Consider the following 57,671-nt stretch of genomic DNA (forward strand, 5'->3'; position numbering starts at 1 on the left):
GGATAACGTATTACGACAAGGTGTACAAGGTATTTCTGATTTAATTGCTACACCTGGTCTCATTAACTTAGACTTTGCAGACGTAAAAACAATTATGTCTAATAAAGGCTCTGCATTAATGGGTATTGGTGTTGGAACTGGTGAAAACCGTGCAGCAGAAGCAGCAAAACGTGCAATTTCTAGTCCGTTATTAGAAACATCTATCGATGGTGCACAAGGTGTTCTTATGAATATTACTGGGGGCACAAACTTAAGTTTATATGAAGTGCAAGAAGCGGCAGATATCGTTGCTTCAGCTTCAGATCCAGAAGTGAATATGATTTTCGGTTCTGTAATTAATGAGAGTTTAAAAGATGAAATTGTTGTTACTGTAATTGCAACTGGTTTTGATGATAGTGTTTCAGTTCAGCCGCCAAAACCATTTGTACGTCCAACGGCGGCTACAAATCACGCGCAACAGCAACAACCAACAGCGCAGCCACAAAAACAACGTGAAGTAAAACGCGAAGTGAAACGTGAAGAGTCTATTGTACATGATCGTAATACAGATTCAGATGATATCGATATTCCAGCATTTTTACGTAACCGTCGTAGACGATAAAAAGAAAGGAGCCTCAGGGCTCCTTTCTTTTTTATTACACAACCTTAAATATTTTAAAATAAAAAAACTTATCTCGCTATTCATAAATATATAAATTCATTTTGATTTTTCAACGTATAAGTTGCTGTTACGAAGAACAAAAGGTGACCAGCAGTCGTTTCTCTCTTTGTTTTAACTTGCATATGGCAGGAAAAGGATTGATCTGACCGCTTCTATGCATGGATGGATGCACTCTTTCACTTAAAAAGAAAGGTTTTATGTCGTTTTTTCAATTTGTATTTATATAATAAGACCATCATCTGAATTATAGAAAGTAAGAAAGATAGATGAAGGGAACCGAAGGATTTATTATTAGAAAGCTCACAATATATACCTCACGACAGATTATGTCTAGAAACCACAAAATAACAAAAAAACCCCTCCGCAAATTGACACACTTTCCTATTGGATATGCTTTATACTAGTCTCAACTTAAAAAAAGAGGTGAATTGTTTGGTTGTTTACGCCGACGTTGTTTGGTTGTTAAACGCCTGCATTGATTTTCTTTTGCTTTTATTAGCAGCAACTGTGTTGAAAAAGAAGATCAAAAGATGGAGGCTTGTGCTAGGGACATTTATTGGTTCTACAATTGTTATTTTTGCCTTTACTCCTTTTGCTTCTATGATGACACACCCAATTATGAAATTATTGTATTCGTTACTTATTGTGTATACAGCATTTGGATTTTCTACTTTTAGAGATTATACACAGACTGTTTTTACCTTTTATTTTGTAACATTTATGGTAGGAGGAGGATTAATTGGAACTCATTTTTTCCTACAAACGAATGACATGGTAGATGGATTAGTTCAGGCGAAAGCAATGTCTTATGGTGATCCAGTAAGTTGGATGTTTGTGATTTTGGGATTTCCGATTATTTATTACTTTTCAAAAAAACGTATTGAAAATGTGGAAGTGACTAAGATTCATTATGACCAAATTGTACAAGTGAATATTAGATTAGTTGAAAATGAAATTAAATTAGATGGCTTGATTGATAGTGGAAATCAGCTTCATGACCCTTTAACAAAAACACCGGTTATGATTATGCATATTTCATCATTAGAGCATTGTTTACCAACATGGTTAACAGAACAAATTTATTCCAAAACAGAAATTCCACAAATACCAGAAAATGATTCAGGTTGGGCAACGAGACTACGTTTAATTCCTTTTCGAGCAGTAGGAGTTGATCATCAATTTTTATGGGCAATTAAGCCAGATGTTGTTCAAATTTATCATGAAGGAAGCAATATGGTCGTAAATAAAGTATTAATCGGCTTAAATACACAGCAATTATCTACAAATGGAGAGTATCAATGTATTATACATCCGAAAATGTTGATATCACCCAAAGTGACAATTGCTTAATTATGAGAGGCGGGAGAATATGACGAAAATAAAATTTTATTTCATATATCTTTGGTATAAAGTATTGCTGAAACTTGGAATTAAGACTGATGAAATTTACTATATCGGTGGAAGTGAGGCATTGCCACCGCCTTTAACAAAAGAGGAAGAAGAAGTACTCCTCAATAAATTGCCAAAAGGTGATCAAGCAGCACGGTCATTACTCATTGAGCGTAACTTACGGCTTGTTGTGTATATAGCGCGTAAATTTGAAAATACAGGAATTAATATTGAGGATTTGATTAGTATTGGAACAATTGGTCTTATTAAAGCTGTGAATACATTTAACCCTGAAAAGAAAATAAAATTAGCAACTTATGCATCACGTTGTATAGAAAATGAAATTTTAATGCATCTACGTAGAAATAATAAAAATCGTTCAGAAGTGTCATTTGATGAACCATTAAATATTGATTGGGATGGGAATGAATTGTTACTATCAGATGTTCTTGGTACGGATGATGATATTATTACAAAAGATTTAGAGGCTAATGTAGATAGACATCTTCTTAAGAAAGCACTACACCAACTGAATGATCGTGAAAAACAAATTATGGAACTCCGTTTTGGACTTGCAGGGGGAGAAGAAAAAACACAAAAAGATGTGGCAGATATGCTAGGGATTTCACAGTCTTATATTTCTCGACTTGAAAAGAGAATTATAAAAAGGCTTCGAAAAGAATTTAATAAAATGGTATAAAGTGACGTTGTTAAAAGGTTAGATCATCAAGGAGATTGTGCAAAACCAATCGGTATTCCGATTGGTTTTGTTGTATTTCCGGGTAAAGCACGAATGATATTTTTATTAAAAGTGACAGAAAAACGGTATGCATAAAATTCCCTCCAAAGGAGATACTTTACACTGTACAGCAACTCCCGATAGGAGGGAACACTTTGACGAGAAACAAAGTAGAAATTTGCGGTGTTGATACAGCTAAACTTCCAGTACTAAAAAATGAAGAGATGCGTAAATTATTTCGAGAAATGCAAAGTGGAGAGATAAGCGCAAGAGAGAAATTAGTAAATGGAAACTTACGTCTTGTACTGAGCGTCATTCAGCGATTTAACAACAGAGGAGAATTTGTTGATGATTTATTTCAAGTCGGCTGCATTGGACTTATGAAATCCATTGATAACTTTGACTTAAGCCAAAATGTTAAATTTTCAACATATGCTGTGCCAATGATTATTGGAGAAATCCGTAGATATTTGCGTGATAACAATCCAATTCGCGTCTCTCGTTCGTTGCGAGATATTGCGTATAAAGCATTACAGGTAAGAGAAAAGCTAATTGCTGAAAATTCAAAAGAACCAACGGCGATGGATATTGCAAAAGTACTTGAAGTGACACATGAAGAAATCGTTTTTGCACTTGATGCCATTCAAGATCCAGTATCACTATTTGAACCAATCTATAATGATGGGGGCGATCCTATTTTTGTGATGGATCAACTAAGTGATGATAAACAAAGGGACGAGCAATGGGTGGAAGAATTGGCGTTGAAAGAAGGAATGAAACGATTGAATGATCGCGAAAAAATGATTATCCGAAAACGTTTTTTTCAAGGGAAAACACAAATGGAAGTTGCCGAAGAAATTGGGATTTCTCAAGCACAAGTATCACGCCTTGAAAAATCAGCAATTAAACAAATGAATAAAACAATTCAAGGATAAGGTCTCATCATTTAAGATGAGATCTTTTTATGTTGCGTGCCCCAAGATTCTGTTCATAGGAAAGATTACGTGTTCATATAATGACAGTAAAGTGAAACTGCTGGCAGGAGGAGACTTATCGATTACACAACATAAAAGGGGAGAATGACAATGATACGAATTTCAGAGTTTCAAATTAAGGATGTTGTAAATGTCTCTGACGGAAAAAAACTTGGAAACATTAGCGATATTGATATTGATATGAATACAGGGAAGATTCAAGCTGTCATTATTTCAAAGCAAACACGTATGTTAGGGATATTTGGGAAAGAAGCAGAGTTTGTTATTCCGTGGAAGCAAATTGTAAAAATTGGAGAGGATGTAATATTAGTAAGAGCTGATCATGTCAATTCTGTAACAGAATCAATACAAACACCGACAATTTCTTAAAGAATATTACAAATCTCTCTTTTTTTTATGTTGTCATTATGGAAAAATAAAAGTATGGTAAAATAGACAGGAAGTACCATGCTTTTTATGTTATTTTATTAAAAGGAGCCGCTTTATGAGAGAACCATTTATATATGAGGACGGTATATTGTATTTACAAGCGTGGAAAGAACTTGGAAACATTACTGCAGGATTTACGACAAAAGATGGTGGAGTAAGTACAGGCTCCTTTCATGCGATGAATTTAGGATTACATGTAAATGATATGATGGAAAATGTTCATGAAAATAGACGTATTTTAGCGAACAAGTTACAAAAACCATTAGAAAATTGGATTTGTTCAGAACAAGTTCATGATTATCATGTTGAAAAAGTAGGACAGCAAGAAAAAGGGCGAGGAATCTATTCATATGAAGACGGTATTCCAAACACAGATGGTATTTATACGACTGATAGAGATGTATGTTTAACATCTTGTTATGCTGATTGTGTTCCACTCTATTTCTATGCACCATCACATGGTATGATAGGGCTGGCACATGCTGGATGGAAAGGCACTGTAAAAGAAATTGCAAAAGAAATGATTCAAAAGTGGCGTGCAGAAGGGGTGCCAGCTCATGAGATTTATGTTGCAATTGGACCAGCCATAGGGTCCTGCTGTTATGTAGTTGATGATCGCGTATTATCAGCAGCAAAACAAGCGGTAAACGGACATGTTCCATATAAATTGATTTCAGACGGACAATATGCAATTGATTTAAAAGAAATCAATCGCATATTATGCATACAAGCTGGCATAAAAGAAGAGCATATTATGATGTCGTCTCTTTGTACAAGCTGTGAAGAACAATTGTTTTTCTCACATCGTCGTGATCGAGGGAAAACAGGAAGAATGTTGAGCTTCATAGGCTTTAAGGAGGATTGAAAACAGTGGTAGTGCAAGAGAATTTAGCATTTGTAAATGAGAAAATTAAAATAGCATGTGAACGAGCAGAGCGCTCAGCACAAGAGATTAAGCTCGTTGCAGTAACAAAAACAGTAGGAATTGAAAAAACAAATGAAGTAATAGAAGCTGGACTTACTGATTTAGGTGAGAATCGTAATGAAGGTTTTTTACAGAAGTATGAGCATTTTGGTTCAAAAGTAAGTTGGCATTTCATTGGTTCGTTACAAACGAGAAAAGTAAAAGAAATTATTAATGAGATTGATTATTTGCATTCATTAGATCGCATTTCACTTGCGAAAGAAATCCAAAAGCGTACTACAAAGCAGGTTCGATGTTTTGTACAAGTGAAAACATCGTCTGAAGAATCAAAGCAAGGGATAGCGGCTGAGGAAACGATTGCGTTTATTCGTGCTTTGCAAGAATTTGATAAAATTGAAGTTGTTGGATTGATGACAATGGCACCATTTACTGAGGAAGAAGCCGAAATTCGTCATTGTTTTAAGAAATTGCGTGGTTTGCAAAAACAAGTACAAGAACTAGGATTATCATACGCTCCGTGTAAAGAGTTATCAATGGGAATGTCAAATGATTATACGATTGCAATTGAAGAAGGTGCTACATATATTCGTTTGGGAACGATTTTAGTAGGAAAAGCATAAAAGGAAGGAGAATGTTATTATGAGTTGGTCAAAAGTAAAATACTTCTTTTTTGACACTCCAGAAGAGCGAGAAGCTTACGAAAAGGAAAAGGAGCAAGCTGAAATGAAAAAACAACAAGATCCACCAGAGCAGCAGGATATTCCACTTACGAAAGCACAGCCGAAACAAAATATTGTAAGTATTGAAACAGCAAAGCAATCTTCCAAAGTTGTTTTGTTAGAACCGCGCACATATTCGGAAGCACAAGGGATTGCGGATCATTTAAAGGGAAGAAGAGCGGTTGTCATTAATTTGCAAAGGATGTCAACAGATCAAGCTGTGCGTATCGTTGACTTTTTAAGTGGTACTGTATACGCTATAGGCGGGGACATTCAAAAATTAGGACCGAAAACATTTATTTGTACACCTGAGACTGTGGATATTGTTGGGGCCATTTCTGAATTGTTCGGTGAAGAGGAAGAGACAAATATAAAGAGGTGGTAATACGCCATGACGATTATTTTACAAGCATTGCTTTGGATCATCCAGATTTATTCCTGGGCGCTTATTATCTATATCCTTCTATCTTGGTTTCCAGGGGCTAGAGAATCAACATTTGGTGATCTTCTATCACGTATTTGTGAACCATATTTAGAGCCGTTTCGGAGATTCATCCCACCTTTTGGCATGATGGATATTTCTCCAATTGTTGCAATTATTGCGTTGAGATTGGCTAGTAATGGTTTAGTAAGTCTGTTTCGTTATTTCTTGTAATAAGAGGTTGAATGAATGAGCATCTATGAGCATTTTAGACCCGAAGAAGTGGTCTTTGTCGATAAAGTGTTAGAGTGGAAACAGGTAGCTGAAGAATATCATCAAGTGAAATTAACGGATTTTCTGGATCCGCGTCAGCAGCAAATTGTTGCTACGATAATTGGAAATCAAGGGGATGCTACTTTGCGTCTTTATGGTGCTGAGCCAAAAGCGGAAAGGAAAAGAGCTCTTATTTATCCGAGTTATCTGGATTTAAATGAAGAAGATTTTCAAGTTGAAGTATTAGAAATTGACTATCCTTCCAAGTTTTATACGCTTGAACATAGGCAAATATTAGGTGCATTTATGTCTCTTGGTCTTACAAGAGAAAAGTGTGGTGATATTTTGCTTCAAGAAAATCGTGCCCAAATTATAGTTGCAAAAGAAATTGTTTCTTACATTGAAATGAATTTACAATCAATAGGGAAAATGAAGGTCTCACTTTCCTCTGTACAAGCAGACAAAGTATTACGATTGCAAGAAGAATGGAAAGAACAATCTGGAACTGTTTCATCACTTCGATTAGATGTCCTGCTAGCTGAAATGCTTCATCTATCACGGCAAAAAGTACAGCCACTTATAAAAAACGGTCTTGTGAAAGTGAACTGGAAAACTGTTGAACAAACTGCATATGAGTGTTTTCCGGGTGATGTTTTTTCAATTAGGGGATATGGCCGGAGTAAATTATTTTCTGTAGAAGGAAAAACGAAACGCGACAAATGGCGAGTTTTGTATGGTATACTAAAATGATTGGTTTTTTAGAAGGAAAAACTCTTGTTTTGTCGAAGAAAAGATATAATTAAAAGAAGAAAATTCAGATAACTACTTGGAGGTGGCGTTTGTGCCGTTAACACCATTAGATATTCATAACAAAGAATTTGGTCGCGGATTCCGTGGCTATGATGAGGATCAAGTAAATGAGTTTCTTGATCAGATCATCAAAGATTATGAATTGGTCATTCGCGAGAAGAAAGCATTAGAAGAAAAAGTTGCTCAACTAGAAGGTAAATTAGATCATTTTTCTAACATTGAAGACACGCTAAATAAGTCTATCGTTGTTGCACAAGAAGCGGCTGAAGAAGTAAAGCGTAATGCACAAAAAGAAGCGAAATTAATTGTACGTGAAGCAGAAAAGAATGCAGATCGTATCATTAATGAAGCTTTAGTAAAATCAAGAAAAGTTGCATTTGATATTGAAGAGCTAAAGAAACAAGCGAAAGTATTCCGTACGCGTTTCCGTATGTTATTAGAAGCACAGCTTGAAATGTTAAACAACGATGATTGGGACAAATTAATTGAGCTAGAAGAAGAAGTGGACGAGCTATTAAAGAAAGAAGAAACAGTGTAAGCTTGACGTTTTTCTCATTATTACATATAATTTTAAACAACATATTTATTAAGAAAAACAAAGATAGGGATAAGTACCTTTTTCATACCTTATATAGCGAACTGAGGACGGTGTAAGCTCAGGATAAGGAGATAAATGGGAATATCACCCTGGAGTTCCGCGCTGAACAAAAAAGTAAGCGTAGGCGTATATTCGCGTTAAGAATATAAAGAGGACCTTGTGCATACGTGTACGGTCTACTAGGGTGGTACCGCGGGAGACTTTCTCGTCCCTTTTTTGGGGATGAGAGAGTCTCTTTTTTATTCCATTTTTTAGGGTCTTTCTTTTATAAATTCGAGGAGGAATTAAGCGTGGAGTATAAAAATACATTACTAATGCCGAAAACAGAATTCCCAATGCGTGGGAATTTACCAAAACGTGAGCCTGCAATGCAAGAAAAATGGGCTGAGATGAACATTTATGAAAAGGTACAAGAACATACAAAAGGTCGTCCTTTATTTGTACTGCATGATGGTCCTCCATATGCGAATGGTGACATTCATATGGGACATGCGTTAAATAAGGTATTAAAAGATTTTATTGTTCGTTACAAATCAATGACTGGATACTGTGCACCATATGTACCAGGATGGGATACACACGGTTTACCAATTGAACAAGCTTTAACAAATAAAGGTGTAAAACGTAAAGAAATGACGGTTGCAGAATTCCGTAAGTTATGTGCAGAGTATGCATACGAACAAGTGAATCGCCAACGTGAACAGTTTAAACGTCTAGGTGTGCGTGCTGATTGGGATCGCCCGTATATTACTTTAGAGCCAGCTTATGAAGCGCAGCAAATTAAAGTATTTGGTGAAATGGCGAAAAAAGGTTATATCTATAAAGGACAAAAACCAGTTTATTGGTCTCCAACAAGTGAATCCGCTTTAGCTGAAGCTGAAATTGAATACAATGATAAAAAGTCAGCATCTATTTATGTGGCATTCCCTGTAAAAGACGGAAAAGACGTATTAGAAGGCGACGAGAAATTTATCATTTGGACAACAACACCTTGGACATTACCAGCCAACTTAGGTATTTCTGTTCATCCAGAACTTGAATACAGCATTGTGAAAGTAAATGATGAAAAATATATTATTGCTTCTGAACTATTTGACACAGTTTCTAAAACGTTAGAGTGGGAAAATGCTGAAGTTGTGAAAACAGTTAAAGGTAGCGAACTTGAGTATACAGTTGCGAAGCATCCATTCTATGAGCGTGATTCTTTAGTTATGCTTGGTGAGCACGTTACAACAGATGCTGGTACAGGTTGTGTACATACAGCACCTGGACACGGGGAAGACGATTTCCTTGTTGGTAAACAGTATGGATTAGAAGTTCTTTGTCCAGTTGATGATAAGGGTGTATTAACAAGTGAAGCACCTGGATTCGAAGGTCTATTCTATGATAAAGCTAATAAGCCAATTACAGAAAAATTAGAAGAAGTAGGTGCGTTATTAAAATTAACATTTATTACGCATTCTTATCCACATGACTGGAGAACGAAAAAACCAATTATCTTCCGTGCGACAGCGCAATGGTTTGCATCTATTGAAGCGTTCCGCAGCGAATTATTACAAGCGGTTGAGGAAACAAAATGGGTACCAGCATGGGGGGAAACACGTCTTCATAATATGGTTCGTGACCGTGGTGATTGGTGTATTTCTCGTCAACGTGCATGGGGTGTACCGATTCCTGTCTTCTATGCAGAGAATGGCGATCCAATTATTACAGATGAAACAATCAATCACGTAGCAGATCTATTCCGTGAGAACGGTTCTAACGTATGGTTCGAACGTGAAGCGAAAGATTTATTACCAGAAGGATTTACACATCCATCTAGTCCGAATGGCGAATTCCGTAAAGAAACAGACATTATGGACGTATGGTTTGATTCAGGTTCTTCTCACCAAGCTGTCCTAGAAGAGCGCGAGGACTTACAACGTCCAGCTGATTTATACTTAGAGGGATCTGACCAATACCGTGGCTGGTTTAACTCTTCATTATCAACAGCAGTTGCAGTAACAGGTAAAGCACCATACAAAGGTGTGTTGAGTCATGGATTCGTATTAGACGGTGAAGGTCGTAAAATGAGTAAATCTATCGGGAATATTGTTGTACCGAAGAAAATCATGGATCAATTAGGTGGAGATATTTTACGTTTATGGGTATCTTCTGTTGACTACCAATCTGATGTGCGTATTTCAGATGATATCTTAAAACAAGTTGCAGAAGTATATCGTAAAATCCGTAACACATTCCGTTTCTTATTAGGAAACTTAGCTGACTTTAATCCAAGTCAAGATGCAGTAGCGAAAGCTGAATTACGTGAAGTAGATCGCTACATGCTAGTGAAATTAAATGACTTAATTACAAAAGTAAAAGAAGCATATGAAACATATGACTTTGCGGCAGTATATCATGCAATTCATAACTTCTGCACAATTGATTTAAGCTCATTCTATTTAGACTTTGCAAAAGACATTTTATACATTGAAGCAGCAAATCATCATGACCGTCGTGCGATTCAAACAGTACTTTACGATGTTCTTGTTGCATTGACAAAACTTGTAACACCAATCTTACCTCATACAGCTGATGAAGTATGGCCATATGTTCCTGGTGTTGTAGAGGGAAGCGTTCAGCTAACTGATATGCCAGAAGCTGTAGAAGTAGAGTGTGCGGAAGCGTTAAAAACAAAATGGGATGCATTTATGACACTTCGAGATGACGTATTAAAAGCTTTAGAAGTGGCTCGTAATGAAAAAGTAATCGGTAAGTCATTAAATGCGAGTATTACCCTATATCCAACTGCAGAAATGAAACAAATGTTAGAGTCTATTAGTGAAGATTTAAAACAATTATTTATTGTCTCTGAGTATAAACTTGGTGGAACAATGGAAGAAGCTCCAGTGGATGCACCAAAATATGAGCATACAGCTGTTGTTGTAGCGCAGGCAACTGGTGAAACATGTGAACGTTGCTGGGTTGTTTCTGAAACAATTGGTAAAGACGCTGAACATGAAACATTATGTGAGCGTTGTGCAACAGTAGTAAAAGAAAATTATGTAAAATAATGATGTGATAAAAACTGACTGCTATTACGGTAGTCAGTTTTTGTATTTAGTAATGATTCTTCTTAACATGTAGCAGATGTATGAAAAGTTCGACTGCTTAAAGTTTTTCTATTGGGCAGGAGGAAGTAACTTTTAAGCACTTTCCCATGAAGGAAAAATGTGTGAGCGGTAAGCGAGAAAATTTCGGACACACTAACGGTACATTGCAGCCGGGAGGAATGTACACGTGAATGAAATCTATATGGAAATCAAAGAAGAATTACAATTGATGAAAAAAGAACTACAGGAACGACTGGCAAAAGAAGCGATAAAAACTTATTATGTAGAATTCGGACTGGAATTAGGCTATGAATCGAAGGAAGATGGAAAAAAGAAATTATTTTTACATGATATAAGAGAAGATTTAAAAGATGTGGAACGAGCATTATTTAAAATGGAAATCGATATGTATGGCATTTGTGAGGAAACTGGGACATACATTCCTATAAAGCAAATGAAAATGATGCCAACAGCTCGTACAATTCATGAATTTTTATATGAGAAAGTAAATGTCTAAGAGGCACAACGATATTATATTACCTTTTTTTATTTTATTTTATTTTATTCTTCCGTAAAGGTTCATTGTGAAAAGACCGTAGCTATGCTAAAATTTTGAGGTACACTGTCTTTGTGGGGGAAATGAAAATGATATATTATTTAATAGCGTTATTTGTCATTACCATCGATCAAGTATCGAAATGGTTAATTGTAAAAAACATGGAATTAGGTACAAGTATCCCGATTATCGATAATGTATTATACATAACATCACATCGGAATAGAGGAGCTGCCTGGGGCATTTTAGAAAACAAAATGTGGTTCTTCTATATTATTACAGTTGTTTTTGTAGGATTTATCGTATTTTATATGAAAAAGTATGCAAAAACAGATAAGCTCCTAGGGATTTCATTAGGTCTTATTTTAGGCGGAGCAATTGGCAACTTTATTGATCGTGTATTTAGACAAGAAGTGGTGGATTTCATTCACGTGTATATTTTTTCATACAACTATCCGGTATTTAACATAGCTGACTCAGCTTTATGTATTGGGGTTGTATTGATTATTATTCAAACATTATTAGAAGGAAAGAAAATGAAGGAGTAATTGAATGAGCGAAGTAGTACAAGTAACAGTTACAGAAGAACAAAAGAGCGAACGGATTGATAAGTTTCTCGCGGGAGTGAACAATGAATGGTCACGTTCACAAGTACAACAGTGGATTAAAGATGGCGTTGTAACCGTAAATGGAAACGACATTAAAGGAAATTATAAAGTAAAAGTAAATGATGAAATTGCAGTAGCAATTCCAGAACCAGAAGAGCTTGATATTTTGCCAGAAGACATGAATTTAGAAATTTATTATGAAGATGCAGATGTGCTTGTTGTGAATAAGCCACGTGGCATGGTTGTGCATCCAGCTCCTGGACATACAAGTGGTACACTTGTAAATGGGTTAATGCATCATTGTACAGATTTATCAGGTATTAACGGTGTAATGCGTCCGGGTATTGTACATCGTATTGATAAAGATACATCTGGCTTATTGATGGTTGCTAAAAATGATATGGCACATGAATCTCTTGTAAATCAGCTTGTGGCAAAAACAGTAACAAGACGATATAAAGCAATCGTCCATGGTGTAATTCCACATGATAAAGGAACAATTGATGCTCCAATTGGCCGTGATAAAAAGGATCGCCAAAGTATGACGATTGATGAAAATGGGAAGCATGCTGTTACGCATTTTCAGGTGTTAGAACGATTTAAAGACTTTACACTTGTAGAGTGTCGTTTAGAAACCGGCCGTACGCACCAAATTCGTGTTCATATGAAATATATTGGATACCCGCTTGCGGGAGATCCGAAATATGGCCCGAAAAAAACATTAGATATAAATGGACAAGCGCTTCATGCGGGGATTTTAGGGTTTGATCATCCTCGTACAGGCGAATATATCGAGTTTGAGGCGCCAGTTCCAGCAGTATTTGAAGAAGTTTTAAATGTTTTACGGAAATAGTATTGACAAAACGATTGAAACCTGCGATACTAACAGCAGTTGAATAATGATCCTTTAACACAGCCCCGTGAGGTTGAGAAGGTAACGGTTTGAAATACTTAGGGTATACTTGTACCCTTTTTTCAAAAGTCCTCTCGCACACGCTGAGAGGACTTTTTTTATACCATTCCTCTCACGCAAGAAAAAAGCTTGGAGGTGTAGAGCATGCAAGAAAAAGCTGTCGTTTTAGATGACCAAATGATTCGCCGCGCTTTAACACGCATCAGTCATGAAATTGTGGAACGTAATAAAGGTGTCGATAATTGTGTTCTTGTCGGAATTAAAACACGTGGGATTTTTATTGCACAGCGTTTAGCAGAACGAATTGGTCAAATTGAAGGAAAAGAAATAGAAGTAGGCGAGTTAGACATTACGCTATATCGTGATGATTTAACATTGCAATCAAAAAATAAAGAACCGCTTGTAAAAGGTTCAGATATTCCTGTGGACATTACGAAGAAAAAAGTTATTCTTGTGGATGATGTATTGTATACAGGAAGAACGGTTCGAGCAGCGATGGATGCTCTTATGGATTTAGGTAGACCATCACAAATCCAACTAGCTGTTCTTGTAGACAGAGGTCATCGTGAATTACCAATTCGTGCTGATTATGTAGGAAAGAACATTCCAACATCAAGTGAAGAACGTATTGAAGTTGATTTGCAAGAGACGGATCAGCAAGATCGAGTAAGTATATACGATAAGTAAAGCCCTTTTAAATGTAGTCCTGTGAGGCTGCCAAAGGGTCTTGACTTTCGTATGTCAAATTTGACATACGAAAGTATAGGACTCTTTGTGCATAGGGCGCAAAGAGTTTTTTTATTGCAAAGTTTTAAACTGAAGGAGGATATAACAATGGAGCAAAAGCCAGTGTTAGACATTCATGAAGTACCGAAACCCGGAAAATGGTTATTTTTAAGTATACAACATTTGTTCGCGATGTTTGGATCAACAGTACTTGTTCCGTTTTTAACAGGACTGAACCCATCAGTAGCTTTAATCTCCAGTGGATTAGGAACACTCGCGTTTATTCTTATAACAAAGGGTCAAGTACCAGCATATCTAGGCTCATCATTCGCGTTTATCGCACCGATTATTACGGCGAAGACAGCAGGAGGGCCAGGAGCAGCAATGCTTGGAGGTTTACTAGCAGGACTTGTATACATCTTAATTTCACTTGGAATTAAGAAATCGGGATCAGCATGGATTATGAAGTTACTCCCACCAATTGTCGTTGGTCCAGTTGTAATGGTTATCGGATTAGCATTAGCACACACAGCAGTGAATATGGCAATGAATGATGCAGGTGGCAAGTATAGTGTTACACACTTCTCAGTAGCATTAGTAACGCTAGCAATTACAATCATTTGCTCTATATTCGGAAGAGGATTTTTCAGCATCATACCAGTTCTATTAGGGATTATCGGAGGATATATCTTCGCTTACTTCCAAGGATTGGTGGACTTAAAGCCAGTAGCTGAGGCGAAATGGTTTGATGTACCAGACTTTGTCGTACCATTTGTAACTTACACGCCAGAGTTTTCATGGAAGATTGTACTCTTAATGGTGCCAGTAGCACTTGTAACAATTTCAGAACATATCGGGCATCAAATCGTACTTGGAAATGTTATTAATCGAGATTTAATTGAAAAACCAGGGTTACATCGCTCGATTTTTGGAGATGGTGTAGCGACATTAATCGCATCAGTAATTGGTGGACCACCAAATACAACATACGGTGAAAACATAGGTGTACTGGCAATTACGAAAGCTTACAGTGTATACTTATTCATCGGATCAGCAGTCTTCGCGATTATGTTCGGATTTATTGGTAAGATTTCCGCACTGATTCACTCGATTCCAACACCAGTTATGGGGGGCGTATCAATCTTACTCTTTGGAGTAATCGCATCAAGCGGTTTACGCATGATGGTAGATGATAAAACAGACTTAAGCGACAAACGAAACTTAATGATTGCATCAGTGATTCTGGTAATCGGGATTGGTGGCGCGGTACTTCGTGTCGGAGAATCATTCCAAGTAGAAGGAATGGCACTTGCAGCAATCGTTGGCGTACTGTTAAATCTACTGTTACCTGAAATGAAACAGAAACAACAATCTAAGCAGATTGCTTCATAAAAACAACCTTTTAATTCAGTCCTGTGAGACCGAAAAGGGTGGCTTTTTTCTCGCACCCTAGTCTCATACGATTAGGGTATTTTTATGCAGTTATTATTATATAAATACAAAAGTGTTATCATAAAAATCAGAAAGATGAGGGATGACAATGAGCCATTTGTTAACGATGAGTGAATTATCGAAAGAAGAGATTTCAGAAATCCTAAAAGACGCAGAAGATTTCGCAAATGGAAGAAGTGAAAAAACAACAGAGCAAACGTTTGTAGCGAACTTATTTTTCGAAAATAGTACGAGAACAAAGTTTAGCTTCGAAGTTGCCGAGAAGAGATTAGGACTAGACGTATTAAACTTCTCAGCAGATTCTTCTAGCGTACAAAAAGGAGAAACATTATACGATACGATAAGAACACTAGAATCAATCGGAACAAAAGCAGTAGTCATCCGTCATCAGCAAGATCGCTACTTCGATGAGCTAAAAGATAAAGTAAATATTCCAATCCTAAATGCTGGAGATGGATGTGGAAATCATCCAACACAATGCTTGCTAGACCTTTTAACAATTAAACAAGAGTTTGGAAGCTTCGAAGGATTAAAGATTGCAATTGTTGGAGATATCCGCCATAGCCGAGTAGCCCGCTCTAATGCTGAAGCATTAGCGAAATTAGGAGCAACAATTTACTTTGCTAGCCCAGAAGAGTGGAAAGATGAAACTAACACATTCGGAACATACAGAAGTTTAGATGAACTTGTTCCAGAAGTGGATGTGATGATGTTACTTCGTGTGCAACATGAGCGTCATGACCATTATGAAACAGACATCATGAAAGAGTATCATGAACAGCACGGATTAACAATTGAACGAGAAAAACGTATGAAACAAGGAAGCATTATTATGCATCCAGCTCCTGTAAACCGCGATGTAGAAATTGCGAGCGAACTCGTTGAGTGTGAGCGTTCCCGCATTTTCAAACAGATGGAAAACGGAGTTTACGTAAGAATGGCTGTACTAAAACGCGCATTACCAAATGTATTAGGAGGAATGAAACATGAATTATTTGTTTAAAAATGGACGTTATCTAAATGAAGAAGGAAAAATTGTAGCAACAGATCTTCTTGTACAAGACGGTAAAATTGCGAAAGTAGCAGAAAATATTAAGGCAGATAATGTTGAAGTAATCGATGTAAATGGAAAATTAATCGCACCTGGATTAGTAGATGTACACGTTCATCTTCGCGAACCAGGTGGTGAACATAAAGAAACAATTGAAACAGGTACGCTTGCAGCAGCAAAGGGTGGATTTACAACAATTTGCGCAATGCCAAATACACGCCCAGTACCGGACAGCAAAGAACATATGGAAGACTTGCAAAAACGAATTAAAGAAAAAGCACATGTAAATGTACTGCCATATGGCGCAATTACAGTACGTCAAGCAGGTTCTGAAATGACAGACTTTGAAACATTAAAAGAACTTGGAGCATTCGCGTTTACTGATGATGGAGTAGGCGTACAAGATGCAAGCATGATGCTAGCTGCTATGAAACGTGCAGCAAAATTAAATATGGCAGTCGTTGCACACTGTGAAGAAAATACGCTAATTAATAAAGGTTGTGTACATGAAGGGAAGTTTTCTAAGGAACACGGATTAAACGGTATCCCATCAGTATGTGAATCTGTACATATTGCCCGGGACATATTACTTGCGGAAGCGGCAGATTGCCACTATCACGTATGTCACGTAAGTACAAAAGGATCTGTACGAGTGATTCGTGATGCAAAACGTGCTGGAATTAAAGTGACAGCAGAAGTAACACCGCACCACTTAGTATTATGTGAAGATGATATCCCATCGGCTGATCCAAACTTTAAAATGAATCCGCCGCTTCGAGGAAAAGAAGACCACGAAGCATTAATTGAAGGATTATTAGATGGAACAATCGATATAATCGCAACAGATCATGCACCGCATGCAGCAGAAGAAAAAGCACAAGGGATTGAAAGAGCACCATTTGGAATTACTGGTTTTGAAACAGCATTCCCATTGCTATATACAAACCTTGTGAAAAAAGGAATCATTACATTAGAACAATTAATTCAATTCTTAACAGAAAAACCAGCTGATACATTTGGTCTAGAAGCCGGTCGCTTGAAAGAAGGAAGAGCAGCAGATATTACAATTATGGATTTAGAACAAGAGGAAGAGATTGATCCAACAACATTCTTATCAAAAGGGAAAAACACGCCATTCGCAGGCTGGAAATGCCAAGGTTGGCCGATTATGACAATCGTTGGTGGTAAGATCGCATGGCAAAAGGAGAGTGCATTAGTATGAACAGACAACTTATCTTAGAAGATGGAACAGTATTAATTGGAAAAGGTTTCGGAGGAGAAATCGAAAAGTCAGGTGAGGTTGTATTTACAACTGGAATGACTGGATATCAAGAAACATTATCTGATCCATCATACTGCGGTCAAATTGTAACATTTACTTACCCATTAATCGGAAACTACGGCATTAACCGTGATGATTTCGAATCAATTCATCCATCTGTAAATGGTTTAATCGTAAACGAAATTTGTGATCACCCATCTAACTTCCGTAATGAAATTTCGTTAAATGATTACTTGAAAGAAAGAAATATTCCAGGATTAGCAGGAATTGATACGAGAAAATTAACAAGAAAAATCCGTCAATATGGAACGTTACGCGGTCGTCTTTGCAACATGGATGCGAATGTAGAATACATCGTTAGCCAATTAAAAGCGACAGTCTTTACAGATCATGTAAAACGCGTATCAACAAAAGATCCATATCCAAGTCCAGGTCGTGGTCATCGTGTTGTACTTGTAGACTTCGGTATGAAACACGGTATTTTACGAGAATTAAATAAACGTGATTGTGATGTAATTGTTGTACCTTACAATACAACGGCGCAAGAAATTTTACGCCTTAGCCCAGATGGAATTATGTTAAGTAATGGGCCTGGGGATCCAAAAGATGTACCAGAAGCAATTGAAATGTTAAAAGAAATCATCGGAAAAGTACCTTTATTCGGGATTTGCCTTGGCCATCAATTATTCGCTCTAGCATCTGGTGCGAATACAAGTAAGTTAAAATTCGGTCACCGTGGTTTAAATCACCCAGTAAAACACCTTGCAACTGGAAAAGTAGCAATCACTTCTCAAAACCATGGTTACGCAGTAGAAGAAGAGTCAGTTAAAAATACAGATCTTGAAATTACGCATGTTGCTTTAAACGACGGAACAGTAGAAGGTCTTCGTCATAAGAAGTTCCCAGCATTTACAGTACAATACCATCCAGAAGCTTCAGCAGGACCAGAAGATGCAAATGATTTATTCGAAGATTTCTTAGCAATGATTGAAAACTTCAAGAAAGAAGGGGAAGAGTTATGCCAAAACGCCTAGACATTAACACAATTTTAGTAATCGGATCAGGACCAATTGTAATTGGGCAAGCAGCAGAGTTTGATTACTCTGGTACACAAGCTTGTCAATCTCTTAGAGAAGAAGGTTACAAAGTAATCCTTGTTAACTCTAACCCAGCAACAATTATGACAGATACTGCAACAGCAGATAAAGTATATATAGAACCATTAACATTAGAATTCGTAAGCCGTATCATTCGTAAAGAACGTCCAGATGCAATCCTACCAACATTAGGTGGTCAAACAGGGTTGAATATGGCTGTTGAACTTGCGAAATCAGGCATACTTGAAGAGTGCGGAGTTGAAATTTTAGGAACAAAATTATCAGCAATCGAGCAAGCGGAGGATCGTGATTTATTCCGTACATTAATGCAGGAATTAAATGAACCAATTCCATCTAGCACCATTATTCATACGCTAGAAGAAGCACATGAATTTGTAAAAGAAATTGGTTATCCAGTTATTGTTCGCCCAGCATTTACAATGGGGGGAACAGGTGGCGGAATCTGTAGTAATGAAGAAGAACTAATTGAAATCGTATCAGGTGGATTAAAACATAGTCCAGTAACACAATGTTTATTAGAAAAGAGTATTGCTGGTTGTAAGGAAATTGAATATGAAGTAATGCGTGATTCGAATGATAACGCGATTGTAGTATGTAACATGGAAAATATCGATCCAGTTGGGGTTCACACAGGTGATTCTATCGTTGTAGCACCGAGCCAAACATTAAGTGACCGTGAGTATCAAATGTTACGAAATACTTCATTAAGAATTATTCGCGCATTAGGAATTGAAGGTGGATGTAACGTTCAGCTTGCACTTGATCCACATAGCTTCCAATACTATGTAATCGAAGTAAATCCGCGTGTAAGTCGTTCGTCTGCACTAGCATCTAAAGCAACTGGATATCCAATTGCGAAGCTAGCGGCAAAAATTGCAGTTGGTTTAACATTAGATGAAATTGTAAACCCAGTAACACAAAAAACATACGCTTGCTTCGAGCCAGCATTAGACTATGTTGTTTCAAAAATTCCACGTTGGCCATTTGATAAGTTTGAATCAGCAAACAGAACACTTGGTACACAAATGAAGGCAACTGGTGAAGTTATGTCAATCGGGCGTAACTTAGAGGAATCATTATTAAAAGCGGTTCGTTCTTTAGAGCTTGGCATTTATCACTTAGAGTTAGAGCATTTAAAAGAGCTTGATAAAGAGACAATGAAAAAACGTATTATAAAAGCTGATGATGAGCGTCTGTTTGTTGTAGCAGAAGCAATCCGTCAAGGTGTAACGAAAGAAGAAATTAACTCATGGTGTGAAATGGACTTTTTCTTCTTACAAAAAGTTGAAAACATCGTAAATATGGAACGCAAAGTAAAAGAAAATGTAGGAATTATGGAAGTATTACAATCTGCGAAAGAAATGGGCTTCAGTGACCATTACATCGCAGCTGCTTGGAACAAAACAGAGCGTGAAATTTACGATATGCGTAAAGAAAGCAATATGACTCCTGTTTATAAAATGGTAGATACTTGTGCGGCAGAGTTTGAATCTGCAACACCATACTACTACAGCACATATGGTGATGAGAATGAATCGATTGTAACAGATCGTAAGAGTGTAGTCGTACTAGGATCTGGTCCAATCCGCATCGGTCAAGGTGTTGAGTTTGACTATGCAACAGTTCACTCTGTATGGGCAATTAAAGAAGCTGGATATGAGGCAATCATTGTTAATAACAACCCAGAAACAGTTTCAACAGACTTCAGTATTTCTGACAAATTATATTTTGAACCATTAACAATCGAAGATGTAATGCACATTATCGATTTAGAAAAGCCAGAAGGTGTTATCGTCCAATTCGGTGGACAAACGGCAATTAACTTAGCTGCTAAATTAGAAGAACACGGTGTGAAAATCTTAGGAACATCACTTGAAGATTTAGACCGTGCAGAAGATCGTGATAAGTTTGAAGCAGCTTTAACACAGCTTGGTATCCCGCAACCAGTTGGTAAAACAGCAACGACTGTAGAGCAAGCGGTAGCAATCGCTGACAAAATTGGTTATCCAGTATTAGTAAGACCATCCTACGTACTAGGTGGACGTGCGATGGAAATCGTATATCGTCAAGAAGAACTGCTGCACTATATGAAGAACGCGGTTAAAGTTCATGCAGATCACCCAGTATTAATTGACCGTTACATGGTTGGTAAAGAAATTGAAGTAGATGCAATTTCAGACGGTGAAAATGTGTTCATTCCAGGTATTATGGAACATATTGAACGCGCTGGGGTTCACTCTGGTGACTCAATTGGAGTATATCCACCACAAAGCTTATCTGCAAAACTGAAAGAGCAAATTATTGAAAATACAATTGCACTTGGACGAGGATTAAACATTGTTGGATTACTAAATATCCAGTTTGTAGTATTCAAAGATGAAGTGTATGTAATTGAAGTAAACCCACGTGCGAGCCGTACTGTACCATTCTTAAGTAAAATTACAGGCGTGCCGATGGCAAATATCGCAACGAAAGTTATTTTAGGTCAAAACCTAGTAGAGCAAGGTTTTGAAACTGGCTATCGCCCAGAAGAGAAGGAAGTATACGTAAAAGCTCCAGTATTCTCATTTGCGAAACTACGCTCAGTTGATACAACATTAGGACCTGAAATGAAATCAACAGGGGAAGTAATGGGTAAAGATTTAACGCTTGAAAAAGCATTATATAAAGGACTTGTTGCTTCTGGAATTAATATTCCAACGCACGGATCAGTAATCATTACTGTAGCTGATAAAGACAAAGAAGAAGCGATGGAAATTGCAAAACGCTTCCATGAAATCGGTTATAACTTATTAGCGACAGCTGGAACAGCACAATCATTAACAGAACAAAACATTCCAGTGCAAGTTGTAAACAAAATTGATTCTGAAGACTACAACTTACTTGATATTATTCGTCAAGGGAAAGCGCAGTTTGTTATCAACACATTAACAAAAGGAAAACAACCAGCGCGTGATGGTTTCCGCATTCGCCGTGAGTCTGTAGAGAATGGAGTAGCTTGCTTAACATCTCTTGATACAACACGAGCAATCTTGAGAGTATTAGAATCCATGACATTCTCAGCTCACGCAATGAAAGAAATCGCGCCAACAGAGCGCCACGAGGTGGTACATGCATGATGCAAAAGCAAAATATGATCGTCGTTAATCAAACAGAAATCGCAAAAAACATTTACGAATTAGTGCTTCAAGGTGATCTTGTACAGCAAATGAACGAACCAGGGCAGTTTGTACACATTAAGGTAGCAGAGGGCATTACGCCCCTTCTGCGCCGCCCAATTAGTATTTGTAATGTCGATCAAGACAAGAACGAATTTACAATGCTATATCGTGCGGAAGGACAAGGAACAAAAACATTAGCAAAAAGAAAACAAGGTGAACTTGTAGATGTGTTAGGACCACTTGGTCATGGATTTCCTATAGAAGAAGCGGAATCTGGGCAAACGGCTCTATTAGTTGGCGGGGGAATTGGTGTACCACCACTATACGAATTGTCACAGCGTCTTGTAGCAAAGGGAGTACGCGTTATTCACATCTTAGGTTTCCAGACGAAAGATGTTGTCTTCTATGAAGAGAAATTCGCAGAACTTGGTGATACGTATGTTGCAACAGTTGATGGTACACACGGTACAAAAGGGTTTGTAACAGATGTAATTGATAGCTATGGAATTGACTTTGACATTCTATACTCATGTGGACCTTTAGCGATGCTTCGTGCATTAGAAGGACGCTATAAAGAGAGAAAAGCCTACATTTCATTAGAAGAACGCATGGGCTGTGGCATCGGAGCATGTTTCGCATGTGTATGTCATTTGCAAGCAGATCCGAGTGGACATTCTTACAAGAAGGTGTGTAGCGATGGACCAGTATTTCCAATCGGGGAGGTTGTACTATGAACAGATTGCAAGTTGAATTACCGGGGTTATCATTAAAAAATCCAATCATCCCAGCATCTGGTTGCTTCGGATTTGGTCGTGAGTATGCACAGTTCTATGATTTAAGTGTACTTGGATCAATTATGATTAAAGCGACGACAGAACAGCCTCGTTATGGAAACCCAACGCCTCGTGTTGCTGAAACACCAGGCGGAATGCTAAATGCAATCGGGCTTCAAAATCCTGGATTAGAAAAGGTAATGAATTCTGAATTACCTTTTCTCGAGCAATTTGATCTTCCGATTATTGCAAACGTTGCTGGTTCACAAGCTGAGGATTACGTAGCGGTTGCGAAGGAAATTTCAAAAGCACCAAATGTTCATGCGCTAGAATTAAATATTTCTTGTCCAAACGTAAAAACGGGTGGTATTGCTTTTGGTACTGTCCCAGAAATTGCTGCTGATTTAACGAAGCGAGTAAAAGAGGTTTCTGAAGTACCGGTATATGTGAAATTGTCACCGAACGTGGCAAACATTGTAGAGATTGCGAAGGCAATTGAAAATGCAGGTGCGGACGGATTAACGATGATTAATACATTGCTTGGTATGCGTCTAGATTTAAAAACAGCAAAACCCATTTTAGCAAACCGTACAGGCGGACTATCAGGACCTGCAATTAAGCCAGTGGCGATTCGTATGGTACATGAAGTGAGTCAAGCGGTTAACATTCCGATTATCGGAATGGGCGGTATTGAATCAGCAGAAGATGTAATTGAGTTCTTCTACGCTGGTGCAAGCGCAGTTGCAGTTGGTACAGCGAACTTTGTTGATCCGTTCGTATGTCCAACAATTATTGAAGAATTACCAGCGTTATTAGATGAATTAGGATTTGATCACATTTCGGAATGTCAGGGAAGGAGCTGGAAATAAACATGTCACAGTCTTTAATCGTTGCACTGGATTTTCCAGGTAAGGCAGAGGTAGAACAGTTTTTAAGCCACTTTGAAGGGGAACAGTTATTTGTCAAAGTTGGTATGGAGCTATTCTATAAAGAGGGACCTGCTATCATTACGTACTTAAAAGAAAAAGGGCATCAAATTTTTCTAGATTTAAAGCTCCATGATATTCCGAATACAGTAAAAAGCGCTATGCGCAGCCTAGCTAGTCTAGATGTTGATATGGTAAATGTTCATGCTGCTGGGGGAAGCAGCATGATGAAAGCTGCGCTTGAGGGATTAGTGGAAGGTAAGCAAGAAGGAAAAGAGAGACCGATTTGTATTGCAGTTACACAACTAACAAGCACTTCGGAAGCTATGATGAAAAAAGAGATTGGTATTGAGAAAACGTTAGAAGAAGCGGTTGCTCATTATGCAAAATTAACGAAAGAAAGTGGACTTGATGGTGTTGTATGTTCGACACTAGAAGTACCAAAGTTACGTGAAGTATGCGGACCTGCATTTGTAACAGTAACACCGGGGATTCGTCTTGCAAGCGATGATGTTAATGATCAAGTACGCGTAGCAACGCCAAAGCGTGCACGTGAACTTGGTTCAAGTTACATTGTAGTGGGACGTAGTATTACAAAGGCAGAAAATCCGCTTGAAGCGTATAAAACAGTAAAACAACAGTGGGAAGGTGTAACAATATGAAAAAAGAAATCGCATCTCATCTATTAGAAATTGGCGCAGTATTTTTACAACCAAATGATCCATTTACATGGTCTTCTGGTATGAAATCACCAATTTATTGTGATAATCGTTTAACGTTATCATATCCAAAAGTACGCCAAGCGATTGCGGCAGGATTAGAGAAGTTAATCGAAGAACACTTCCCAACTGTAGAAGTTATTGCAGGAACAGCAACTGCTGGTATTGCGCACGCTGCATGGGTAAGTGATCGTATGGATTTACCAATGTGCTATGTACGTAGTAAAGCAAAAGGTCATGGTAAAGGGAACCAGATTGAAGGAAAAGCAGAAAAAGGTCAAAAAGTAGTAGTAGTAGAAGACTTAATTTCAACTGGCGGCAGTGCAATTACTTGTGTAGAAGCACTTCGCGAAGCTGGCTGTGAAGTATTAGGAATCGTATCAATCTTCACGTATGAGCTTGAAGCAGGAAAAGAAAAACTAGCAGCAGCAAACGTAGCATCATATTCTCTAAGCGACTACAGTGCATTAACTGAAGTGGCAGCAGAAAAAGGTATGATCGGACAAGCTGAAACAAAAAAATTACAAGAATGGCGTAAAAATCCAGCTGATGAGGCTTGGATTACAGCCTAATTATAAAAAACACGACCGCGGGGGAAACGCGGTCGTGTTTTTTATAGAAAATATGGTTAGATAAATATCCTCTTATCCTGGTAATTCTAACAATTATTCTAGATGAGGTCCCGACACATCGCCATCAAGCTAAGCATACTAAAAGGTAATATGGTAGTGCATTTTTATTGATTCTCTATGAATACACTAAAAATGGGCATGACAAAAAAACTATTTAATGGTTTTTTTTTATTTTTATGTGGATTTTCGTATTTGTAACATCTTACAATACATAACACCCAAAACATCAAAAATCGTTTTCTTTTTGTAACGGTGCGATTTCCGTTCGTTTTTCTTCATTTTTTAACCAATTCTTAAAATCCATCATCATCCTTCTTTCTTCAATTGTGTTCCGTAAAAAGTATCTATTATATATATTAAGTTTAATAAGTTAACGGAAGACATCTTCTGTTAACTAAAAAAAATTTCTATATTTATTTAGTTCTTTAATAAATGGAGAGATATTCATTTGTTAAAGAACTAAGAATTTAATATTTTTCTATTTTTTTACAAATAGCACACAAAAAAGACATACTTCTAGGCTATTTTTATATACAGGAATTATTTTTTTGAAATGGTTACTATATATAAAGGAGACTTCAAAATGGATATGGATTCATATTATTGGGAAATGGTTAAGAAGAATATTGGTGTGTATTCTGAACAGGAACAAGAATGTCTTCGAAATAAGAAGGTTATTATTTTTGGATTAGGGGGTGTAGGTGGATATGAAGCAATTCTCTTCTCTCGGATGGGGATTGGGCATATTACAGGCGTTGATCCAGATGAATTTGAAATATCTAATATTAACAGACAAATGTTAGCGCTTTCTAGTGTTATAGGTGAACCAAAAGCAAAAGTTGCAGAACAGGTTGTAAAAGATATACATCCCTATATATCAACAAACTTTATACAAACAAGAGTAGATGAAGATAATGTAATCGAACTTATAAAAGAGCACGATATTGTATTAGAAGCCGTAGATGACATGCCTTCAAGAGTTATTATACATAGAACTGCTAGAGAATTAGGTATACCAAGTGTGGGGATGTCAGGTAGTCCTCCTACAAGAGGATTTGTTTCTACATTTTTTCCAACTGGAATTCCTTATGAGGAAGCCTTGAATGTATCTATTGTAGGAGGTAAATTAACAAATCACGAATTAAGACAACAAATTGCGGATATAAAGAAAAGTCGAGCTTGGTATTCTGTAGAAAAAGGGGCACCAAAAGAGTGGGCACAAGATTTTTGTGATGGAAAAGCAGGATGGATTATCACGCCGATGCGTGCCCATCTATTGTCATTATTTAGCTTTCATGAAGCAATCCAAGTGTTAACTGGTCGTGAACCGCTAGCGAGAGCTCCAAAAGGGATTGTTATTGATGTAAATAGCCAGAACCCCGTCCAAGTAAAAAATGCACCAAAAGATGGTTGGGATTATACAACACTGTAAGGAGGAAAATAATTTGTTAACAAAAAATAAAAATACGCAAAATATATATGAAGAAAGTTTCACGCGAAATATTGGCGTCATTTCTGTAGAGGAGCAAGAAAAATTAAAAAATGCTCGCGTTACTGTAGTTGGAGCAGGGGGAGTAGGAGGAATTACACTCATTCAATTGGCGCGAATGGGTGTAGGTTCTTTACATGTTATTGATCAAGATGTATTTGAAGCAAGCAATATCAATCGACAAATGCTAAGTTCCATCAGTAAATTAGGACAGCAAAAAGCAGAGGTCGCTTTAGAAGTTTTGCAAGACATTAATCCATTATTACAAATAGAGATAACAAAAGAATTTGTTACCGAGGACAATGCATTAGAACTTCTAACGAATGCAGATGTCATTATAGATGCAACTGACAATTTAGTAGCGAGAGTAATTATCCATCGTACAGCTCAGAAACTAGGAATCCCTTCTATTTGGATTGCAGTTACACCCCCCTTTAGAGGTGGCGTCATGTCTTTAACTCCTAACTCTACGCCCTATGAAATTGCGTTAGGATATCCGTCTTATCAACAAGAGCTAACACCAGAAATGCAAAATAAAATTCATGAATTAAAAGATGGACGTGCTCTTCATTCCGTTACATATGGCGCGGATGAGAAATGGGCAAGCAGTTATGTACAAAAAGATCGTCCATGGGCTGTATTGTCTCCCGTTGCGAATATAGTAGGCATTCTAGCAAGCTTTGAAGCATTTAAATTTATGATAAATCGAGAAGAGTTAAGACCTGTAATAAGTCCAAATTTAATTCAAATTAACTTTGCAAACCAGAATATGGTACAAGTCTCTATACCGGAAAATGGTAGTTGGGACTATACCACACTATAGATGAGAGAAAAGATTATGCTTCCTTTTTTGTTACTTGGAATAATTGTAATACTCGCCCTGCTTATAAAGGATTATGCACTAGCTGGTGCGGCTTGCTTATTAGGAATTTTACTTGCTGTTGGACAAAAAACTTTATTACATTTTATTCAACAATACTCTTTTCAAATTGGTATTTTCTTTCTTATGTTATTCTTTTTAATTCCAATTGCATCAGGGAAGATTACAAACGAAAACGTAGTGAAATTAATTGCTTCCCCTATGGGATTAGGGTCCATTCTTGCAGGTTTCACTGTGTCATACATAGGAGGGAAAGGTGTAGGAGTTCTATCTATGAATCCTACGATATTGTTAGGTGTCTTAATAGGGACTCTTGTTGCCGTATTATTTACAAAAGGTTTACCAGCCGGATTAATTATTGCGGCTGGAATAATAGCTATTATTTCTATGAAATGAAAGGAACATTCTAAATGAAGATAAAATGGACACATATTAGTTTAGTAGGGATTTTTTTTATAATGCTTATGTCTGGTTGTTCTAATATAAAAGAAACTTCTCAAAATGCTCAGACTTCTAAAGTAGTAAAACAAGAATTAGAAATTCAGCAAGGAGAAGAAAAAATATTTTTGCTTCATAAAAACTTAAATAATAAAAAACAGTATAAATCCGATGAAATTGTCTTATTTTTAGAACCATTTAGTGTACCTACAGCTCAAGCATTTGATGTACCAAAATATTCGTGGATGGATGAGTATGCCAAAAAAGGGTATGATACTTGGGCCATGGATTTTCGAGGGTTTGGTCATTCTTCTCGCCCTAAAGAAATGTCAGATCCTCCTTCCCAAAACCGTCCGGTTATTCATCTGAATGATGCAACTAAGGATCTAGAAACAGTTGTAAAGTGGATCCAAAAGAAAAGAAATGTGAAAAAGATTCATATAATAGGGTGGTCATATGGAGGTGTTGTCGCTGGAAATTATGCAATATCCCATCCTCAAGATATTAATAAACTTATTTTATATGGGTATATGCATGGATTCACACTTCCTATGATGACAAAATCTCTTGAAAATCCATTACAACCTAATCAATTTAACCCTGAAGCATCAGCCTATCAAATGGTGGACTTTGATAAAGGAATGCATCATTGGCATATGATGATGGGAAAGAAAAAAATCGTTACAAATGAAGCAATGGATGCCGTAAAACAAGTATTTATCAATTCGGATCCTATGAGTAAGAAAAATAATCAAACTATTCGTCGACCAGTTGGTCCACTAGAGGATTTGTTTTATATTTGGAAAAATCAGCCTTTATATGATGTATCTAAAATTACCGTTCCAGTACTTGTCATTTATGGAGAAGATGACACGTTTGCAGACCGAAATATGATGTCAAAACTAACAGGTACAAAACAAAAAAAAGAAGTTGTAATCCCCGATGCAACGCACTGGGCTGTTTATGAAAAGAATCGTAATAGCCTATTCGAACAAACGTTAAACTTTATAGAAATGAAAGAAGGAAAAAAGGAATGAACAAGGGTATAACAATATTGGATGCCACCTTACGTGAAGGAGAACAACAATGTGGTATTCGTTTCTCCAAGGAAGATAAAATTACCTTACTCCATATGTTAGAGAATTTTGGAGTAACTCTTATCGAGGTTGGACATCCGGGTATTTCTGAAGAAGAAGAAGAGATTTGCCGAGAAGTTGCAGCCTCTGCAAAGTACGCTGAAATACTTATGCATGCTCGGGCAAAAAAAGAAGAAGTTCATGCGGCTTATCGTGCTGGTGCCGATTGGATAGGAATCTGGACGTCTATTAACCCCATTTCTTTACAAACAAAGTACACCAATAGATCAAAAGATTACGTTATCAATCAAGTGAAACAAGCTATTGAAGAAGCAAAATCTTTAGGGATGAAAATCCGTTTTACTATTGAAGATGCTTCGCGAACTGAATGGGAAGATATCGCCTACATTGGACAGGTTGCACATGTAGCTGGAGCAGACCGAATCAGTTTAGCAGACACTGTAGGAATTTGGGAACCAAGTCAGTGTGCGACAATCGTGAAGAAATCTGTTGAGACATTCCCTTGTGAGATTGAAGTTCACCTTCATAATGATTTAGGACTAGCCATGGCAAATGCCCTTGCTGCAATCGATTCAGGGGCATCTGTCATTGATACTACATTGTGCGGAATAGGTGAACGTGCTGGGATTGTTGACTTGCTAAATTTATCAGTGTTTTTATCTCAAAAGCGTAATCTTCAGTACTTTAAACTACAGATGATTCCTGAATTGACTCAATCTCTTCAATTAGCTACTGGTTGTAAAGTAGATCATTGGAGACCGATTATTGGAAAGAACATATTTACTCATACGGCACCTTATCATAAAAAAGCTGTTCAGCAGAATGACTCAGCATACGAGGGTATTCAGCCTGAAATGATAGGAAGAGTAAGGACCATTCAACAAAAATGCATAGAAAGAAAAGGGCCTAGGCTTTCAAAGTCTCTCCGAGTTAGTAAACCATTTGTAAAGGGAGCATCTGAGCTTTTATATCATCGCGATGGTCCAGGAGAGCGGTGGGTGCAGATGGATTATAGAACGGATGAACGGGCTTCATTTTATGTGATACAGCGTGTGTTTTACGATGCGCATATGGATGATAACTTAGAAGGACATGTAGATATTCACGCACATCATTGTGATAGTGCTTTTATCTTCTGGGGGAATAAAATAGATGGTACAGGCCTCGTATGTGAAGTGGAAATTGAAGGAGAGTCTCAAATCATTGAGAGTCCTGCATCTGTTTTTATTCCAGCGGGTTTCAAGCATAGGTATAAGTACCTTTCGGGTATAGGAACATATACAAATATCGTACTAGCACCTAATTATAATTCTAGTTTGTTAGAGGATAATTTATCAAAAATGCGTGTATAATGGGTAATCTAAAATGCCATTAAGTTAAAATACATTTGCATCCCAAAAACGAAAAAAAAATTTTCGTTTTTGGGATGCTTTTATTTTTTACTTGATGAAGATAGGGAGCTACTTCAAAAGATGAATAAGAACCTTAATTTTCTTTCGTGAAAAAGGCTTAATCCTTTGGTATGAACTGTACCTCGAATTGTGGACACTTAAAAAAGTCCATAATTCGGGGTTTTTGTATATTTTTACACTCATTCCTCCTTATAATGGAAACAATGGTAAAAAGACAATTTATGAAAATTAAAAGATGGCTTTCTTTGCGTTAAAGGAAAGCCATCTTTTTAAATGCACTTAAAATTCATAAAGAGACACAGGGTATAGGTTACAATATAAAGTGAAACTTTAATCAGTGGGGGTTTTCTTCATCCCCCACTGATTGTTAGTTGAACGAATCGGGCTTTTACGGACAGTTCATCTCCCACCTAACTTCTTTGCTTTCGCTGAATTTTGAGGTGGGAGTGTTACTGTCCGTTAATGCGGGATAAATGTAGAATTAGCACAAATTATCAAAAAAATATTTTGTTTGAATTATAAAATATGAATATACTGTGGTATTGAGGAATGAATCATTTTGAAAGAATACAAAACTCAATTGAATATATTGAAAAGAGCTTACAAGACGAATTGAACGTTACTGAAATTTCCTCAAAACGAAAATTTTATCTCTTCATAGTTGCATGGGAATACAGCTTTCATTTTTTTCGTTGTGGGGACATTTCAAAATACTAGCTTGATAACGATGTGGCAGGACCCAGCTTTATAAAATATAATTATTGCGATAAGGAAGAATATTATTAAAAACTTTATCAAATTTTTCTCTGAGCGGTAACTCCATCTTTAAATATTTATGAATTATAAAATGTATAATGATCTGATGAATAATGAGTTTAAAATTAAGCATTAAAGCAACTATCTGGAATCTAATTGTAATTCAGCTTTGTTGGTTGTCAGTGTATTAGCAGAATTACAATTTCCAGAGTAGATAGCTCTTGCTTCATCACACGAATCAGATTTTTCACATCCTATAAGCATTCCTAATGTTATAAACGATAATAAAATCTTTTTCATTATAATACACGCTCCATACTATTTAGAATGTTATGATGTTCTTAGACTAATTGAAATTTAATACATATATTTCTATAACGAAAAACATATGTATTAAATTAAAGAAACTGAGGAAGGTCAGTTTCTTTAATTTATATAATAGGCCTCACCATACATGCCCATCAACTTAAGAGTGGAAAAAACTGAACAGTCATTCAGAAAGGTTAAAACATTTCTAAAATAGGAGCCTATTCTTAAAAATGCGTATATCGAATAAATCTTAATGGGTTTCATTTTTTAAATTATGTAACTTTCTTTTGTTTTCTTAATCCATTATACTCATAGACAACACCCATAATATCAAAGACAGTTTTCTTCTCATATCGATGAGACTTCCGTCCATTCTTCTTTAGGAGGTGGAACAGGCGGATTAGGATCTTTGTTATTTCTTGGGTGTTTTTTTGTTACAGCTAGATCAACGATTAAGACGTTTCGTAGTTACAACACTACCTAGGAAAAGTATTCCCTGGCGTTTTATAAATTTCTGCAAAGAAAAAAAACGACTCGAATGAGTCGGTTTTAACTAGTTAGTTTACTTGGATCGGCCTTGAAGATACTGGAATAGCTCTATATAAGAACGTAGCCAACTGTTCACGTGTCACTTTATCTTTGGCACCAAAATAATCGCTACCATATTCTCACATTATATTATGTTCAGCCATGTACTGAATCTCTTTATACGCCCAATGCGATTGAGATACATCTATAAAACTACTAGTCTGGGCGCTTGCTGCTTTTATATTCTGATTTGAGTTACTTCAGCAAAAGAATTCTGCGCAAAAAAAGTCGTACCAAATATTGCTGCGCATACACCTGTAATAATTAATTTCTTCATTTCTTTCTCTCCTGATCTTTATAATTAATTTTGATATATATAATTATATATATATCAAAATTAATAACAATAGGAAATTCTATTTTATATTTATAGATTCGAGAGCTTCATAACAAAACGTTACCCTTTCTAATCTAGCTTGTGTAGAAAGGATAACGTGGGGATATTAAAATGTCTTAAGTTGATGGGCATGTTGTGTTACCCCATTGCCATCAAGCTAAGAAAACGAAAACTTATATATCATTATCTTTAGGTGGAGAGGAAAGATTGTTTGATAAATTAAAAAGGCTATTTAAAAAAGATAAAGAGAATGATTTTGAAGATGAGAGGTACATTTTCAAACAGAATCGTTAAATTTCTTAAATAAAAGATATTACTATTTTCCCTTCACAGCTTCATACCCCTTTACAAATAATAAAGTTATATAAGAAACGATAAATGAGAAGATGCTATACATGCCAACCCAAAAGAAAAATGAAGGGGGAAACAATATAACTCCTAATATAAGAAAAATAGCAAACGTTACAATTGGCATTACGTAATACGTTCTTGTTCTACGTGTCCCAAGTACTGAAACAATAAAAATAAGTAATGGACAAATAAATAAAAAGAAAAGCAATTCACTCATGATTATGCCCCCTTTTCTTAAAAAGTAATATGTTCTTTTAAACTAATTGTTCTCTTAATATAATTTTGACAGATGGTTTGAAATCCCTTTTGGGAATCAGTATATTTCAACAATTCGCAAGGGAAAACAGTAAGCAAAGAAAACTTGTCTATGGTTATAAAAGAAACATCGCGATAATTGTAGTGACAATTAACACGATAACGACAGGTATAAAATTGCGTCTAGCAAGTTCGAATGGATCTACTTTATAAATTGCTTATTGAAATAATAATAGAGATGATTAAAATAGTTGGTAGTAGTTCGGTAATGGCATAGGTAAAACTTTGAAAAATCCCGCTAACGGCAAGAGGAATGGAATGTGTTGCGGTTAGAGCTAGTAAAAAGATAAAAACAATACAAATGATTGTCGTATCTTTTCGAAGAATAAGAAAAGGTGATAATTGTAAGTAAACAAAGAATATAGAGGGCGTGCAGAAGTGTTAATTCTACTCCCATTTTGCTAGGCATTCGTGTAGTTTAGTGTATGAAGAGAGTGGGAGTGTGTGAGTACGTAGAGAAAGAAAATATAACAATTTCATGTACTGCACTTACAAGGTGAAAATGGATGATATAATACAAATAATCCTGAAAGTGGATAAAATATTATACAGTTTTATTACTAGATAGAGAGAGGGAATATATGAAGGAGAAAATAGGTTTTTACGGTCTTATGGGATGCTTCGCTATAGGACTTATTTTAAAGTATTTTATTGAAAGTGATTGGATTGACATTATTTATGCAGTGGGTTTTATTTTTGCTGTATTATATTGTTGGGATGAATTTAGAGCATACACCCGAAAAAAGAAGATCGTTTTAGGAATTGAGTTTGTCATTTTAATAGCTACAGTGCCATTCATATTGTTGGAAGGCGGTAGACAAATGGATAGGATGCCAATTTTTCAAGGGTGGCTATCTTTTGCTAGATTAGTATATTTACTTATAATCTTAGGTATTGTGGGAATGATTGTTACAAAAGTGAATAAAAAATTATTATTAGGTGATGACGTATCTAAAACATAAAAAAGTGCTACCTGACTAAGAGATAGCACTTTTTTATTATTTTACTGAATGAGTTCCTTACATTTTTTTAATTAAACGAATTTGTCCACGATGACTCAGCTCATCTTCAAAGACGTGAAACCATTTGAAATAGTTGTTTGCTGGTTTGTCATACCAAAACGGTGTGGTTTTATATAGCCATTCATCCGGTAGTGATTGAAACGTTGTAATTGTTTTAGCACGAACTTCTTGTAACGTATTTATGTAGTAGTCTATAGGGTGGTTTTTAATATGCTGACGTCCAAGTTCGCCTAATTCGATTCCAGGTAACCAACGCTCTAATTCTTCCTCTGTCGGCTCTCGATCTTCAAAGGTATGAATCTGATAGTAGTACTCGACTGTAGTCATATGATATAAAAGCATACCAATGGAGTTTGCCTTAGCATCGTACAAATAATCGAGTTCTTCAATCGTTAAATCTTGTACAGCTTGCATTGTTGTATAACGAGCATAATTCATCATAGAAACAAGCTTTGAAAATTCTGTGTTTAATCCATCAATTGTATCAATTACGAAATTTAATAGAAATTCCTCCTAGTAAATAATATCTTTATAGAAAGATTTCTCCGTGTAAAAAGAAATCCCTTTTTAGATGGATAAGGAGAGTTTCCTATTAGCCAATAACAATAAGGTCTCTATTTGCCTTTGTAATTACTTCATGCCCATCTTTTGTAATGACAATATCATCTTCAATCCTACAGCCACCCCAGTTTGGAATATAAATACCTGGTTCGACAGTAACAACCATTCCTTCTTGTAAAGTAGCTTTACTTTCTTGTGATAATCGAAGTGGTTCATGAAGTTCTAATCCAACGCCATGGCCGGTAGAATGGCCAAAGTATTGACCGTAGTCGTTATCTGTAATGTAATTTCTTGTCACATCATCAATCGTTTTTGCGGATTCACCAGGCCGGATTGCTTTGGTTCCTCGTTTTAATGCTTCTAATACAATACTATATATCTTTTCAAATTCTTTGGAGTAACTTCCAATCGCAATAGTACGTGTTAAATCAGAGCAATACCCATTGTAAAGTGCACCAAAATCTAATGTAACCATATCTCCGTTTTCAATCATCTTATTTGTGGCAACGCCGTGGGGAAGAGAAGAACGGACTCCAGAAGCTACGATAATGTTAAATGATGAGGAAGAGGCCCCTTGTTTTCGCATAAAAAACTCTAATTCATCTCGGACATCAAATTCAGATACACCGGGTTTTAGGAATCCTGTTATATGTTGAAATGCTTCATCGGCGATACGTGCTGCAATTTTAATTGTTTCGATTTCAGACTCTTCCTTAATGGCACGGATTGTTTCTACTAGTTCACTTACTTGTACAAGTTCGATGTTTGTATATTTTTTTAACGAACTATACTGTTTTAAGGTCATATTGTTTTCTTCGATGCCTAACTTTTTGATGCTTAATTTAGTTATCTGATTTGCGATCTCTTGTTCCATGTTTCCTTTATGCATAATGATTTCAGCTTCTTGTACTTGTGTTTTTGCTTGATCGACATAGCGGAAATCTGTAATGAATACAGCTTCAGTTGCAGATAGTAATACGGCTCCAGCGCTACCTGTAAATTCAGTTGCATACTGGCGATTTTCCTTTTTCGTAATGAGTAATCCGTCTATTCCATATCGATCTAGTTGTTCTTGTATTTTCTTTATTCTTGAAGTCATTTTGATTCCTCCCTTTCACTTCCTTATATAAAGCAATAATTGTGCCAATGTAATTTTCTTTGTATAAGAAATAATTACTACATAAAGTGTCTAAAAATTAAGGAATATAACTCTTGTTTGTGTCTATATTTTTTTACACGAAACATATAAAGTGTCAATTTTTTTATCATTTATATTGGTTTGATAGAGGGGGAAATAAGGCGGTAAAGTCTTTGTAAAAGACAGGGAATATTATTTTATAAGAAAAAACGCAATGATTACTCACAATCATTGCGTTTTTGTGTTTTCCTTAAGCTTTTAACTTCATCACCGTATCAGCATCTGGTGTTACATATAATGTTTGTTGATTATCATATGTCACAAACCCAAGTTTAGCACCGCTTGGTTTTTTAACATGGCGAATTTTTGTGAAATCTACAGGAACAGAACTAGAATCTTTTGCTTTACTGTAATAAGCAGCGAGTTTAGCAGCTTCTAATAAAGTCTCTTCAGTTGGTTCTAATGAGCGGATGACAACATGAGAACCAGGAATATCTTTCGTATGTAACCAAATTTCATCACGACGTGCAAACTTGGTTGTTAAATAGTCATTTTGTTTATTATTTTTACCGACTAAAATTTCTGTTCCATCGGTAGAGATATATTTATCTAATATCGGTTTTGATGTTTTTTTCTTTGTATTCTTCGACTTACGGTTACGCATGTAACCTTCTTCAGCTAATTCTTCGCGAATCTCCTCAATATCTTTTGAAGCAGCAGCCTCCATTTGTTGAAGTAGGCTATCAAAGTAAAGGATTTCTTCATTTGTCTTTTCAATTTGTTCTTTTACGATTGCGACAGAATTTTTCGCTTTTTGATACTTTTGGAAATAACGTTGTGCGTTTTTTGACGGTGTTCTCAGTGGATCTAATGTAATTTTTACTGTTCCGCCATTTTCATCGTAGTAGTTGACAACCTCAATTTCTTTGTCACCTTTTTTTAATGCATACATGTTAGCTGTAAGAAGTTCACCGAATAATTGATATTTATCAGCTTTCCCAGCATCTTGTAGTGTTTTTTGTAATTTAATTAATTTCTTTTCATTTTTTGCTTTTTCATTGTGCATAAATCGTTCTAAATCATGTGCTTGTTGTTTTACACGATCGCGTTCAGCTTTTCCAAAGAAGAATCGATCTAATAATTCACTTACAGATAAGAATGTTTTATTATCCCCTTTTAAATGTGTAAGAGAGAAGAGATAAAAGAACTCTTTTCCATTTGCCGTTATCATTGTTGGTTCATATTGATGCGCTTGCATTGGTTTTTGTAATGTGAAAAACGCTTCTGATAATGCATGTTCATTTACCATAACAGCTTTCTTTACAACTTCTTTTGCAAATAGCGGAGAAATCCCCATAAAGGCCCCAACAAGTTGTTTATCCATATTTCCTGCTAAAAAGTCTAGTGGCCTAATAAACTCATCTTGTGTTTCAATCTGCAAGGGATTAATTTTATGCTGTGCTGGTGGTGCAACATATTCAGCGCCAGCATATACAGTACGATGCCGATTTACCGCTAAAGAAACGTGCTTTAAGCTATCTAAAATGATATTTGTTTTCGCGTCTACTAAAATAATATTGCTGTGACGACCCATTATTTCAATCACTAATGTTTTTAAAGATTCGTCCCCAATCTCGTTACGGCTTCGAACGGTAATTTGAATGATACGTTCTAAATCGATTTGTTCAATTTTCTCAATAAATCCACCTTCTAAATGTTTGCGAAGAAGCATGCAAAACATTGGTGGTAATGCTGGTGAATCATAACTTTGATTTGTAAGATGCATACGTGCGTATGTAGGGTGTGCGGAAATAAGTAATTTTTGATTTTTTCCGTTTGCTCGAATATGTAACAAAACCTCATATTTTGAGGGTTGATATATTTTTGAAATTCTTCCTGTTTGAAGAGAATTTGCAATTTCATGTGTAATCGCTCTTGTAAATAATCCATCGAATGCCATTATGAACACTCCTTTCTAACTAAATGTTAATTATAGCATTTTTTTGGACGGGGCTGAATAAGCTTTCATTAGAGCATGTCTGCAATCAGGAGGTCGATAGCGAGATGAATTGGTATGAAATGCGTGCACATGAAGTGGAAGAAAGAACGAATACGAATGTGAAGGTAGGACTGTCAGAGCAAGAAGCGGAAGGGCGCTTAAAGAAGCTAGGGCCAAATGAATTACAAGAAGCAAAGCGGCCTTCTGCACTCATTGTATTTTTATCGCAATTTAAAGATTTTATGGTGCTTGTTTTATTTGGTGCAACGATTATTTCAGCATTTTTAGGAGAGTATATTGATGCAATTGCGATTGTTGCAATTGTGATTATTAATGGGATTCTTGGTTTTTTTCAAGAACGAAAAGCAGAAAAATCACTTGAGGCTTTAAAGGAACTAGCCGCCCCGCAAGTGACAGTTTTACGAAATGGAAAATGGATAAAGGGACCATCAAAGGCACTGGTACTTGGTGATGTGATTAAATTTTCTAGCGGGGATCGTATTGGAGCAGATATTCGTCTTATTGAAGCATCCAGTTTATATATTGAAGAATCAGCGTTAACAGGTGAGTCTGCACCTGTTCAAAAGAAAGTAGAAGCATTACAAGGTGAAAATGTTGCGATTGGTGATCAGAGAAATATGGCTTTTATGGGAACGATGATAACGAGAGGATCAGGAATTGGTGTAGTAGTAGGGACAGGAATGAATACTGCAATGGGGCAAATTGCAAATATGTTGCAAAATGCAGAGCAAATGGAAACACCGCTGCAAAGAAGATTAGAACAACTTGGGAAGATTCTAATCATTGTTGCCCTTATTTTAACAGCACTTGTTGTACTAGCTGGAGTGTATCAAGGGAATGAAGTGTATCATATGTTCTTAGCGGGTGTGTCACTTGCTGTTGCAGCAATTCCAGAAGGATTACCAGCGATTGTTACGGTCGCATTGTCACTTGGTGTACAACGCATGATTAAAAAGAGAGCGATTGTTCGAAAATTACCAGCAGTAGAAACTTTAGGATGTGCTTCTGTTATTTGTTCGGACAAAACGGGTACGATGACACAAAATAAAATGATGGTAACACATATGTGGTCAGGTGGCGAAACATGGCATGTAACCGGGCAAGGCTACGAGCCTACTGGATCATTTATGAAAGGTGAGCAGAAGGTTAATCCGGAATCTACAAGGGCGTTATATCAATTGTTAACATTTGGGTGTTTATGCAATAACGCGAGCATTGTAAAAAAGAAAAAAACATATGTCCTAGATGGAGATCCGACAGAAGGTGCGCTCGTTGCAGCGGCGATGAAAGCAGGAATATCCCGAGAAGCTTTAAAAGAGAAGTTTGAAATTATTCATGAACTTCCTTTTGATTCCACACGAAAAATGATGAGCGTAATCGTTCGTGATCGTGATGGTAAAAAATTTGTAGTCACAAAAGGGGCACCTGATGTTCTTTTGCAAATGAGCCAAACAATTTTATGGGGGGATAAACAGCAACCTTTAAGTGAGTTATATCGTAAAGAAGTGCAAGCGGCAATTCATAACCTTGGAAGTCAAGCGCTTCGAACGATTGCTGTTGCATTTAGGGCTTTAAAAGTAACAGATTCAATTGAACATGAAAGAGAAGTAGAAAAAGATTTCATGCTTGTCGGGATACAAGGAATGATAGACCCGCCAAGACCAGAAGTGAAACAGGCCGTAAAAGAGTGTAAAGAGGCTGGTATTAAAACGGTAATGATTACAGGAGACCATAAAGTAACAGCGATGGCAATTGCAGAGCAGTTAGGGATTTTACCACCGAATGGCCGCGTTATAGAAGGTGTAGAATTAGCAAATATGTCTGTAGATGAACTAGAGGATATTGTAGAAGATACCTATGTATTTGCACGTGTATCTCCTGAACATAAATTAAAAATTGTAAAAGCTCTTCAAAATAAAGATCATATTGTGGCGATGACAGGTGATGGGGTGAATGACGCTCCTGCTATTAAAACAGCTGATATTGGGATAGCGATGGGGATTACAGGAACGGATGTAGCTAAAGAAGCTTCCTCTCTTGTTTTGCTAGATGATAACTTTGCTACGATTAAATCGGCAATTAAAGAGGGACGAAATATATATGAGAATATTCGGAAGTTCATTCGGTATTTATTAGCATCAAATGTTGGAGAGATTTTAGTTATGTTATTTGCGATGATGCTTGCTTTACCACTTCCGATGGTTCCAATTCAAATTTTATGGGTGAATTTAGTAACAGATGGTTTACCAGCAATGGCACTAGGCTTAGATGCAGCTGAGGGAGATGTGATGAGAAGAAATCCACGGCATCCGAAAGAAGGGGTGTTTGCAAGAGGATTGGCTTGGAAAATTGTGAGTAGAGGCTTTTTAATTGGTATTGTAACCTTGCTGGCATTTATTATTGCATTTAATCAGCATCCAAATGAACTGAAATATGCGCAAACAGTAGCTTTTGCTACACTAGTTTTAGCACAGCTTATTCATGTATTTGACTGCCGCAGTGAACACTCTATATTCCATCGTAATCCTTTTGGGAATATATATTTGGTTGGAGCAGTTATTATTTCGGTGTTATTAATGCTTGTGGTTATTTATTATCCACCATTGCAACCCATTTTTAGTACAATGCCAATTCAAGCGAGAGATTGGTTATTAATCGTTGGTTTATCGTCCATTCCAACATTTTTATTAGTCGGCTCTTTATTGACAGGGAAAAAGGAGAAGAAGAAGCCGATATTGTATAAGAGAGGCATAAACTTGAAATAGTCAATGATATGAAAATGTGATATAATTTACAAAAGGTAGTAGAGTTGCATCTCTATTACCTTTTTCATTGAGTTATTTCATGGTGTGGATGTGATAAAGATGATTTCTAGTATGACAGGATTTGGAAGAGCGAAAGTGGAAAATGATGTTTTTCAAATTACAGTAGAAATGAAGTCAGTGAACCATCGTTTTTTAGAGATGAACATTCGACTTCCGAAACAAATGATGGTTTTTGAGGACAAAATTCGTAAGTTAATTGCAGAACAAGTTCGCCGCGGGCGTATTGAAGTGTCCATTATTATTACAGGGGAAGGGCTTGTTGAAAGAAAGTTAAGTGTGAATTGGCCGCTTCTCAAGCAGTATAAATCCATTATGGAAGACGTGAAAACGAAATTTCAATTACAAGATTCCATTACACTTCAACAATTAATGGCAATGCCAGAAGTAACGGCGATTGAAGAAATGGAAAATGTAAATGAACAATTTGAACAAAATTTATATGAAGCTGTTCGCCAAGCTGCTCGTACGTTAAAAACGATGAGAGATGGCGAAGGAGAACGATTACATAAAGATATAGCGTATCGTTTACAAGAGATACACGATTGTGTAAATGCGATTATCCCGCATGCACCAATTGTTACTCGAAAATATCGTGAACGATTGGAAAATCGCTTAAAAGAATTACATAATCATGAGTTAGATGAACAAAGGTTGCTGACAGAGGTGGCGATATTTGCTGAGCGCTCGGATATTCATGAAGAATTGGTTCGCTTGCAAAGTCATTTAGCTCAATTTCATGAAGCTCTTGAGATCGAGGAGCCTGTTGGTAGAAAAATGGATTTCATTGTACAAGAGATGCATCGGGAAATTAACACGATCGGTTCTAAGGCAAACGACTTAACAATTTCAAAATATGTTGTAGAAATGAAAAATAACCTTGAAAAAATTCGTGAACAGGTACAAAATATTGAGTAGCTGTCAAAAAATATATAAAGTTATACGTGGTGGGGAAATCGGATAGACTTACTAGGAGGCGCAAACTATGGCCATGCGGTTTTTAAATATTGGATATGGGAATATTGTATCTGCTCATCGAATTATTGCAATTGTAAGTCCGGAGTCAGCTCCTATTAAACGAACGGTGCAGGAAGCGCGTGAACATAACGTGTTACTAGATGCTACGTATGGGAGAAAAACAAGGGCGGTTATTGTTATGGATGATGGGCATATTGTACTAAGCCCAATTCAGCCAGAGACGATTGCACATCGTTTAAATAATAAAGAAGATTTAAGTGAGGAAGGGTAGGTTTTACATATTTATGAGAAGTAGAAGAGGGTTGCTCATCGTTCTTTCAGGACCTTCTGGCGTTGGGAAAGGGACAGTTCGAAAAGAGTTGTTCAGCCATGAAGATACAAAATTTCAATACTCTATTTCAGTAACGACACGTAAACCGCGTGAAGGTGAAGTAGATGGTGTGGATTATTTCTTTAAAGAGAGAGAAGAGTTTGAAGAAATGATTCGTAACGAAAAGCTGCTTGAGTGGGCAGAGTTCGTTGGGAATTACTATGGAACACCAATCGATTATGTTGAAAAAACATTGCAAGAAGGAAAAGATGTATTCTTAGAAATTGAAGTACAAGGAGCAATTCAAGTAAAGAAAGCTTTCCCAGAAGGGGTATTTATTTTCTTAGCTCCTCCAAGCTTATCAGAGCTTAAGAATCGCATCGTTGGTCGCGGTACAGAGACTGAAGAGGTTATTGAAAATCGTTTAACTGTAGCAAAAGAAGAAATCGAGATGATGGACGCTTATGACTATGTAGTAGAAAATGATAAAGTAGAACTTGCTTGTGAACGCATTAAAGCTATTGTGGTTGGTGAACATTGCCGCCGCGACAGAGTAGCGAAATATTATAAAGAAATGACGGAGGGTATATAATATGTTAAATCCATCAATTGATTCATTGCTAAAAAAAATCGACTCTAAATATACATTAGTAACGGTAGCGGCAAAACGTGCTCGTGAAATGCAAATGGTTAACAACTGTGTTGTTGAAAATCCTGTTTCTCATAAATGTGTAGGTAAAGCGTTAGAAGAAATCGATGCGGAAGTATTAAATTATGTACCAAGCGAAGAGAAAGTATCTGAGTAAGGCATTCTCTTCGACAAATGAAAACATAGACTTTATACTTTTCTATGTAACGGTAACAACCTATTTACAAGTAGGTTGTTATTTTTTTACGATAGAGCTAAAAAGAAATAGGTTTTTGTTTAATGAAATACTAGCACTGACGAGCTGGAATGAATACATTTCAGCAGAATAAGTTTGAAAAAGAAAGAGGACGAGTCATATGCTAAAAGGGAAAAAGATACTTCTATGTGTAACAGGAGGCATCGCTGTTTTTAAAGCGGCTGCGTTAACGAGTAAATTAACACAAGCAGGAGCACTTGTAAAAGTAATGATGAGTGAATCGGCGATGAAATTTGTTACACCTCTTACATTTCAAGCGCTTTCTCGCCATGATGTATACACAGATACGTTTGATGAAAAAGATTCTGCAGTTATCGCTCATATTGATTTAGCGGATTGGGCGGACGTTGTGCTTATTGCACCAGCAACAGCGAATTGTATCGGGAAATTAGCAAATGGTATTGCTGATGATATGATCACAACAACATTGTTAGCTACTACAGCGCCAGTCTGGATTGCACCTGCTATGAATGTGCATATGTATGAAAATAAAATTGTCCAAAAGAATATGATGACGTTAAAAGCGTTGGGATATACATTTATTGAGCCTGGAGAAGGCTTTTTAGCATGCGGATATGTTGCGAAAGGTCGATTAGAAGAACCAGAAACAATTATCGCTCGATTACAAGAAGCATTTTCAGAACATAAACCATTAAAAGGAAAGAAAATTTTAGTAACTGCGGGCCCAACTCGTGAAAAAATTGATCCAGTACGTTTTATGACGAATTTTTCTTCAGGGAAAATGGGGTATGCGCTAGCGGAAGTTGCTGCTAACTTAGGAGCGGATGTAATACTTATTTCAGGTCCAACTGCAATAGCACCACCTGTAAATGTAACAACTGTGCAAGTAGAATCTGCACAAGATATGTTAGAAGCTGTAATGCAACATTATGGATCTATGGATGTTGTTATTAAAACAGCTGCAGTAGCAGACTATCGCCCGAAAATTGTGCATAATCAGAAGATGAAAAAGAAAAGTGGCGATGCAGTCATTGAGTTAGAAAGAACAATCGATATTTTGAAAACACTCGGTGAGAAAAAAGAGCATCAACTTCTTATCGGTTTTGCTGCTGAAACGACAAATATAGAAGAATATGCAACGAAAAAATTGCGTGAAAAAAATGCAAATATGATTGTTGCAAATGATGTGAAAGCACAAGGTGCAGGATTCGGTACGGATACGAATATTGTAACAATGTATAGAAAAGATGGAGAAGTTATTCGATTACCTCTTTTAACAAAGAAAGAAGTTGCACGTGAAATTTTAATGCAAATTGAAGCGATGTTAGAAGAGGATCGTGTATGAAATTTGCAAGTGTAATCGTTGATGTACCGGCACGTCAAACAGATCGCCCGTTTGATTATGTTATCCCTAAGAAATGGGAAGATATTGTACAAACAGGTATGCGTGTAGTCGTTCCGTTTGGTCCACGGAAATTACAAGGTTTTATTATTGAAATAAAAGATTCAGTCGATGTGGAAAGTAAAAAGTTAAAAGCATTGCATGAAATACTAGATGTTACGCCAGTTTTAAATGAAGAATTATTAAAACTTGGTTTTTGGCTGACGGATGAAACGTTATGTTATATGATTTCAGCTTTTCAAGTTATGCTTCCAACTGCGATAAAAGCGACTTATAAAAAACGGCTACAGCTCCATAAAACAGCTGCAGTAGCGCCGGAAATTCGTGATTTGTTTCAAGGGAAAGAAGCGATAAATTGGGAAGAAATTGCTACGCACTCACATATGTATCGCATGGTTCAAAAAGAGATAACAAACGGCACTATTGAAGTCATCTATAAAGTAAAAGATAAAGTGCAAAAGAAGAAACAAAGGGTGATTCAGCCAGAATTGCCACAGGAACAATTAGAGGCAGCTGCCTTTGAGCTGAAAAGTAAAAAGCAACAAGATGTACTGTATTACTTTGTAGAAAATTATCACAGTGTGCCATTAAAAATATTAACAGAAGAACTACAAATAACAGATGCACCGGTAAAGTCGCTTGTGAAGAAAGGGTTGCTTTTAGAACAGTACATTGAAGTATATCGTAACCCATATGACGATGAGGCTTTTGAACAGACAAAGCCATTTCCACTCACAGATGAACAAAATCAAGTGATTGCGCCCATCTTGTCATCCATTACAAATGAAACATATAATCCATTTTTACTATATGGTGTTACAGGAAGCGGTAAAACAGAAGTGTATTTGCAATCCATTGCTGCGGTGTTGAAAAAAGGAAAAGAGGCGATTGTACTTGTTCCAGAAATTGCGTTAACACCGCAAATGGTAGATCGATTTAAAGGACGTTTCGGTTCGCAAGTTGCGGTTCTTCATAGTGCGCTTTCTGTTGGGGAAAAATATGATGAATGGCGGAAAATTTTACGAAAAGAAGTAAAAGTTGTTGTTGGAGCACGCTCCGCTATTTTTGCTCCATTTGAAAACTTAGGAATTATTATTATTGATGAAGAACATGAGTCAAGTTATAAACAGGAAGATAATCCAAGGTATCATGCCAGGGATGTTGCGATTTGGCGAGGGCAATATCATAATTGTCCAATCGTGCTCGGCAGTGCAACGCCGACTCTAGAATCATTTGCTAGAGCGAAAAAAGGTGTTTATGAGCTACTAACCATGCAAAAGCGTATGAATGAACAAGCGTTGCCGACAGTAGAAATTGTTGATATGCGTGAGGAACTGCGTGATGGAAATCGTTCTATGTTTTCAAAGTTACTTCATGAGAAAATAGCGGATCGGTTAGAAAAGAAAGAACAAATGGTTCTTTTTTTAAATCGAAGAGGCCATTCAACGTTTGTCATGTGTCGTGATTGTGGTTATGTCGTGCAATGTCCACACTGTGATATATCACTCACCTATCATAAAATGAATCATCGTTTAAAATGTCACTATTGCAGTTATGAGGAAAGTATGCCAACTGCTTGTCCTGCTTGTAATAGTTCGTATATTCGTTTCTTTGGGACAGGAACACAAAAGGTAGAAGAAGAAATTACAAAGTTATTTCCAGAGGCGCGGGTTATCCGTATGGATGTTGATACAACGAGTCGCAAAGGAATGCACGAAAAGTTATTAAAAGCCTTCGGTGAAGAGAAAGCTGATATCTTACTTGGAACACAGATGATCGCTAAAGGGCTTGATTTTCCAAAGGTTACACTTGTTGGTGTCTTAACAGCTGATACGATGCTGCATTTACCAGATTTTCGAGCAAGCGAGAAAACGTATCAGTTATTGACACAGGTGAGTGGACGTGCAGGTCGACATGAATTACCAGGAGAAGTAGTAATTCAAACGTATACGCCAGAACACTATAGCGTAGAACTAGCAAAGAATCAGCAGTACGATGTATTTTTCGAACAAGAAATGCAAATGAGAAAAATGAGGCAATACCCGCCGTACTACTATGTCGCACTTGTAACCGTTTCGCATCCAGAGTTATTAAAAGCAGTGCAAGTAACGGAAAAAATTGTCGGTTATTTACGAATGCATTGCTCGCGGCAAACAATGGTGCTAGGACCGGTTGCTTCAGCAATTCCAAGGATAAAAGATAGATATCGATACCAATGCATGATAAAATACAAGCGGGAACCAAACTTAAAGTACGTGCTCAAAATGGTAAATGAACATTATCAAGCAGAAATGCAAAAAGATTTGCAGATCTCAATCGACTTTAATCCAACAATGTTAATGTAGCGGAGGAAAATATGGCAGTTTTAGAAATTGTAAAGCATCCAGATGAAGTGTTAGAAACCCCATGTGAACGGGTAATTAACTTTGATAAAAAGTTAGTGAATTTGTTAAAAGATATGCATGAAACAATGTTAGTTGCAGATGGTGTTGGTTTAGCAGCACCACAAGTCGGCGTAAGTTTGCAAGTGGCAGTTGTTGATATTGGTGATGATACGGGGAAAATCGAACTGATTAATCCAGTTATTTTAGAAAAACGTGGTGAACAAGTAGGTCCCGAAGGCTGCTTAAGCTTTCCGGGACTTTATGGTGAAGTGGAGCGTGCAGAGTATATTAAAATACGTGCACAAAATCGTCGTGGTAAAATCTTTTTATTAGAGGCAGATGATTTTTTAGCACGCGCAATCCAACATGAAATCGACCATTTACATGGTGTGTTATTTACATCAAAAGTGACGAGATATTATGAAGAAAATGAATTAGAAGAGATGTAAAAGGAGCGGTTTTTGAATGATAAAAGTAGTATTTATGGGAACACCGGACTTTTCTGTACCGGTGCTTCGTCGTCTTATTGAAGATGGATATGATGTAATTGGTGTTGTAACGCAGCCGGATCGTCCAGTGGGAAGAAAAAAGGTTATGACACCAACACCTGTTAAGGTGGAAACGGAAAAACATGGTATTCCGGTGTTACAGCCATTAAAAATTCGTGAAAAAGACGAATATGAAAAAGTATTGGCATTAGAGCCGGATTTAATTGTGACAGCTGCGTTCGGACAAATTGTACCAAACGAAATTTTAGAAGCACCAAAGTATGGATGTATTAATGTTCATGCGTCATTACTTCCAGAACTTCGCGGCGGTGCACCAATTCATTACTCCATCATGCAGGGAAAAGAAAAAACAGGTATCACAATTATGTATATGGTGGAAAAATTAGATGCTGGTGATATTTTAACGCAAGTAGAAGTGGAAATCGAAGAACGTGAAACAACTGGTTCATTATTTGATAAATTAAGTGAGGCTGGAGCACACTTATTATCAAAAACAGTTCCGCTTTTAATACAAGGAAAATTAGAACCGATTAAACAAAATGAGGATGAAGTAACATTCGCTTACAATATTAAACGTGAGCAAGAAAAGATTGATTGGATGAAAACAGGAGAAGAGGTTTACAATCATATTCGTGGTTTAAATCCGTGGCCAGTTGCTTATACAACTTTAGCAGGACAAGTTGTAAAAGTATGGTGGGGCGAAAAAGTTCCTGTAACAGTACAGGCTGAAGCTGGTTCTATTGTAGCAATTGAAGAAGATGGTTTCGTTGTGGCAACAGGAAATGAAACAGGTGTTAAAATTACTGAATTACAACCATCTGGTAAAAAGCGCATGAGTTGTTCACAATTTTTACGTGGAACAAAACCTGAAATTGGTACGAAGTTAGGAGAAGACGCATGAGACAAAATGTTCGTGAGTTAGCTCTTGATGGTCTAATTCAAGTAGAGAAAAGTGGCGCTTATAGTAACTTACTTTTAAATAAGTTGATTGAAAAAAGTGCGATTGATAGAAAAGATATTGGCTTGTTAACTGAGATTGTCTATGGAACGATTCAACGTCGTGATACACTTGACTATTATTTACAACCATTTTTAAGAAAAAAAGTTGAAGCGTGGGTAAAAATATTACTTCGCTTATCTTTATATCAAATGCTATATTTGGATCGCGTCCCAGAAAGAGCGGCGATTCATGAGGCTGTTGAGATTGCAAAACGTCGTGGTCATAAAGGAATTGCAGGGATGGTAAACGGGGTACTCCGTTCGATTCAACGTGAAGGTGTGCCATCTTTAGAGGAGATACAAAATCTTGTAGAGCGAATTTCTGTTGCAACGAGTCATCCAGAGTGGCTTGTACAAGAGTGGGTATCAGCATACGATTTAGAAACAGCGCAAAAAATGTGTGAAGTAAATATGGTTCCGCCGGTACCGACAGCACGTGTGAATGTTGATAAAATAACGGTAGAAGAAGCGATTGCTTTACTAGAACGTGAGGGCGTACAAGCAAAACGTGGTGATTTATCAGAAGACGCTATCCAAATTGAAAAAGGAAACGTAGCGCATACAGAAGCGTTTAAAAACGGTTTCCTTTCTATTCAAGATGAAAGCTCTATGCTTGTTGCGCGTGCTTTGAAACCCGAAGAAGGAGATATGGTTCTTGATAGCTGCGCGGCGCCTGGTGGGAAAACAACACACATTGCAGAGCGTTTAAAGGGGACTGGTCAGGTAACGTCGCTGGATTTACATCCGCATAAAGTTCGTCTAATTCAGCAACAGGCGAAGCGTCTAGAATTAGAGAACATTGAAACAAAGGCGCTAGATGCCAGAAAAGTTCAAGAACATTTTGCGAACGAAAGCTTTGACAAAATATTAGTAGACGCACCATGTTCTGGATTTGGTGTTATCAGACGTAAACCTGATATTAAATTAGGTAAAGAAAAAGGTGATAGTGAAAGACTGTCGACAATTCAGCTATCGATACTAGAAAAGGTAGCTCCACTGTTAAAGGCAGGTGGTCGCCTTGTTTATAGTACGTGTACAATTGAAAAAATAGAAAATGAACAAGTGATAGAGCAATTTTTACAAGAGCATCCTGAATTTGAATGGGATACTACTATGAAAGAGCGCATGCCAGAAAAATTACGTCCTTATATAAATGAAGGGCAAGTACAAATTTTACCGCATTATTTTGCAACAGATGGCTTTTATATTGCTTGTTTAAGAAAGAAGGTGTAGCATCATGGAAACGACTGTAAAAAAACAAAAGAAAGATTTAGAAACAAAAAAAATATCTATTTACTCTTTACAACTTCATGAAATGCAAGATTGGTTAAAGGAACAAGGTGAACCGAAATTCCGTGCAGGTCAAATTTTTGATTGGCTATATAAAAAGCGTGTAAAAAATTATGAGGATATGACAAATCTTTCAAAAGGATTGCGTGATAAATTGTCGAATTCCTTTGATATTACTACTTTAAATACATTAGTAAAGCAAACATCTTCTGATGGGACAATTAAGTTTTTATTCCAATTATATGATGGGTATTCTATCGAAACAGTATTAATGCGACATGAATATGGAAATTCCATTTGTGTAACAACACAGGTAGGTTGCCGAATTGGTTGTACATTCTGTGCATCAACACTAGGTGGTTTAAAGCGAAACCTAGAGGCTGGAGAAATCGTAGCGCAAGTAGTAGAGGTTCAACGTGCGCTTGATGAGACAGATGAGCGCGTGAGTTCTCTTGTTGTAATGGGAATTGGAGAGCCGTTTGATAACTACGATAACTTAATGTCGTTTTTACGCATTGTCAACCATGAAAAAGGAATTCATATTGGTGCACGTCATATGACGGTTTCAACAAGTGGAATCATCCCGAAAATTTATAAGTTTGCTGAAGAGGATATGCAAATTAACTTTGCGATTTCATTGCACGCTCCAAATACAGAATTACGTTCAAAGTTAATGCCGATTAACCGTGCTTATAAGCTGCCTGACTTAATGGAAGCTATTAAATACTATGTAAATAGAACCGGGCGTCGCATTACGTTTGAATATGGCTTATTTGGAGGAGAAAACGACCAAGTTGAGCATGCCGAAGAATTGGCTCAACTTTTAAAAGGTGTAAAATGTCATGTGAACTTAATTCCGGTAAACTATGTACCAGAACGCGATTACGTAAGAACACCACGTGAACAAATTTTCTTATTTGAAAAAACGTTGAAAGACCGTGGAGTGAATGTAACGATTCGCCGTGAACAAGGTCATGATATTGATGCTGCCTGCGGTCAGTTGCGTGCAAAGGAGCGCAAAGAAGAGACGAGGTGACAAGATGAAAGCCGTGTTTCTATCGGATAAAGGGAAAGTTCGTCAACATAATGAAGATAGTGCAGGAGTTTTTCATAATTTAGATGGAGATATTTTAGCTGTTGTAGCTGATGGAATGGGAGGTCATCGAGCAGGCGATGTTGCTAGCTCGATGGCCATTCAACTATTCCATGATTATTGGAAACAAACGTATAATATGGATACACCAAAAAAGGCCGAAGAATGGCTACATACAAACGTTGAGATGATTAACGAGAGGGTATACGAATACTCGAAGAAACATACAGAGTGTAGTGGTATGGGAACTACTGTTATTGTTGCGATTTGTACAGCGGGATTTGTAACAATTGGACACATAGGAGATAGTCGATGTTACATGTTATCAGATGATGAGATTTCACTTATAACTGAAGACCATTCACTTGTAAATGAACTTGTCAGATATGGTGAGATTTCAAAAGAGGATGCAGAGTATCATCCAAAAAAGAATGTGCTTTTACGAGCGCTTGGAACAGAAGAAAAAGTTGGATTAGATGCTAAAACATTAGTGTTAGAAGAAAATGATCAACTGCTTCTTTGCTCTGACGGATTATCAAATAAAGTTGCTATGGATGATATGCGAAAGATTTTGCAATTAAACGAACAACTCGAGATAAAGGGAGAACATCTTGTTCAACTTGCGAATGATCGTGGTGGAGAAGATAATATTACCCTTGTCATTGTTGATTATGCGGATTCGGCAAACGAAAGTAGGTGAATTACAACGTGCTGATTGGAAAACGCCTAAACGACCGTTATAAGCTACTGAAAATGATCGGTGGCGGAGGGATGGCCAATGTATATTTGGCTCATGATGATATACTAGGCCGAGATGTAGCGGTAAAAATATTAAGACTCGATTATGCAAATAATGATGAGTTTATTAAACGTTTCCATCGAGAAGCGCAATCTGTTACAACGTTGTCGCATCCAAATATTGTGAATATGTATGATGTTGGAGAAGAAGATGGAATTTATTATCTTGTTATGGAATATGTACCTGGACAAACACTAAAGCAATACATAACTCAGCGTGGAATGTTACCGATAGGAGAAGCTCTTGATATTATGGAGCAGTTAACATCTGCAATGGCACATGCGCATCATTTTGAAATTGTCCATCGAGATATAAAGCCACATAACATCTTAATTCGGAAGGATGGAGTCGTGAAGGTGACAGACTTTGGGATTGCGACTGCTACAAGTGCAACGGCGATAACGCATACGAACTCAGTGCTTGGTTCGGTCCATTACTTGTCACCAGAGCAAGCACGCGGAGGGATAGCGAATAAACAATCGGATATTTATTCGCTTGGTATTGTTATGTTTGAATTGCTAACAGGGCGACAACCTTTCTCAGGAGAGTCTGCGGTTGCGATCGCTTTAAAACATTTACAGAATGAAACACCATCTCCAAAACGCTGGAATCCAGATATTCCGCAAAGTGTAGAAAATATTATTTTAAAAGCAACTGCAAAAGATCCATTTCATCGCTATCAGTCTGCTAATGCGATGAAGAGAGATATTGAAACGGCGCTATATCCAGAACGTATTAACGAACAACCATTTTATATACCTGAAGATATGGAAGCGACGAAGGCAATTCCAATTATTCAACAAGAACAATTATTTGGAAATGTAAGCGATGAAACAATTGTATTGAATGGAAGTAAAGTGGATGAACAGATAAAAGATGAAGAAGTGAAACCGAACGAGAAAAAAAAGCGAAGTAACAAATGGCTGAAAGTGTTACTTACAACATTTTTACTTTTAGCAATCGGCACAACGTTAGCGCTGACTGTGATTCCAGGATTCTTTATTCCTAAAGACGTAAAAACTCCTGATGTGTCTGGTATGAAGTATGAGACTGCGGTTAACACTCTTGTTGAGAAAGGATTTGAAGTTGCTGAACCGAACATTGTTTATACAGATGATGTTGAAGCTGGGAAAGTAATTAAAACAAGTCCGGCAGCAGGAAGGGTTGTAAAGGAAAACTCTAAAATTACAATCTATCAATCAGGAGGGAAAAAGAAGAGCAAGATGAGTAACCTAATCGGAAAAGATTTTGAAAGCTCGAAGAAAGACTTGGAAGAAAAATATAAAATTGTTGTTCCGTACTATATTGAAAGTGAGAAACCAAAAGGGCAAATTGTAGAGCAAATTCCGACAGAAGACCAAATGGTTGTAGAAGCTGAGCAAGATGTGAAAGTTTGGGTAAGTAAGGGTCCTTATCAAATTAGACCTGGTGATTTTTCGGGATGGACTGAAAATTATGTGAATAGCTATTTAAATGAAAATAAACTTGTCCCTAATATAAAAAGAGAGTATTCAGATACAGTTGAGAAAGGTTTGGTAATTTCACAATCACCAAAACCAGGAACGCCGTTAAAAGAAGGAGATAAAGTAACGGTTACTATCTCAGATGGGCCAAAGCCTAAAGTAACGAAAACAGTAAAGGTTGATAACATTTCGATTCCATATGAGCCTCCTGCAGAAGGTGAGAAAAAGCCACAAACAATTGAAATTTATAAAGAAGATATGCAGCAGAAAATGGATAAGCCGATTGAAACGCGAAAAATAACAGAATCTGCTACTATTTCTTTGGAATTTGTGATTCAAGAAGGAACAAAAGGCCATTACAAAATTGTTCGAGATGGGACGACAATTATTGATAAAGAAGTGCCATATCCAGCCTAGTAAAGGTGTGTCTCCATTTGGTGGATTCCACCTTCTTTGTATGGAGAGTGGAATTTGTTGCTCTTGCCTGTTATGCTGTTAACGTAGAAGGGTAAGAAATTACGTTTTGAAATAGAAGGACAGCCATAAAAGTGAAGTGGAAATAAAGGAGAATCTGAACTAATAAATAGTCAGTTTTATCCTAGTATTCGCTGGCAGTACCCCGTCTCAATATTTTAAGGAAGGGATAACTGTATGGAGAGGCTGATAACAATTTCACTTTATATAGAATAAAGGAGAATTATATGGCAGAAGGAAAAATTGTAAAAGCTTTAAGTGGTTTTTATTATGTACAGCATGAAGGTGGCATTACACAATGCCGTGGTCGTGGTGTATTCAGAAAAAATAAAATTACACCACTTGTAGGAGATCAAGTAGTTTTTCAAGCGGAGAATCCGAATGAAGGCTATGTTTTAGAGATTTTTGAGCGGAAAAATGAACTTGTTAGGCCGCCAATTGCCAATGTTGATCAAGCAATCCTTGTTTTCTCAGCAGTTGAACCAGATTTTAACCCAGGGTTATTAGATCGATTTTTAGTATTAATTGAATATCATAACATTAAACCAATTATTTGTATTAGTAAAATGGATTTAGTAGATGAAAAAATGCGAGAAACTGTTGAATCTTATGCAAATGATTATCGTGAAATGGGATATGATGTGTTATTTACTTCTATAAATACATCGGAAAGTATTGATATTTTAAAACCATTCTTAGAAGGCTGTGTCTCAGTTGTTGCGGGGCAATCTGGTGTAGGGAAATCTTCCATGTTAAATGTATTACGCCCAGATTTAGCGCTAAAAACAGATGATATTTCATCGCATTTAGGGCGAGGGAAGCATACGACAAGGCATGTAGAATTAATTGCAGTAGGAAGCGGTCTGGTTGCAGATACACCAGGTTTTAGCTCTCTTGATTTTATTGATATCGAAGTAGAAGATCTTACGCATTGTTTTCCAGAGTTGAAAGAAGAGAGTCAATACTGTAAATTTAGAGGGTGTACACACCTTTCAGAACCGAAATGTGCAGTAAAAGCTGCGATTGAAGAAGGGAAAATTACACAATATCGTTATGAACATTACAAACAATTTGTAGAAGAAATTAGAGAGAGAAAGCCGAGGTATTAATTATGATTAAAATTGCACCATCGATTTTATCAGCAGATTTTTCCAAACTAGGGGAAGAAATTAAAGATGTAGAAAAGGGCGGAGCGGATTATATCCATGTTGACGTAATGGATGGGCATTTTGTTCCGAACATTACAATTGGTCCGTTAATTGTAGAAGCGATTCGTCCAATTACATCTTTACCATTAGATGTACACTTAATGATTGAAAACCCGGATAACTATATCCCTACTTTTGCAAAAGCTGGAGCGGATATTATTACTGTTCATGTAGAGGCGTGCCCGCATTTACATCGTACGATTCAATTAATTAAATCACATGGTATCAAAGCTGGAGTTGTATTAAACCCACATACACCAGTTTCAATGATTGAACACGTATTGGAAGATATTGATATGGTATTACTTATGACAGTAAATCCAGGATTTGGTGGGCAGAAGTTTATTCACTCTGTATTACCGAAAATTAAACAAGTTGCAGAAATGGTCAAAGAGCGTAATTTACAAGTAGAAATCGAAGTTGATGGTGGTGTGAATGCTGAGATTGCGAGACTTTGTGTAGAAGCTGGAGCAAATGTTCTTGTAGCAGGATCAGCAGTGTACAATCAAAAAGACCGCGGTGAAGCAATTCGAGTAATTCGTGGATAAGGAATATAGATAAGAAAACTTTTAAGACCTGTTAGAACGGGCTAATGTGAAAAAAGCAATCTACCGACTGGCAGATTGCTTTTTTCTATAGAAGGGAAAGAAAAGATGATTATTCATATTTTAGCTGGAGGACCGGCGGAGTACTGTGCTGATTTCTCTCGGTATGAAAATGAGGAAGTAGTATGGACTGCGGTTGATCGTGGTGTATATCGTTTGTTGCAAAGAGGAATCATACCTACTGTTGCATTTGGTGATTATGACTCAGTTACAGATGAAGAATTAGCGTGGATGCAAAAACAGACAGATGAGTTACATATTGTTCCGCGTGAAAAAGATCAAACGGATTTAGAAATTGCAATTCATTGGGCACTGGAGCAAAAGCCGGATTTGATTCGCATTTTTGGTGCTACAGGCGGAAGGCTTGATCATGGGTTAGCGAACATACAAATGCTTTTAAAAGGGCTGGAAGCATATACTGAAATGTATATCGTTGACAATAAAAATGAAATCTCTGTAAAAAAAGTAGGCACATATATAATTGAAGAAAATAAACAATTTCCATACGTATCCTTTGTGCCTGTTACGGAAATTGTAAAAGGTATTACACTTCGTGGCTTTAAATATCCTCTTACTGATAAAACGATAGAATGGGGATCGACGCTTTGTGTTAGTAATGAACTCATTGCGGAAAAAGGTACTTTTTCATTTACTTCTGGCATATTAATGGTGATAAGAAGCACTGATTGAAGAAACACTTTTGCTACTTGCATCATATAGTAAACAAGTGGAGTAATGGGGATTAGGAGGGAAACCATGAGATTTTATACAATTAAGTTACCTAAATTTCTTGGTGGAATTGTTCGCGCGGTGTTAAATACCTTTAAAAAGGACTAAAAAAGCACCATTAATGGTGCTTTTTTCATGAGGATAATAAAAAAAGAGCCTATTGGCTCTTTTTTTTATTATTAAACACGTTCGATTTTGCCAGATTTTAATGCTCTAGCAGAAACGTAAACACGTTGAACTTTACCGTCGATGCGTACGCGAACTTTTTGAAGGTTAGCGCCCCATTTACGTTTTGTAGCGTTCATTGCGTGAGAACGAGAGTTACCAGAACGAGCTTTTCTTCCAGTAATAGCACAAACACGAGCCATCTATATTTCCCTCCCTTAACTACCTTAACATACGTAATTTTTTCAATGTTAGTCTTTTATGCGATGCTAAAAACACTACTATAATTTAACACAACTAAATAGAGAATGCAACAGTGTATAAAAAAGAAATCAAGAAAAATTACTTGACACTAAATTTCAGTAAAGAAAAGTAGAAATCAAGAAAAATCACTTGACATATTATAGTGGTACATGTTGTATAATAACAATGGACTATTTTGCTCATCGTAGAAAAGTGTAATAATAAGTATAAAAATATGAGAGCGAAAAGAAAGAACGATGGAATTTTCTTTTAAAAGATTATATGATAGTAATTAAAGTAGTCTAGCTCACTTTCACCATTTATGAAGGGGGAAAAGAGATGTCAATTGAAATTAAAACGAAGTACGGTCAAATTGATATTAGTACAGATGTAATTGCAACGATTGCTGGAGGTGCCGCGGTAGATTGCTACGGTATCGTTGGTATGGCTTCAAAAAATCAATTAAAAGATGGATTAACAGAAATTTTACGAAAAGAAAACTTCACTAGAGGCGTTATTGTTCGTAAAGACGAAGATGAAGTACATATTGATATGTATATTATTGTGAGCTATGGTACGAAAATTTCAGAGGTAGCACACAACGTCCAAACGAAAGTGAAATATACATTAGACCAAACGGTAGGACTAGCAGTAGAATCTGTAAACATCTACGTACAAGGAGTTAAAGTAATAAACTTGTAATGTGCATTAAGGAGGAAAATCTGTGTCAATTCAAAAAATTGATGGGAAACGTTTATCACAAATGATTATTCAAGGAGCGAATAACCTAACAAACAATGTTCAGCTTGTTGATGCATTAAACGTTTTTCCAGTTCCAGATGGCGATACCGGTACAAATATGAATTTATCAATGACTTCAGGCGCGCGTGAAGTGAAAGCAAACCCTTCGCAGCATGCTGGTAAAGTCGGCGTAAGTTTAGCAAAAGGATTATTAATGGGAGCTCGTGGTAACTCAGGTGTTATTTTATCTCAGTTGTTCCGTGGTTTCTCTAAATCCATTGAACAAAAAGAAGAATTAACAACAGTTGATTTTGCGGCAGCTTTAGAAGCTGGTGTAGAAACGGCGTATAAAGCGGTTATGAAGCCGATTGAAGGAACGATTTTAACAGTTGCAAGAGAAACGGGGAAATATGCAGTCACAGTTGCGAAAAAACAGCGCGACTTTGTTTTGTTTATGGAAGACGTTGTCAAAGAAGCAAATGCATCGTTAAATCGTACGCCAGATTTATTACCTGTATTAAAACAAGTTGGCGTTGTAGATAGCGGTGGTAAAGGTCTTGTTGTTGTATACGAAGGCTTTTTAGCTGATTTAAAAGGAGAAACAATTTCTTCTGATGTACCAGCACAACCATCTATGAATGAAATGGTGCGTGCGGAGCATCACCGTAGTGTACAAAGCCAATTGAGTACAGAAGATATTAAATACGGATATTGTACGGAATTTATGGTGAAATTAGAGTCTGAAAAAATGAAAGAACATAATTTCTCTGAGCAGAAATTCCGTGAAGATATTAGTGTATATGGAGATTCATTGCTTGTTGTCTCGGATGATGAAGTTGTAAAAGTTCATATTCATGCAGAACATCCTGGTGATGCGATGAACTACGGTCAACGTTATGGTAGTTTG

Annotated in this window: 55 protein-coding genes, 2 pseudogenes and 1 other annotated feature (2 of these 58 only partly in view); of the genes and pseudogenes, 50 read left to right on the top strand and 7 right to left on the bottom strand. The window is 36.8% G+C overall.

Features of this window, described 5'->3' with window-relative positions; genetic code table 11:
• The 30 genes from ftsZ to MHH45_RS24425 form a co-directional block, all read left to right on the top strand.
• Positions 1-601, top strand: the 3' portion of a protein-coding gene (ftsZ, locus tag MHH45_RS24280; protein WP_016116029.1) for a cell division protein FtsZ. The gene continues 557 nt to the left of window position 1, outside the view; 601 of the gene's 1,158 nt are visible here — the last part of the coding sequence; its start codon lies off the left edge, out of view; its stop codon occupies positions 599-601.
• 492 nt (positions 602-1,093) lie between these two features.
• Positions 1,094-2,011 carry a sigma-E processing peptidase SpoIIGA gene (gene spoIIGA, locus MHH45_RS24285; protein WP_016116028.1) on the top strand — a complete coding sequence of 306 codons (918 nt, stop codon included), beginning with the start codon at positions 1,094-1,096 and terminating at the stop codon, positions 2,009-2,011.
• A 19-nt stretch (positions 2,012-2,030) separates the two neighbouring features.
• On the top strand, positions 2,031-2,750 hold the full coding sequence (gene sigE, locus MHH45_RS24290) for an RNA polymerase sporulation sigma factor SigE (RefSeq protein WP_016116027.1): 720 nt from the start codon (positions 2,031-2,033) through the stop codon (positions 2,748-2,750).
• A 194-nt stretch (positions 2,751-2,944) separates the two neighbouring features.
• Positions 2,945-3,724 carry an RNA polymerase sporulation sigma factor SigG gene (gene sigG / locus MHH45_RS24295; RefSeq protein WP_003199794.1) on the top strand — a complete coding sequence of 260 codons (780 nt, stop codon included), beginning with the start codon at positions 2,945-2,947 and terminating at the stop codon, positions 3,722-3,724.
• Positions 3,725-3,874: 150 nt separating this feature from the next.
• Positions 3,875-4,153: a YlmC/YmxH family sporulation protein gene (locus tag MHH45_RS24300; RefSeq protein ID WP_016116026.1), complete on the top strand. Its 279-nt coding sequence runs from the start codon at positions 3,875-3,877 to the stop codon at positions 4,151-4,153.
• A 115-nt stretch (positions 4,154-4,268) separates the two neighbouring features.
• A complete protein-coding gene (gene pgeF / locus MHH45_RS24305; protein WP_016116025.1) occupies positions 4,269-5,078 on the top strand; it encodes a peptidoglycan editing factor PgeF in 810 nt (269 codons plus the stop codon).
• Between the two features lie 5 nt (positions 5,079-5,083).
• Complete coding sequence (locus MHH45_RS24310) at positions 5,084-5,758, top strand: YggS family pyridoxal phosphate-dependent enzyme (protein ID WP_016116024.1); 675 nt, start codon at positions 5,084-5,086, stop codon at positions 5,756-5,758.
• A gap of 19 nt (positions 5,759-5,777) precedes the next feature.
• Complete coding sequence (locus tag MHH45_RS24315; protein WP_003199801.1) at positions 5,778-6,242, top strand: cell division protein SepF; 465 nt, start codon at positions 5,778-5,780, stop codon at positions 6,240-6,242.
• A 6-nt stretch (positions 6,243-6,248) separates the two neighbouring features.
• Positions 6,249-6,512, top strand: coding sequence for a YggT family protein (locus tag MHH45_RS24320; protein ID WP_016116023.1), 264 nt, complete (start codon positions 6,249-6,251; stop codon positions 6,510-6,512).
• A gap of 15 nt (positions 6,513-6,527) precedes the next feature.
• Positions 6,528-7,301: a YlmH family RNA-binding protein gene (locus tag MHH45_RS24325; RefSeq protein WP_016131892.1), complete on the top strand. Its 774-nt coding sequence runs from the start codon at positions 6,528-6,530 to the stop codon at positions 7,299-7,301.
• 91 nt (positions 7,302-7,392) lie between these two features.
• Positions 7,393-7,899, top strand: coding sequence for a septum site-determining protein DivIVA (divIVA, locus tag MHH45_RS24330; RefSeq protein ID WP_016116021.1), 507 nt, complete (start codon positions 7,393-7,395; stop codon positions 7,897-7,899).
• 51 nt (positions 7,900-7,950) lie between these two features.
• Positions 7,951-8,175: a binding site (T-box leader), on the top strand.
• A gap of 74 nt (positions 8,176-8,249) precedes the next feature.
• Positions 8,250-11,015, top strand: coding sequence for an isoleucine--tRNA ligase (gene ileS2, locus MHH45_RS24335; RefSeq protein ID WP_088093642.1), 2,766 nt, complete (start codon positions 8,250-8,252; stop codon positions 11,013-11,015).
• A gap of 226 nt (positions 11,016-11,241) precedes the next feature.
• On the top strand, positions 11,242-11,571 hold the full coding sequence (locus MHH45_RS24340; RefSeq protein ID WP_016116019.1) for a DnaK suppressor protein: 330 nt from the start codon (positions 11,242-11,244) through the stop codon (positions 11,569-11,571).
• 128 nt (positions 11,572-11,699) lie between these two features.
• On the top strand, positions 11,700-12,158 hold the full coding sequence (gene lspA, locus MHH45_RS24345) for a lipoprotein signal peptidase LspA (RefSeq protein WP_016116018.1): 459 nt from the start codon (positions 11,700-11,702) through the stop codon (positions 12,156-12,158).
• A gap of 4 nt (positions 12,159-12,162) precedes the next feature.
• Complete coding sequence (locus MHH45_RS24350; RefSeq protein ID WP_016116017.1) at positions 12,163-13,071, top strand: RluA family pseudouridine synthase; 909 nt, start codon at positions 12,163-12,165, stop codon at positions 13,069-13,071.
• Between the two features lie 204 nt (positions 13,072-13,275).
• The gene (gene pyrR / locus MHH45_RS24355) at positions 13,276-13,818 is read left to right on the top strand and encodes a bifunctional pyrimidine operon transcriptional regulator/uracil phosphoribosyltransferase (RefSeq protein ID WP_001156487.1); all 543 of its coding nucleotides are present in this window, start codon (positions 13,276-13,278) and stop codon (positions 13,816-13,818) included.
• Positions 13,819-13,965: 147 nt separating this feature from the next.
• Positions 13,966-15,249, top strand: a complete 1,284-nt coding sequence (gene uraA, locus MHH45_RS24360) for a uracil permease (protein ID WP_016116016.1) — start codon at positions 13,966-13,968, stop codon at positions 15,247-15,249.
• A gap of 148 nt (positions 15,250-15,397) precedes the next feature.
• A complete protein-coding gene (gene pyrB, locus MHH45_RS24365; RefSeq protein WP_016116015.1) occupies positions 15,398-16,312 on the top strand; it encodes an aspartate carbamoyltransferase in 915 nt (304 codons plus the stop codon).
• Positions 16,296-17,582, top strand: coding sequence for a dihydroorotase (gene pyrC, locus MHH45_RS24370; protein WP_088093641.1), 1,287 nt, complete (start codon positions 16,296-16,298; stop codon positions 17,580-17,582). Before pyrB ends, pyrC begins: the two co-directional genes overlap by 17 nt.
• Complete coding sequence (locus MHH45_RS24375; protein ID WP_033671433.1) at positions 17,579-18,676, top strand: carbamoyl phosphate synthase small subunit; 1,098 nt, start codon at positions 17,579-17,581, stop codon at positions 18,674-18,676. The genes pyrC and MHH45_RS24375 overlap by 4 nt, the downstream gene beginning before the upstream one ends.
• Positions 18,661-21,879 carry a carbamoyl-phosphate synthase large subunit gene (carB, locus tag MHH45_RS24380; RefSeq protein WP_016116012.1) on the top strand — a complete coding sequence of 1,073 codons (3,219 nt, stop codon included), beginning with the start codon at positions 18,661-18,663 and terminating at the stop codon, positions 21,877-21,879. The genes MHH45_RS24375 and carB overlap by 16 nt, the downstream gene beginning before the upstream one ends.
• Complete coding sequence (gene pyrK / locus MHH45_RS24385) at positions 21,876-22,655, top strand: dihydroorotate oxidase B electron transfer subunit (RefSeq protein WP_016116011.1); 780 nt, start codon at positions 21,876-21,878, stop codon at positions 22,653-22,655. The genes carB and pyrK overlap by 4 nt, the downstream gene beginning before the upstream one ends.
• A complete protein-coding gene (gene pyrD / locus MHH45_RS24390; RefSeq protein ID WP_016116010.1) occupies positions 22,652-23,563 on the top strand; it encodes a dihydroorotate oxidase B catalytic subunit in 912 nt (303 codons plus the stop codon). The genes pyrK and pyrD overlap by 4 nt, the downstream gene beginning before the upstream one ends.
• 2 nt (positions 23,564-23,565) lie before the next feature.
• Positions 23,566-24,282: an orotidine-5'-phosphate decarboxylase gene (pyrF, locus tag MHH45_RS24395; protein ID WP_016116009.1), complete on the top strand. Its 717-nt coding sequence runs from the start codon at positions 23,566-23,568 to the stop codon at positions 24,280-24,282.
• Positions 24,279-24,911, top strand: a complete 633-nt coding sequence (gene pyrE / locus MHH45_RS24400) for an orotate phosphoribosyltransferase (protein ID WP_016116008.1) — start codon at positions 24,279-24,281, stop codon at positions 24,909-24,911. Before pyrF ends, pyrE begins: the two co-directional genes overlap by 4 nt.
• A gap of 643 nt (positions 24,912-25,554) precedes the next feature.
• Positions 25,555-26,403, top strand: a complete 849-nt coding sequence (locus MHH45_RS24405; protein WP_016116007.1) for a HesA/MoeB/ThiF family protein — start codon at positions 25,555-25,557, stop codon at positions 26,401-26,403.
• Between the two features lie 13 nt (positions 26,404-26,416).
• Positions 26,417-27,283, top strand: coding sequence for a HesA/MoeB/ThiF family protein (locus tag MHH45_RS24410; RefSeq protein WP_016116006.1), 867 nt, complete (start codon positions 26,417-26,419; stop codon positions 27,281-27,283).
• Positions 27,284-27,298: 15 nt separating this feature from the next.
• Positions 27,299-27,736, top strand: a complete 438-nt coding sequence (locus MHH45_RS24415) for a DUF441 family protein (RefSeq protein ID WP_016116005.1) — start codon at positions 27,299-27,301, stop codon at positions 27,734-27,736.
• A gap of 14 nt (positions 27,737-27,750) precedes the next feature.
• Entirely contained in the window at positions 27,751-28,815 is a 1,065-nt protein-coding gene (locus tag MHH45_RS24420; RefSeq protein ID WP_016116004.1) for an alpha/beta hydrolase, read from the top strand.
• Positions 28,812-30,227, top strand: coding sequence for a homocitrate synthase/isopropylmalate synthase family protein (locus tag MHH45_RS24425; protein WP_016116003.1), 1,416 nt, complete (start codon positions 28,812-28,814; stop codon positions 30,225-30,227). Before MHH45_RS24420 ends, MHH45_RS24425 begins: the two co-directional genes overlap by 4 nt.
• A gap of 1,397 nt (positions 30,228-31,624) precedes the next feature.
• Here MHH45_RS24425 and MHH45_RS24430 read toward each other — a convergent pair.
• The 3 genes and pseudogenes from MHH45_RS24430 to MHH45_RS24440 all read right to left on the bottom strand — a co-directional run.
• Positions 31,625-31,786 (bottom strand): annotated as a pseudogene (locus tag MHH45_RS24430) (IS4 family transposase); the annotation flags it as partial.
• 807 nt (positions 31,787-32,593) lie between these two features.
• Positions 32,594-32,845 (bottom strand): YbeF family protein, encoded by a 252-nt coding sequence (locus MHH45_RS24435; protein ID WP_016116000.1) that lies wholly within the window; start codon positions 32,843-32,845, stop codon positions 32,594-32,596.
• Positions 32,846-33,093: 248 nt separating this feature from the next.
• A pseudogene (locus MHH45_RS24440) lies at positions 33,094-33,340 on the bottom strand (hypothetical protein); the annotation flags it as partial.
• A 184-nt stretch (positions 33,341-33,524) separates the two neighbouring features.
• Between MHH45_RS24440 and MHH45_RS24445 the strand changes: the two are divergent.
• Entirely contained in the window at positions 33,525-33,905 is a 381-nt protein-coding gene (locus tag MHH45_RS24445; RefSeq protein ID WP_016115999.1) for a YoqO family protein, read from the top strand.
• Positions 33,906-33,962: 57 nt separating this feature from the next.
• Here the strand turns inward: MHH45_RS24445 and MHH45_RS24450 are convergent, their stop codons facing one another.
• The 3 genes from MHH45_RS24450 to MHH45_RS24460 form a co-directional block, all read right to left on the bottom strand.
• Positions 33,963-34,406 carry a DinB family protein gene (locus MHH45_RS24450; RefSeq protein WP_016115998.1) on the bottom strand — a complete coding sequence of 148 codons (444 nt, stop codon included), beginning with the start codon at positions 34,404-34,406 and terminating at the stop codon, positions 33,963-33,965.
• A 151-nt stretch (positions 34,407-34,557) separates the two neighbouring features.
• Positions 34,558-35,625 (bottom strand): M24 family metallopeptidase, encoded by a 1,068-nt coding sequence (locus MHH45_RS24455; protein WP_088093640.1) that lies wholly within the window; start codon positions 35,623-35,625, stop codon positions 34,558-34,560.
• 289 nt (positions 35,626-35,914) lie between these two features.
• The gene (locus MHH45_RS24460; protein ID WP_016115996.1) at positions 35,915-37,624 is read right to left on the bottom strand and encodes an Rqc2 family fibronectin-binding protein; all 1,710 of its coding nucleotides are present in this window, start codon (positions 37,622-37,624) and stop codon (positions 35,915-35,917) included.
• A gap of 104 nt (positions 37,625-37,728) precedes the next feature.
• Between MHH45_RS24460 and MHH45_RS24465 the strand changes: the two genes are divergently transcribed.
• The 17 genes from MHH45_RS24465 to spoVM all read left to right on the top strand — a co-directional run bounded on the left by MHH45_RS24465 (position 37,729) and on the right by spoVM (position 55,723).
• On the top strand, positions 37,729-40,449 hold the full coding sequence (locus tag MHH45_RS24465) for a calcium-translocating P-type ATPase, SERCA-type (protein ID WP_016131889.1): 2,721 nt from the start codon (positions 37,729-37,731) through the stop codon (positions 40,447-40,449).
• Between the two features lie 99 nt (positions 40,450-40,548).
• A complete protein-coding gene (locus MHH45_RS24470; RefSeq protein ID WP_016131888.1) occupies positions 40,549-41,424 on the top strand; it encodes a YicC/YloC family endoribonuclease in 876 nt (291 codons plus the stop codon).
• Between the two features lie 67 nt (positions 41,425-41,491).
• Complete coding sequence (gene remA / locus MHH45_RS24475; RefSeq protein WP_001251459.1) at positions 41,492-41,755, top strand: extracellular matrix/biofilm regulator RemA; 264 nt, start codon at positions 41,492-41,494, stop codon at positions 41,753-41,755.
• 13 nt (positions 41,756-41,768) lie between these two features.
• A complete protein-coding gene (gene gmk, locus MHH45_RS24480; protein WP_016115993.1) occupies positions 41,769-42,386 on the top strand; it encodes a guanylate kinase in 618 nt (205 codons plus the stop codon).
• 1 nt (position 42,387) lies between these two features.
• On the top strand, positions 42,388-42,600 hold the full coding sequence (gene rpoZ / locus MHH45_RS24485; RefSeq protein ID WP_016115992.1) for a DNA-directed RNA polymerase subunit omega: 213 nt from the start codon (positions 42,388-42,390) through the stop codon (positions 42,598-42,600).
• A 199-nt stretch (positions 42,601-42,799) separates the two neighbouring features.
• Positions 42,800-44,005: a bifunctional phosphopantothenoylcysteine decarboxylase/phosphopantothenate--cysteine ligase CoaBC gene (gene coaBC, locus MHH45_RS24490; RefSeq protein WP_016131887.1), complete on the top strand. Its 1,206-nt coding sequence runs from the start codon at positions 42,800-42,802 to the stop codon at positions 44,003-44,005.
• Positions 44,002-46,407: a primosomal protein N' gene (priA, locus tag MHH45_RS24495; protein WP_016131886.1), complete on the top strand. Its 2,406-nt coding sequence runs from the start codon at positions 44,002-44,004 to the stop codon at positions 46,405-46,407. Before coaBC ends, priA begins: the two co-directional genes overlap by 4 nt.
• 11 nt (positions 46,408-46,418) lie before the next feature.
• Complete coding sequence (gene def / locus MHH45_RS24500; protein ID WP_016131885.1) at positions 46,419-46,895, top strand: peptide deformylase; 477 nt, start codon at positions 46,419-46,421, stop codon at positions 46,893-46,895.
• Positions 46,896-46,911: 16 nt separating this feature from the next.
• Positions 46,912-47,856 (top strand): methionyl-tRNA formyltransferase, encoded by a 945-nt coding sequence (gene fmt / locus MHH45_RS24505; protein ID WP_088093639.1) that lies wholly within the window; start codon positions 46,912-46,914, stop codon positions 47,854-47,856.
• Entirely contained in the window at positions 47,853-49,187 is a 1,335-nt protein-coding gene (gene rsmB / locus MHH45_RS24510) for a 16S rRNA (cytosine(967)-C(5))-methyltransferase RsmB (RefSeq protein WP_016131884.1), read from the top strand. Before fmt ends, rsmB begins: the two co-directional genes overlap by 4 nt.
• A gap of 4 nt (positions 49,188-49,191) precedes the next feature.
• Positions 49,192-50,280: a 23S rRNA (adenine(2503)-C(2))-methyltransferase RlmN gene (rlmN, locus tag MHH45_RS24515; RefSeq protein ID WP_016131883.1), complete on the top strand. Its 1,089-nt coding sequence runs from the start codon at positions 49,192-49,194 to the stop codon at positions 50,278-50,280.
• Positions 50,281-50,284: 4 nt separating this feature from the next.
• On the top strand, positions 50,285-51,037 hold the full coding sequence (locus tag MHH45_RS24520) for a Stp1/IreP family PP2C-type Ser/Thr phosphatase (RefSeq protein ID WP_016115985.1): 753 nt from the start codon (positions 50,285-50,287) through the stop codon (positions 51,035-51,037).
• Between the two features lie 8 nt (positions 51,038-51,045).
• Positions 51,046-53,016 (top strand): Stk1 family PASTA domain-containing Ser/Thr kinase, encoded by a 1,971-nt coding sequence (gene pknB, locus MHH45_RS24525; RefSeq protein ID WP_016115984.1) that lies wholly within the window; start codon positions 51,046-51,048, stop codon positions 53,014-53,016.
• Positions 53,017-53,300: 284 nt separating this feature from the next.
• Positions 53,301-54,182, top strand: a complete 882-nt coding sequence (gene rsgA / locus MHH45_RS24530; RefSeq protein WP_016115983.1) for a ribosome small subunit-dependent GTPase A — start codon at positions 53,301-53,303, stop codon at positions 54,180-54,182.
• A gap of 2 nt (positions 54,183-54,184) precedes the next feature.
• Positions 54,185-54,829, top strand: a complete 645-nt coding sequence (rpe, locus tag MHH45_RS24535; RefSeq protein ID WP_016115982.1) for a ribulose-phosphate 3-epimerase — start codon at positions 54,185-54,187, stop codon at positions 54,827-54,829.
• A 105-nt stretch (positions 54,830-54,934) separates the two neighbouring features.
• The gene (locus MHH45_RS24540; RefSeq protein WP_016115981.1) at positions 54,935-55,576 is read left to right on the top strand and encodes a thiamine diphosphokinase; all 642 of its coding nucleotides are present in this window, start codon (positions 54,935-54,937) and stop codon (positions 55,574-55,576) included.
• A 66-nt stretch (positions 55,577-55,642) separates the two neighbouring features.
• Entirely contained in the window at positions 55,643-55,723 is an 81-nt protein-coding gene (gene spoVM, locus MHH45_RS24545) for a stage V sporulation protein SpoVM (protein WP_001213600.1), read from the top strand.
• 71 nt (positions 55,724-55,794) lie between these two features.
• Here spoVM and rpmB read toward each other — a convergent pair whose 3' ends face one another.
• Positions 55,795-55,983, bottom strand: a complete 189-nt coding sequence (gene rpmB / locus MHH45_RS24550; RefSeq protein WP_000124776.1) for a 50S ribosomal protein L28 — start codon at positions 55,981-55,983, stop codon at positions 55,795-55,797.
• Positions 55,984-56,362: 379 nt separating this feature from the next.
• On the opposite strand from rpmB, the gene MHH45_RS24555 reads away from it, so the two are divergent.
• Both MHH45_RS24555 and MHH45_RS24560 read left to right on the top strand, forming a co-directional pair.
• On the top strand, positions 56,363-56,725 hold the full coding sequence (locus MHH45_RS24555; protein ID WP_016115980.1) for an Asp23/Gls24 family envelope stress response protein: 363 nt from the start codon (positions 56,363-56,365) through the stop codon (positions 56,723-56,725).
• 22 nt (positions 56,726-56,747) lie between these two features.
• Positions 56,748-57,671 carry the 5' portion of a DAK2 domain-containing protein gene (locus tag MHH45_RS24560; RefSeq protein WP_016115979.1) on the top strand. It continues 753 nt past the right edge of the window, so only the first 924 of its 1,677 coding nucleotides appear in the window; it begins with the start codon at positions 56,748-56,750; its stop codon lies beyond the right edge, outside the window.

Origin of the sequence: Bacillus sp. FSL K6-0042, assembly GCF_038006685.1 — a bacterium.
In the GTDB taxonomy this organism is placed as follows: domain Bacteria; phylum Bacillota; class Bacilli; order Bacillales; family Bacillaceae_G; genus Bacillus_A; species Bacillus_A pseudomycoides.

What these genes read in the sequence shown, in the direction of transcription:
- sigE (WP_016116027.1), top strand. Translation starts at nt 2,031, where the DNA reads ATGACGAAAATAAAATTTTATTTCATATATCTTTGGTATAAAGTATTG.
- MHH45_RS24300 (WP_016116026.1), top strand. Translation starts at nt 3,875, where the DNA reads ATGATACGAATTTCAGAGTTTCAAATTAAGGATGTTGTAAATGTCTCT.
- pgeF (WP_016116025.1), top strand. Translation starts at nt 4,269, where the DNA reads ATGAGAGAACCATTTATATATGAGGACGGTATATTGTATTTACAAGCG.
- MHH45_RS24315 (WP_003199801.1), top strand. Translation starts at nt 5,778, where the DNA reads ATGAGTTGGTCAAAAGTAAAATACTTCTTTTTTGACACTCCAGAAGAG.
- MHH45_RS24320 (WP_016116023.1), top strand. Translation starts at nt 6,249, where the DNA reads ATGACGATTATTTTACAAGCATTGCTTTGGATCATCCAGATTTATTCC.
- MHH45_RS24325 (WP_016131892.1), top strand. Translation starts at nt 6,528, where the DNA reads ATGAGCATCTATGAGCATTTTAGACCCGAAGAAGTGGTCTTTGTCGAT.
- lspA (WP_016116018.1), top strand. Translation starts at nt 11,700, where the DNA reads ATGATATATTATTTAATAGCGTTATTTGTCATTACCATCGATCAAGTA.
- MHH45_RS24350 (WP_016116017.1), top strand. Translation starts at nt 12,163, where the DNA reads ATGAGCGAAGTAGTACAAGTAACAGTTACAGAAGAACAAAAGAGCGAA.
- pyrR (WP_001156487.1), top strand. Translation starts at nt 13,276, where the DNA reads ATGCAAGAAAAAGCTGTCGTTTTAGATGACCAAATGATTCGCCGCGCT.
- uraA (WP_016116016.1), top strand. Translation starts at nt 13,966, where the DNA reads ATGGAGCAAAAGCCAGTGTTAGACATTCATGAAGTACCGAAACCCGGA.
- pyrB (WP_016116015.1), top strand. Translation starts at nt 15,398, where the DNA reads ATGAGCCATTTGTTAACGATGAGTGAATTATCGAAAGAAGAGATTTCA.
- pyrC (WP_088093641.1), top strand. Translation starts at nt 16,296, where the DNA reads ATGAATTATTTGTTTAAAAATGGACGTTATCTAAATGAAGAAGGAAAA.
- MHH45_RS24375 (WP_033671433.1), top strand. Translation starts at nt 17,579, where the DNA reads ATGAACAGACAACTTATCTTAGAAGATGGAACAGTATTAATTGGAAAA.
- carB (WP_016116012.1), top strand. Translation starts at nt 18,661, where the DNA reads ATGCCAAAACGCCTAGACATTAACACAATTTTAGTAATCGGATCAGGA.
- pyrK (WP_016116011.1), top strand. Translation starts at nt 21,876, where the DNA reads ATGATGCAAAAGCAAAATATGATCGTCGTTAATCAAACAGAAATCGCA.
- pyrD (WP_016116010.1), top strand. Translation starts at nt 22,652, where the DNA reads ATGAACAGATTGCAAGTTGAATTACCGGGGTTATCATTAAAAAATCCA.
- pyrF (WP_016116009.1), top strand. Translation starts at nt 23,566, where the DNA reads ATGTCACAGTCTTTAATCGTTGCACTGGATTTTCCAGGTAAGGCAGAG.
- pyrE (WP_016116008.1), top strand. Translation starts at nt 24,279, where the DNA reads ATGAAAAAAGAAATCGCATCTCATCTATTAGAAATTGGCGCAGTATTT.
- MHH45_RS24405 (WP_016116007.1), top strand. Translation starts at nt 25,555, where the DNA reads ATGGATATGGATTCATATTATTGGGAAATGGTTAAGAAGAATATTGGT.
- MHH45_RS24415 (WP_016116005.1), top strand. Translation starts at nt 27,299, where the DNA reads ATGCTTCCTTTTTTGTTACTTGGAATAATTGTAATACTCGCCCTGCTT.
- MHH45_RS24420 (WP_016116004.1), top strand. Translation starts at nt 27,751, where the DNA reads ATGAAGATAAAATGGACACATATTAGTTTAGTAGGGATTTTTTTTATA.
- MHH45_RS24425 (WP_016116003.1), top strand. Translation starts at nt 28,812, where the DNA reads ATGAACAAGGGTATAACAATATTGGATGCCACCTTACGTGAAGGAGAA.
- MHH45_RS24435 (WP_016116000.1), bottom strand. Translation starts at nt 32,845, where the DNA reads ATGAGTGAATTGCTTTTCTTTTTATTTATTTGTCCATTACTTATTTTT.
- MHH45_RS24445 (WP_016115999.1), top strand. Translation starts at nt 33,525, where the DNA reads ATGAAGGAGAAAATAGGTTTTTACGGTCTTATGGGATGCTTCGCTATA.
- MHH45_RS24450 (WP_016115998.1), bottom strand. Translation starts at nt 34,406, where the DNA reads ATGATGAATTATGCTCGTTATACAACAATGCAAGCTGTACAAGATTTA.
- MHH45_RS24455 (WP_088093640.1), bottom strand. Translation starts at nt 35,625, where the DNA reads ATGACTTCAAGAATAAAGAAAATACAAGAACAACTAGATCGATATGGA.
- MHH45_RS24460 (WP_016115996.1), bottom strand. Translation starts at nt 37,624, where the DNA reads ATGGCATTCGATGGATTATTTACAAGAGCGATTACACATGAAATTGCA.
- MHH45_RS24465 (WP_016131889.1), top strand. Translation starts at nt 37,729, where the DNA reads ATGAATTGGTATGAAATGCGTGCACATGAAGTGGAAGAAAGAACGAAT.
- MHH45_RS24470 (WP_016131888.1), top strand. Translation starts at nt 40,549, where the DNA reads ATGATTTCTAGTATGACAGGATTTGGAAGAGCGAAAGTGGAAAATGAT.
- remA (WP_001251459.1), top strand. Translation starts at nt 41,492, where the DNA reads ATGGCCATGCGGTTTTTAAATATTGGATATGGGAATATTGTATCTGCT.
- gmk (WP_016115993.1), top strand. Translation starts at nt 41,769, where the DNA reads ATGAGAAGTAGAAGAGGGTTGCTCATCGTTCTTTCAGGACCTTCTGGC.
- rpoZ (WP_016115992.1), top strand. Translation starts at nt 42,388, where the DNA reads ATGTTAAATCCATCAATTGATTCATTGCTAAAAAAAATCGACTCTAAA.
- coaBC (WP_016131887.1), top strand. Translation starts at nt 42,800, where the DNA reads ATGCTAAAAGGGAAAAAGATACTTCTATGTGTAACAGGAGGCATCGCT.
- priA (WP_016131886.1), top strand. Translation starts at nt 44,002, where the DNA reads ATGAAATTTGCAAGTGTAATCGTTGATGTACCGGCACGTCAAACAGAT.
- def (WP_016131885.1), top strand. Translation starts at nt 46,419, where the DNA reads ATGGCAGTTTTAGAAATTGTAAAGCATCCAGATGAAGTGTTAGAAACC.
- fmt (WP_088093639.1), top strand. Translation starts at nt 46,912, where the DNA reads ATGATAAAAGTAGTATTTATGGGAACACCGGACTTTTCTGTACCGGTG.
- rsmB (WP_016131884.1), top strand. Translation starts at nt 47,853, where the DNA reads ATGAGACAAAATGTTCGTGAGTTAGCTCTTGATGGTCTAATTCAAGTA.
- rlmN (WP_016131883.1), top strand. Translation starts at nt 49,192, where the DNA reads ATGGAAACGACTGTAAAAAAACAAAAGAAAGATTTAGAAACAAAAAAA.
- MHH45_RS24520 (WP_016115985.1), top strand. Translation starts at nt 50,285, where the DNA reads ATGAAAGCCGTGTTTCTATCGGATAAAGGGAAAGTTCGTCAACATAAT.
- rsgA (WP_016115983.1), top strand. Translation starts at nt 53,301, where the DNA reads ATGGCAGAAGGAAAAATTGTAAAAGCTTTAAGTGGTTTTTATTATGTA.
- rpe (WP_016115982.1), top strand. Translation starts at nt 54,185, where the DNA reads ATGATTAAAATTGCACCATCGATTTTATCAGCAGATTTTTCCAAACTA.
- MHH45_RS24540 (WP_016115981.1), top strand. Translation starts at nt 54,935, where the DNA reads ATGATTATTCATATTTTAGCTGGAGGACCGGCGGAGTACTGTGCTGAT.
- spoVM (WP_001213600.1), top strand. Translation starts at nt 55,643, where the DNA reads ATGAGATTTTATACAATTAAGTTACCTAAATTTCTTGGTGGAATTGTT.
- rpmB (WP_000124776.1), bottom strand. Translation starts at nt 55,983, where the DNA reads ATGGCTCGTGTTTGTGCTATTACTGGAAGAAAAGCTCGTTCTGGTAAC.
- MHH45_RS24555 (WP_016115980.1), top strand. Translation starts at nt 56,363, where the DNA reads ATGTCAATTGAAATTAAAACGAAGTACGGTCAAATTGATATTAGTACA.